Origin of the sequence: Microbacterium azadirachtae (genome assembly GCF_000956545.1) — a bacterium.
Classification (GTDB): domain Bacteria; phylum Actinomycetota; class Actinomycetes; order Actinomycetales; family Microbacteriaceae; genus Microbacterium; species Microbacterium azadirachtae.
The window spans coordinates 1-56,431 of sequence record NZ_JYIT01000062.1 but is presented as its reverse complement, the minus strand read 5'-3'; the positions used below and the strand labels follow the sequence as shown (position 1 = coordinate 56,431).

The window sequence follows — 56,431 nt, the reverse complement described above, 5'->3', positions numbered from 1 at the left end:
CGCAGCAGGGTGGATCCGTTCGTCGTGTGCAGATCGAGCACCACCACCGCGTCGGCCTCGGGACGGATCTCGAGGTGGCTGCGGGAGATGTCCTGCTGCGGGCTGTCCACCGCCACCAGGTGCGGCAGCGTGGACCCGCTGGACCGGGAAGCCCGAGGGCGCCGGCCGATCACGACGGTGCGGTCGAGCGAGACCACCTGCCCGGTGGACAGCCTCACCCGCGGCCCGGATCCGTCGACGCGCGCGGCGACCGGATCCGCGCTGACCGGACGCGCCGGTTCCAGGGTGATCCCCGGCACGGCCGACACGGGCGCCGGGATCGGCGCCGCCGGTGCGGGGGCGGCGTCCGAGACGGTCGGCGCCAGCGGCAGATCGGCGCGCATCGCCCGCGCCTGGGCGAGGGAGATCGTCGCCCCGTCGTGGTCGCCGTCGACGTCCGCGGCGGTGACATGACCCGCGGGCGCCGGGGCGGCCGACGGGCGGAAGTCGAGGGTGTGGCCGCCGACCGGCTCCGCGATGGTGTCGGCCGGAGGCAGGATCGTCTCCGCCGCGGCCGGGGCGCTCAGCACGGTGTCGCCGAGGTCGCCGAGGTCGTCGGCGTCGGCGAGCTCGGCCGGGTGCAGCGCGGGCTCGGGATCCTGGGTCGTGGCGCCGGTGGTCGTGGTGCCGAGGGCGACCTCGTCGGGCGCTTCGGGCCCTTCGACAGGCTCAGGGACCAGAGGGGCGACCTCGTCAGGCGCTTCGGGCCCTTCGACAGGCTCAGGGACCAGAGGAGCGACCTCGTCGGGCACTTCGGACCCTTCGACAGGCTCAGGGACCAACGGGGAACCGCCGTCGGGCCCTTCGACAGGCTCAGGGACCAGAGGAGCGACCTCGTCCGGCGCTTCGGACCCTTCGACAGGCTCAGGGACCGACGGGGCGGGAACCCGGACGGCGGCTCCGGCAGCGATCGCGCCGGCGCGCACGACGCCGGCGACGATCGGCAGCGCCGGATCCTCCGCCCCGTCCTCGACGCGGATCTCGATCCCTGTGACGGCAGGGACGAACCGCTCGCTCCAGGTGGTGACCTCGGCGCCGGTGATCTCGCGCTCGTCGTCCGCGGTGGTCACGCGCGCCCGCACCCGGCCGCGCACGGCGATGCGCGCGTGCTCGCCCTCGCGCACGACGGCGGCGAACGGCGGGATGGCGGAGAACGAGCCCCCGCCCGCGGCGGTCAGCGCGTCGACGACCTCGGCGAACGACACCTCCTCGGCGGCGACCCGCTCCCACAGCGTGCCGACGAGCGCGGCGTCCGCGTCCGGAGGCAGCGCCACCACGGCCCGCGGGCCGATCAGCGCGTACCAGGACCCTGTGCGGTAGACGGTGTTCATCAGCGCATCCCTCCCATGGCCTCGGCACGCGGTCGCGTGTCGGAGTCGATGTCCTCGTCGTCGATGCCGGTCGTGCCGTCACTGCCCGGACGCGTGCTGACGTGGACCGCGTCCACGACGACCGCGGTCACATTGTCCCGCCCGCCGAGCTCCAGGGCGCGGTCGACCAGACGGTCGGCGGCGGCCTGCGGATCCTCGTGCACGGTGAGCAGAGTGCGGATCTCGTCGTCGCCCACCTCGCTGCTCAGGCCGTCGGAGCAGACCAGGATCCGATCGCCGACGCGCGCCGGGATCATCCAGTAGTCCGCCTCCCCGGCGCTGCCTGCGCCGATCGCCCGGGTGATGATGTTGCGGCGGCGATCGGTGGACGCATCCGCCGCCCGCAGCTGCCCGGCGTCGATGAGCTCCTGCACCACCGAGTGGTCGACGGAGATCTGCTCCAGCGTGCCGCCGGAGAGGCGGTAGGTGCGCGAGTCGCCGATGTTGACCGCCAGCCAGTAGCCGACCCCGTCGACCGCCGCGATCGTGACCCCGCTGAGGGTGGTACCCGCCTTCGAGACGCCCGTGCCGCCGATCGCGTCGACCGCCGCGCGCACGCGGGCCAGGGTGAAGCTGACGTCGTCGATCGTGAGGACCGGACGGCCGCGCAGCTGCGCGAACCCGTCGATCACGGTACTGCTGGCGACGTCGCCCGCCTGATGCCCGCCCATCCCGTCGGCGACGAGGAACAGCGGCGCCTGAGCGAGCAGCGCGTCCTCGTTGAGCGAGCGGCGAAGGCCGGTGTGCGTGGCGGCGCCGGCGCGCGCCACGATCGCCGGCGTCATGCGTAGCCGCCCACGGTCACGATCCGGTCGCCGATCTCGATCGCGTCGCCGAGGCGGATCCGCACGCGCTCGCCAGGCGGGCAGGCGATGCGCACGCCGTCGCGCACGATCGTCATCCCGTTGGTCGAGTGCCGGTCCATGACCCAGCCGCCCGCGGCCTCCGCCGCCGCCTCGAAGTGGGTCTTGGACAGCGAGAGCGTCTCATCGCGGACCACGACGACCGTCGCGCCGGGCTCGGGTGCCGGGTTGCGGCCGAACAGCGTGCGCCCGGACACCGTGGCCCGCGCGCCGTCGTCCCAGACGAACTGCAGACGGTGCCCCGGGATCGAGATCCGGGTCTCCTCCAGATCCTCCTCCTCGGCGGTCGGCGCGATCGGCCCCTGCGCGAGGGCGTCCGCGACGGTCGCCGGGGGCGCGGCGGGTGCCGGCGGACCCGCGGGCGTCACGGTCTCGGGGCCCGACACGACCGGCGCGGCGGGCGCGGGGACCGACGGGCTCACCCCGGGTACGACCGTGATCATCGCGTGGGCGGCGTCGGCGGCGGCCTGCGCAGCCGCCGACAGCACGGTCGCGTCATGCGGATCGACCTCGGGCTCCGCCGGGACGACGGTGCCCGCGGCGCTGGGGGCATTCGGCAGGGTGTGTCCGGTAGGGGCCCCGCCCTGCGGCGCGAAAGCGGCGGGCGGCGCGAACGAGGCCGTGGGCGCGGGAGCGGATCCGGGCGTCGGCGACGGGATCGGGGAGCCGCCGAACCCCGACGCGAGAGCACCGCCGGCGGGGGCGGGCTGCGGAGAGCCGAGCGGAGCGGCCGGCGTCGGGCCGGCCGGAGCGGGCTGCCCTTTCCCGGTCGCCGGGGCAGGCGTGGGGGCGGCGGCGCGCGCGTCGCGCACGACAGCCCCTGCGGCGCGATCGTGCCAGCCCTGGAACCGGCCGGAGCCGTCGAAGAGCGGCGTGAAGTACCCCACCACGATCGAGGCGCTGAGCCCGAACACGAGGTTGCGCAGGAGCGCCCGTCCGAAGCCGAGCGGCGCCTCACTGCCCTCGCGCACCACGCGCAGGTGCATGATCCGCATGCCCACCGAGGCGCCGGCGCCCTGCAGGAAGGTGGAGATCACGAACCACACCAGCGCGATCACGAAGGTCGTCCCGATGCCGAGCATGAGGACGAACAGCGCGCCGGTGAGGGTGTCCGGCTTCGCCGACATCGTGACCCCCAAAGAGATCAGATATCCGGCGAGGAGGATGACCGCGGGGATGGCGAGGTCGATCGCACAGGCGATCGCGCGCCGTCGGATCGGCGCGACGGGCGCGGCGTCCGCGCCCGTCCCGCTCGGGGCGTTGGTCATGAGTTCTCGCTCTCGGATCCGGGGCGCGCGGCCCGGGTGCCGCTCTGCCGCCCTGCCGTGTTCTCGATCGTGCCAGGTGCGGCCGCGCTCGCGCCAGAGCCGCTCTGCGGTCGGCGGATCCGTTCGGCGGCGGCATCGCGCAGCCCCTGGACGCCCGTCGACAGCCGTGTTCCGCCGAGCAGGGAGCGCAGGCTCAGGCGCGCGAGCATGCGACGCCGCCAGCTCGCCTCCTTGCCCAGCCCGGCCACGATGCCGTCGACCTCGCGCCAGAACGCGTCCACGTCCTCCGCCGTGGGCTCGCTCGGACCGAACACCTGGGCGTCCGCCTGGTCGGCCAGCGTCGTGACCGCGGGCACGGTGAGGGAGGTCGCGACGGTCTGCGCCTCCTCGGCGCGCGTGGCGCCGACGGGCAGGCGCGCCCCGTAGTCGACGGCGCGGTCGGTGAGCTCGTCCCAGCCGCCGCTGATGCGGTCGGCGGCCAGCGCGGCCGCGCGCCGCTTGCGTCGCCGGGCGGCCTTCCACGCGCCGATCACGATGAACGGGGACGCGAGGATCGCGAGCACGAGCAGCACGCTGCCGCCGATGGCCAGCACCGCCCCGAGGATCCCGAGCAGGTCGCTCGGCCCGTCCTGGTTGCCGCGCTGATCGGGCACGCTCGGCGGGAGCTCGACCGGATCCTGCGGCGGGGGCGGCGGCTGCAGCACCTGAGGCTTGGGGACGACCTTCGGCTTGGTGATCTGGTCCTGCGGGACCTTGTCCTTCGGCGGAGTCGGGTCGAAGGCCACCCAGCCCGCCTTCTCGAAGTTCACCTCGACCCACGCGTGCAGGTTGTCGCCGTTGGCCGAGAAGGTGCCCTTCTGGCCCTTGTCCGGGTAGAAGCCCATGACGACGCGCACCGGGATGCCCAGGGAGCGCGCGGCGAGCGCCATCGCGACGGCGTACTGCTCGTCGTCGCCGACCATCTGCTGGCCGCCGATCAGGGTGGAGATCCGCTCCTCGGTGTGTCCGGCGCGGCTGAGCGCCTCGCCCTCCAGCCCGTGGCTGAAGAACCCCTCCTCGGAGAACTTCTTCACGAGCGCGCGCACCTGCGCGATCGGCGTCTTCGCATCCGCCACCGTGTCCGAGGCGAGCGCGGCGAGCTTCTCCGGGGCCTCGGCCGACTTGGGCATCGCGACCGTGCCGAAGTCGAGGCCCTCGAGCTGCTTGTCGGTCCAGGTGCGGGGGATCGTGGTGTCCACCGTGTAGGTGTCGCCCTTGCGCAGCTTCGAGGTGGCGACCGCCGTGCCGGTGGACTCGTTGTAGTAGGTGCCGCGGCGCAGCGCATCCGCATCGGATCCGGCGAAGGCGATCCGGCTCACCTGACCCGCGTCCGGCAGCCACACCCCCTTGTACGCGTCCATCGTGATGTCGAGCGTGGCCGAGGATCCGGTGGCGTCGGCGGACATGTTGTCGCGGATCGGGCTGAACGCGCCCGACGAGCCGACGCCCTTGTCCGAGACGTCGTAGACGACCCCGTTGAAGGCGTCCATCGTGCCGACGCGGATGCGCGCCCCCTCGGGCAGCCCCTTCACCGTGAACAGGGTGTCCTTGCGGTGATCCTTGACGTACCCGCGGTACGACTGCAGCGGGCTCGCGTACTGGTGCACGTCGAACGGCGGCAGCACCACGTCGCGGAACACGTGACGCGGCTCGGCGAGCGTCGTCGCGGTCGCGACCCCGGTGCCGGCGAGGCCTGCGACCACGAGCACCGCGGCGCCGGCGAGGATGCGACGCCGGCGCAGCGCCGTGGAGTGCGTTCCGTCGGCCGCGACCGACACGGCGGCGTCGGTGTGCTCCCCGGTTCCGCGCAGCGCGAGCCAGGCCACCGCCACGAGGGCGAAGGCGACGCCCTGGGCGATGGGCGCCGCGGGCGCCGGAACGCCCATCGCGATCACCAGCATCAGGTGCGCCGCAGCGGGGATCAGCGCCCACGCGGCCCTGCGCAGCCGGAGCGCGAGAGCGGCGGCGACCACGCCGAACACCAGGGCCGCCAGGAACGGCACCAGCGCGTAGCCGTCGGCGACGGCGACCGGGGCGACGGTGGTGAGCATCGCCTTCCAGCTCGTGATCGCGCCGGCCGACAGCGCGCCGAGCGTCTGACCGGTGGGCACGACGCCGAACAGCGTGGTCTGCGGCAGCGCGAGCGCGCCGCCGAACAGGTAGTAGACGAGCAGCGTGAGCCCGGCCGTCGCCAGGACGCCCCATCCGCGCCAGGCGCAGAGCAGCGCGATGCCGAGGCCGAGCACGACACCGCCGATCGCGGCCGGCAGGAAGGAGCCGCCGGCGAACGAGGGCCACCAGCCGACGAGACCGGCGCCCATGAGGAGGGCGACGGCGACCAGGTCCACGACCGTGCGGCGCACGGACAGCGGGCGACGCACGGTCTTCGTCTTCGAGCCGCGGGAGGCCTTCGACGTCTCTGCGGAGCGGTCGGATCCTGGCTGAGCGGGCGCGGTCATGCGAGCACCTTCCCGAGGGCGAGGGGCAGCTGTTCGAGTGCGCCCACGGTGATCACGTCGGCGTCGCCGATGCGACGCAGCGACGGCGGCTCGCCGAGGTCCGCGACGATCGCGAGCACGCGGGAGCCGAACGGGAGCCGGGCGCACGCGGCGCGCAGCTCCTCCGGCGACGTGCGGCTGCCGGCCACCAGCACCACGACGCTGGACAGCGGCATGTGCGCGGCGACCGTGCCGGCGAGCGCAGACAGGGTGCCGTCCTTCGCACGCCCCTCCTCGACGCCGGCGAGCGAGTCGAGCAGCTGCTTCCCGGTGCCGGACGGCAGAGCCCTGCCCTGCACGCGCAGGTCGACGTGCTGCGAGTCGCGGATCGCGCGGAGGCCGACGGATCCGGCGAGCGAGATCGCGAGCTCGAACTCGTCCGGCTCGGCGTACTCGCCCGCGGCACGGCTGAGGCCGATCACGAAATGCGAGCGCCGCGTCTCCTCGTACTGGCGCACCATGAGCACGCCGGTGCGCGCCGACGAGCGCCAGTGCACGCGGCGCAGGTCGTCGCCCGGCTGATACTCGTTCAGCGCGTGGAAGGAGACGTCGTCGCGCGACAGGTCCGCCGCCGGCAGACCCTCGAGGTCGCGCAGGAAGCCGAGCGACTGCCCGTCGAAGACGATCGTCCGCGGGTGCACGAACAGATCGATCGGGTCGTCGCGGCGGTGCGCACGCTCGAACAGCCCGAGCGGATCGCCGCGGACGACGCTGACCGGCCCGACCGAGACCACGCCTCGGCGGTGCGTGGGGATCGCGAAGAGCTCCTCCGCCTCCTCCCCCGGGGCGAGCCGCTTGATGCCGAACTCGCCGCGCCCCGCGCCCACCGGCAGCACCACGCGGGAGGGCAGGATCGCCCGGGTGCCGCGGTTGGCGAGCGTGAGCGCTCCGACCGCGCGCTCCCCCACGACCACCCGGGTGCGGGCGAGGTCGAGCGTGACGTCGTAGGCGGTGCGGCCGATCAGGAACAGCGCGCACAGCGCCAGCACCACGCCCAGCACGAGAGCGATCACCGCGAGCTCGATCCAGCCGAGCGGCAGGGCGATCACGAGACAGCCGAGCGCGATCCCACCCAGCACCCACGCGAGCGGGCGCACGGCGGAGGCGATCAGGCGCAGCCGCGCGCCGGCGCGGGCGAGCACGAGAGCCGCGATGTCGCGCCAGCCGGCGTCGCGGTCGGATCCGGCCGGGCGGTCGGTGCCGCTCGCCTGGGCGGTCGTGGTCATACGTGCTCTCTGTCTTCGGAGGGATCCGGATCGGGCCCTGAGCCTGTCGAAGGGACCTGGTCTGGTGGTGGGCGCCTTCGACAGGCTCAGGGACCGGCCGCTCAGGCGGCGGCGCGCGCCTGGGGGGCGGCGACCTTGTCGACGACCCGCGCGATCACGGTCTCGGCGGTGGTGCCGGCGAACTCGGCCTCGGGGTCGAGCAGCAGGCGGTGCAGCCACACCGGGCGGGCGAGCGCCTTCACGTCGTCCGGCAGCACATAGTGGCGGCCGTGTGCTGCGGCCCACACCTTGGCGATGCGCACCATCGCGAGCGCGCCGCGCACGGAGACGCCGAGGCGGATCGCGGTGTCCTCGCGGGTCGCCTCGACGAGCTCGGCGATGTAGCGCAGCACGGCCGGCTCCACGTGCACGGCGGCGGCGAGGTCGGCCATGTCGGCGACGGCGCTGGTCGTGATCACGGGGCTCAGCTTCGCCGACGGGTTGCGCTCCGCGGCACCCGCGAGGATCGTCGCCGTGACGTCGAGGTCGGGGTAGCCGATCGAGGTCTTGATGAGGAAGCGATCGAGCTGCGCCTCGGGCAGCTTGTAGGTGCCGGCCTGCTCGATCGGGTTCTGCGTCGCGATCACGAGGAACGGACGGCCGGCCTCGTGGGCGACCCCGTCCACCGTCACGCGCGACTCCTCCATGACCTCCAGCAGCGCCGACTGCGTCTTCGGCGAGGCGCGGTTGATCTCGTCGGCGAGCACGATCGAGGCGAACACCGGACCGCGGTGGAACTCGAACGTGTGCGTGTTCTGGTCGTAGATCGTGACGCCCGTCACGTCCGACGGCAGCAGGTCGGGCGTGAACTGGATCCGCGTGCTCGTGCCCTGCACGGTCGCGGCGAGCGCCTTCGCGAGGCTCGTCTTGCCCGTCCCCGGGGCGTCCTCCAGGAGCACGTGCCCCTCGGCCAGCATCGAGGCGAGCACGAGGCTCACCACGTCGCGCTTGCCCTGCAGGGCGCGGTCGACATTGTCGGCCAGGCGGCTGAAGGTGCCCTGGAACCAGGTGGCCTGTTCGGGGGTCATCGTCATGTCTGTGTGCTCCTCTGAGCTCGGGGTGTGTGTCTGGGGAGGGCCGGCCGCGGTGAGACCGCGGCTAGCCTCTCGGCCAGAAGTTCTTCTCGGTGTCCACGGATCCGCCCCATCCGATGATGTCGATCCAGACGTCCACGCCGTCGCGGCCCTTCCAGCAGCCGAGCTGCTGGGACCCCGCCCCGTTGAAGTTGATCCGGTAGCTGGCGGATCCGATCTGCCCGTCGACGCTGGAGTGGCAGGTCACGCTGTACGTGCCGATGCCGAGGTTCTGCCAGTTCACGACGAAGTAGCGGCAGCCGTTGACGCAGCCGCTGCCGGCGGCGCCGCCCTCGGTCACCCACACGCGCGGCGGCGGCGGGCTGTCGGTCTTGGCCTGGTCCGATGCGACGTTCGATTGCTGCGGGATGCTCGTGAACGCCTGCGCCCTGATCGAGTGGGTCTGGTCGTAGCCGTTGCCGACCGTCCGGGAGCCGCTGTCTGCCACCGACTCCCAGCCGCCGCCGTCGACGCTGATCTTCATCGTCACCGGACGTCCGTTCGGCGCGGGGGCGTTCCAGGACAACGTGATGCTCTGGCCGTTGTTCCTGGCGTTGACCGTGGGGTCCCCGATCGGCCCGTACGGCCGGAGGTTGCCCCGGGAGCCGGCGGCACCCGGCTGCGACTCCTGGCCCCCGACGACCGAGTAGGCGCGCACCGACACCGTGTAGGTGCCGTTGTTGGCGGCGGGGATGCTGTGTCCGTCCCAGTTGCGGTTCCAGCCGCTGCCGGTCGAATACTCGTAGCGGATCTCGGAGCCGCTCGCACCGTTGGCGTCCGCGAGCGAGTACTCGACGTAGATGTTGTTGTTCCCCTCGTCGGCTCTCGTGATCGTCGTGGCGCCCGGCTGCCCGAAGGCGCGCTGCGCGTTCGAGACGGCGGACCATGCGCCGGCGCCCGCTTTGTTGTTGCCACGCACCTGGAAGGTGTAGTCCGAGGTCGAGTTGCCGACGCTCACGGCCTGGCTGAGCGTGCTGCCCGGGATCCCGCTGATCGTGCGCACGACGGATCCGCCCTGCATCACCTGCAGGTCGTAGCTCGAGATCGCGTCGCCGTTCGCGCCGGCCGCCGTCCACGTCACGTTCATCTGCGACTGGCTTCCCACCGAGGGCGCGCTCTGCGCCTGCGGGGTCCCCGGCGCCGTCGGCGGACCGGCGGGGATCTCCGACGCCGACCAGCCCGACCAGCTCGACGGCTCGGGGGCGCGGTTCACCGCCTGCACGCGCACCTGGTAGTTCGCGCCGTTCTCCAGCCCGTCCCACTTGAGCGAGTTGCCGGTGACGCCCGTCTTGGTCGCGACGCCGCTCGGCGGGGCGGGCGAGATCTCCAGGTTGTAGGAGGACACCGGGGATCCGGGGGTCGTCGGCGTCGTCCACGACACGGCCAGGGACTTGTCGCCGAACTTCAGGGTCGGCGGGTTCGGGGTGTCCGGACGCGCGTCGGGCCGCGCGACGGCCGACGTCGGCGACGGCTTGCCCTCGCCCACCCGGTTCGTGGCGGTCACCGCGAAGGTGTACTCGACGTTGTTGGTCAGCCCGTCCAGGGTGCACGTCGTCGACGTGCACGGCTTGGTGTAGCTGCCGCCGCTCGTCGCGCGCACCGTGTAGCCCGTGATCTCGGCGCCGTTGTTCGACGGCGGGCTCCAGTTCAGCACCACGGTGCGGTCCTGCACGCTGGTCACCTGCGGAGCGCCCGGCGCATCCGGCACGCCCTGGACGGTGACGACGATGCGCCCGTCGACCTCACGGTCGGGATCCTTCGTCGCGTCCTGGATCCGGTACGACGCCACGATCTGACCGACGAACTTGGCGGACGGGGTGATCACGATCTTGTCGCCCTGCACCGAGGCGCCGTCGGCGTCGCCGGTCTGCACGTCGACGGAGCGGATCTTCAGCGGCTTGTCCGGGAACGGGTTGACGTCGTTCTGCAGCACCGGGATCGTGACGGACTTGCCCTGATCCGCCTGCGGCACGGTGTCCTCGTTGGCGACGGCGAGCGGTCGCGTGGACGCGGCGACCGTCACGGCGACGGTGCCGGACACCGGGTCGGTCTTGCCGTCGGTGATGCTCAGCTGCACCGTGGAGCCCGACCCCTTCGGCGTCGACGGATCCGCCTCCACCCTCAGGGTCGAGCCGTCCAGGCTCGCCTTGATGCCGTTCTCGGGCTGACCGGTGATCTTGTAGCTGATCTTCTTCGCGTCCCCCGGATCGGGGTCCTTCGTGAGGGCGGCGAGGTCGACCTTCTGCGCCTCCTCGCCGGGGGCGACCGACACCTGCGCGTTCGTGAACGCCGGCGGCTGGTTGTCCGGCGGCAGCACCGTGATCGGCAGGCTCAGCGTGGACTTGCGCCCCTTGGGGTCGTCGGGCCCGGTGCCGTCCGTCACCTCGAAGGTGAGCGCGTCGTCGCCGAAGTAGCCCTGCTTGGAGGTGTAGACGAGCGTGTGCTCGTCCTTCAGCAGCGGCGCGCCGTTGCTGTTCACCGCGCTGACCTTGCCCGCCTCGGTGATGCGCACCTCTCCGCCGCCGGCCACGGCCACGTACTTCGAGAGCGGGAGGTCGATCGTCTCGCCGCTCTTGACCTCGACCGGCTTGGTCGAGCGCAGCGTCGGGGCGAGCTCCGAGAGCGCCGGGACGAAGATGAACGCCGAGGCGGTCTGGTCGTCCTGATCCGTGACCGAGTACTGCACCAGCTGGCGCTTGTCGGTCACGGTGACTTGGATCTTCCGGTCGGGCATCACCTTCGCGGTGGGATCCGAGACGCTCAGCTTGAGCGCGTCGACCGTGCCGTCCGGATCCTCGTCGTTGTCCAGCACCGGCACCTCGACCTGCAGGCTCTCGCCCTTGACGTCGGAGGCCTGGATGCGGTCATCGCGCGCGATCGGCGCGACGAGGGGCACGTCCTCGGCGACCGTGATCTGCACCGGCGCCGTGGCCGTGGCGCCGCGCGAGTCGGAGACGGTGTACTGCACCGACGTCTGCAGCGGGCGGTTCGGCGCGGTGATGAGCACCCGGTCGCCCGACACGGTCGCCTTGAGGCCGTCCACCCCCGGCGGCACCTCGATGCCGTTCTTGACCAGGCCGATCGTGTCGCCGTCGGGATCCGAGTCGTTCGTCAGGACCGCGACGGCCACGGTGCGGCCCGGCCGCATCACGATCGAGTCCTTGACCGCGTAGGGCGCCTGGTTGATGTTCGCTCCCGGGGCGATGCCGACGCGGACGGTCGCGGTCGCCTCCTTGCCGAGGCGGTCGCGCACCTTGTAGGTGAAGGTGTCGATGCCGCTCGTCTTGGCGAACGCGTCGTAGGTCAGGTAGTTCGAGCCGATCTCGGTGACGTGCCCCTGCTTCGGGGCGGAGTCGAGCCCCACCAGCTCGACCGAGTCGCCCTCGGCGTCGAGCCCGTCCAGCGGCACGGGGATCCGCACGCTCGTGCCGCTCAGCGCGCGCACCGTGATGTCGTGCGGCCGCGGCGCCGTGTTGGTCTTCTCATCGACCGGCAGGATCTGGATCGTGATGTATCCGGCCGCCTTCTGGCCGTTCGAGTCCACGGCCTCGTAGGTCGCGTAGACCGTGCGCGGCGTGTCGCCCGCCCGGAAGCGCACGGTGTCCTGCGAGACGAACGCCTCGCCGAACTTGGGGTCCACCAGCGGCTCCACGAGCTTCGGCGCGACGTGCAGGGTCGTGCCCGGCGCATGCTTGTCGTTGGCGAGCACGGGGATCGTCACCACGTCGCCCGCGCGCACCACCGCGGTGTCGTCGTTCGCGGTCGGCGGGTCGAGCTTCGCGGGCGCGGGGATCGGGATCACGATCACATCGCCGTCGGCCGTCTTGGAGCCGTTGGAGATGCGATAGCTGATCCGCACCTCCTTGTCGAGGTTGCCCTGGTCGGTGATGCGCAGGGTCTCGTGATTCAGCACCGACACGGCCACGCCGCTGTGCGGCGGCACCGTCACGGACTGCACGACGAGGATCCCGCCGGCGGGGTCGATGTCGTTGTTCAGCACGCCGGCGAGCACGTCGCCGCCGCTGGGCAGCAGCGCCACGTCGCGCACCGCGATCGGCGGCGCCGCCTCGGCCGTCTTGTCCAGCACGTCGACGCGCACGAGGCCCGGCACGGCGTTCGGCCCGGCGCTGACGAGATACTGCATGTAATAGGTGCCCGGCACCTGCGACTGGAAGGTGAAGGTGCCTTCGGCGAAGTTCGGGGTGATCACGGCGCCCGGCGTCTCGTCGACCCGCGTCAGGCGCAGCTGCTCCTTGCCCGAGCTGGAATCGTTCAGCAGCGGGGTGGCCTTGACCTGCTCGCCGGCGCGCGTGACGTAGTGATCGGCGTTCGTCTTGGGCTCCGTGGTTCCCGCGGGACGCAGGTCCAGGCGGATCGTGCCGCTGGTGAGCTCGCCCATCGCATCGGCGACCTGGATCCGGATCTCCTTGCGTCCGGGCAGGCTCGCCACCGCGCGATAGGTGAGCTGGCCGTCCGGCGTGAAGTCGACCTGGTCGCCGGGGGCCGCCTCGACGTCCTTGAGGTACACGTCGTCGCCGTCGGGGTCGATCCAGTCGGGCAGCGCGTTGTACGTCACGGTGCCGCCGGCCTCGACGAGGAGCGCGGGCGTGCGCCGCTGCTTCGGCGGCGCGTTCACGCTCCAGTCGTGCACGCTGACCGTCGCGGTCGCGATCGCCTTGCCGCCTCGGCCGTCGTCGGCCTGGTACTGGAACGACGCGGAGCCGGTGGCGTCCTCCGGGACCGCGATCTGCAGGGCGCCGCCGTTGTTGATCGGCTGCACCTCCCCGATCGAGGGCTGCTGCTGGGCGAGCGAGGCGACGAGCACGTCGCCGTCGGCGTCCGTGTCGTTGTCGAGCACGGGCAGCATCGTGGTGCGTCCTGGACGCACGCCGAACTCGTCGTCGTGTGCGACGGGCGCCGTGTTCTCCGGCGTGCGCTTGGGCAGCGTGGTCTCGACCTGGTCGTCGGTGGTCTCGTCCTGCTTCTCGGTGTCGCCCTCCGGCGGGACGATGTCCTGCCAGTTGTCGACGCGCTGCAGGTTGTCGGTGGCCATCCAGGCGGCGCCGCTCGCGGTGTCGTTCAGCACCACCACGTCGCGGTTCACGCGGAAGACGAGGGTGGAGCTGCTCTCGGCGCCCTCGATCGAGGTCTTGAGGTCGTTGTCCGAGCCGACGCAGTCCCGGAGGAACTTCGCCGATCCGCCCCAGGCGGCGTAGGTGCAGCCGTTCAGGAACACGGGCGCCGCGGGCGCCCCGGTCCCGCCCGGATCTTGCACCGTCGGCGCGGATCCGTCCAGCGGCACGGAGATCAGGGCGTCCGCGGTGGCGAGCACCGCGGACGTGCTCTCGGCGGACGGCTGCTGCAGCACGGCGGCGTCGAGGCTCTTCACGTCCGCACCGTCGAGCGCGGTGCGGTGGCCGGCGGCGAACACGGTCTTGGCCTCGGCGTCGAGCACGACGGGGGTGCTGCCGACGACCGTGATCGTGGGCTTGGCCTTCGCGGCGAGCTCGATCTTCTCGGTGGACGGGGATTGCGGCTCGCCCTGCTCGTCCACGTGCACGGTCACGATGCTCTGGTCCTTGGCGGAGACGGCGTAGACGGTCCCGTCCTTGCCGACCGCGACGTCGGCGTCCTTGCCGAGGGTGGCGGTCGGCTTCGTGCTCGCCGCCTTGAAGCCGCTCAGCGACGACGCCGGGCGCACCCAGAGCTTGCCCTCGGGGTCGAGGATCGCGACCGTGGTGCCGCCGAGCGCCGACTTCGCCCCGCCGGGCACGAGCACGGCGTCGCTGAGCACCACCCGCGCGGGGTCGACGCTGGTCAGCGTGGAGGCGGAGCGGTCGGTGACGAGCACGGTGCCGCCCGACTGGAGGACGTCGTAGTTCTCCCCGCCGGTGCGCAGCCCGCCGTCCAGCACGCGGGACTCGTTGTTGAAGTGCCCGACGAGGAGGCTCGAGGTCTTCGTCAGCCAGACGCCGCCGTCGTGCAGATCCACTTCCGCGGTCGGGTTGCCCTCGTAGGCGAACGCCATTCCGGTGACGGCGAGAGCCGCCGCGGTCACTCCGGCGACCGAGGCGAGGGTCTTCGGACGCATCCGCAGCCAGGCGAACGACTTCAGCACGAATTTCCCCCCGAAAGTGCGATACAGCCGTCCCATGAGCAATTGTCAGGGGACTGTAAGAGTGTAAACCGCGAGTCTGGGAGCCGCGATGGGGAGGACTACCCATCCATCCTTCGATCGATTTCGCCTTCCGAGGCCCGGATCCGGGCTCCGGGCATAGGCCCGCGACGTACGCTCGGAGCATGTTCCTCGACCCTGTCCTCCGGCGTGCGGAGCCGCTGCTGCTGCGCGTGGACCGCATCGCCGGCGGCCGGAACGCGCACGAGAAGATCGTCGAGTCCGACCGCGACCATGAGCGCACCGTCCGCGCTTTCCGCTGGGTGTTCTGGCTGCTCGCGCTCGAGCTCGTGATCGGCGTCGCCGCGGTCGTGGTGGCCGTCGTGATCGCCGTGCAGGCGGGGTCGATGGCCGCCGTGCCGTTCGCCGTGTGGATGCGGGCGCTCATCGTGCTCGCGATGACGGCCACGCTCTTCTACTTCGCCTGGCGCGCCGCCCTCGGCTGGCGCTGGGCGTATCAGCGGCTGCGACTCTTCGCCCAGATCTTCCCCGTGATCACGCTCGTGATGGCGGCGATCCCCGGGCTCTACCCGGCGTGGATGGTGACCGAGCAGATCGTGTTCAGCCTGATCATGATCGGCGTCGCCGACTTCCTCACCAGCGACCACATGCGCCGGGTGTTCCGCAAGCCCGAGGCGGCAGCGGACCCCGGCTCCTCAGCAGCAGATCCCGCGTCCTGACCCGGCCCGCGGATCTCATGCCGCGCGCCAGCACCCCTCGAGGTGGTCGTCGACCATGCCGGCGGATTGCATGAGCGCGTACATCGTCGTCGGGCCGACGAAGCGGAATCCCCGCTTGCGCAGAGCCTTGCTCATGGCCTCCGACTCGGCGGTCACCGCGGGGACCTCGGACATGGTCCGCGGGCGTGCACCGCGGATCGCGGCAGGGGCGAACGACCACATCAGCGCGTCGAGCTCGCCGTCGGCCATCTCCCGCACGAGCGCGGCGTTGCCGATGGTCGCCTCGATCTTCGCCCGGTTGCGGATGATGCCCGGATCCGCCATGAGCCGCGCGATGTCGTCCTCGCCGAACTCCGCCACGACCTCCGGATCGAACCCCGCGAACACCTCCCGGAACCGCGGACGCTTGCGCAGGATGGTGATCCAGCTGAGGCCCGCCTGGAAGCCCTCGAGCGACATCTTCTCGAAGAGCGCGCGATCCCCGTGCAGAGGCATTCCCCATTCCTCATCGTGATACCGGCGGTACTCCGGGTCGTCGCCGGCCCAGGAGCAGCGCACGCGGTCGTCGGAGGCAGGCGTCGTCATGACGACCAGGCTAGGCGAGACCGTCGACATACGGCTCGATCCCGATCCCACACCGGTCGCCGCGCAGACCGGCCGACGACGTCTCACCCGCGCCGACGGATCACCAGCAGGTCCTCGTTCGACGGATCCTGACGGTCGTACCAGATGTCGACCTCCTCGCCGATCACGATCGGGCTGTCGCGATGCACGGTCGCCGTCCGGGTGACGTGGCGCTCCGTGCCAGAGGCGTCGCGGAACGCGTAGGACACCCCGGTGACGATCCACGTCGCCGAGCCCTCGTCATCGTCGAACTCCATGTTCCCCGGATTCGTCACCGTTCCCGTCACCGGGGGCGTGCTGCGCACCAGCGCCCTGCGCGCGGCATCGCGACGCACCCGGGTCCGACGGAAGACCGCCCCCAGCACCAGGAGGGCGAGCGCGGCGACGCCCAGCCCGACGGTGACCGCATCGATGGCCGGCTCCTGCAGGATGCGCGGCGGCGGCGCCGCGACCGCGTGTCCGGTCGCCGCACCGAGCAGGGCGATGCCGACGGCGGTCGCCCAGCCGGGCAGGCGCGGGTTCCGGGAGGCTCCCGCGACCCATCCGCCGAGGGCCACCAGGAGCGGGAAGCTCGCGATGATCGTCGCCGCCGTGGCCGGTTCGTCCTGCTCACCGGGCGCGTCGGAGAATCCCGTGGCGGCACCGCGGGTGAGCCCCCAGCCGACCACGACGGCCGCACCGGCCAGGACCACGCCCCACAGGACCAGTCGCAGGACCATCGCGGGCGTCACCGCGTTCGTCTCCCAGGACCGAGGCCCTGGCGCCGTGACGTCCGGATCGATCAGGCTCATGCGTCGATCCCATCACACTCGCGGTGCGGCTGTCTTCCCGCGTTCGCCGCGCGCCGCGGGGTGCGCTACAGCTGGCGCGCCTTCTTCAGCGCCTTCTCGTCGACCGGCGCCTCACCCGAGGCCTTGAGGGCGGCGTAGTACGCACGGGCCTCGTCCTGGCGCATCTGCTCCGCACCCGAGGCGAGCGGAGCGCGCACGTGCTCGGGCTCGTAGCCGAACGCGTTCACGAGGTCGAGCGCGTGCGGCCGCAGACGGGCGCAGAGGCGGTCGATGTAGCGCGAGACCGAGGCCGCGCGCTGCGTCGACAGGCGCCCGTTGATCAGGTACCACGCGAGGTGCTTCTCGATGAGCTGCAGGCCGAACAGGTCGCGCAGCCAGGTCAGCACCGTCCGGCTCTGCTCGTCCTCGATGCGGCCGAGGGCGTCGGTGAACGCCTCCCACTGCAGCAGCTCGCCGTGCGCGCGCGCCGCCTCGATGAGCTCGGCCTGGTTCTCGTTGAACAGCTTCTCGCCGAGCACCTTGTCCTTGCCCGCCGCACGCAGGCGTCCCGCGATGTCCGCCACCATCTGCTGCACGCGGTCGGTGAGCAGCTCGTGCTGCTGCTCGGCGCGCAGGCCGTTCTCGACCGACCGCGCCGTGGATCCGAGATCCGCGACCGCCTGGCCGAACTGACGCAGCCCGGCGCCGTGGAAGACCTTGCCCGCCGTCTGCCCCACGGCGTACTTCGCGAGCGTCTTGGCGTCCGCCCCCTTGAACTGCCGGGCGAAGTCGGTCAGCAGCCGCTTGCCGACGAGCTGCAGCAGGATGTTGTTGTCGCCCTCGAAGGTGGCGTAGATGTCGAGGTCGGCGCGGAGGCCGACGAAGCGGTTCTCGAACATGAACCCGGCGCCGCCGCACGCCTCGCGGCACTCCTGCAGCGTGTCCAGGGCGTGCCAGGTCGACAGCGGCTTGAGGGCCGCGGCGAGGGTCTCCAGGTCCTCCCGGTCGTCCGGGGTGTCCGTGCGCCCGGAGAAGACGCCGTCGAACTTCTGCAGGAACTCGTCGTGAGCGAACAGCTGGGCGTACGTGGTGGCCAGGCGCGGCAGCAGCCGGCGCTGGTGCTTGCCGTAGTCGAGCAGCGTGGTCTCCTCGCCGCTCGCGCCGTTGAACTGGCGGCGCTGCGTGGCGTAGGTGATCGCGATGAAGAGGCCGAGCGCGGAGGCCCACGACGCCGCACCGTCGAGCGAGACGCGGCCCTGCACCAGCGTACCGAGCATCGTGAAGAAGCGGCGGCCGGGGCTGTCGATCGCACTCGAGTAGGTGCCGTCGGGCGCGACGTCGCCGTACCGGTTGAGCAGGTTCGTGCGGGGCACGCGCACGTGATCGAAGCTGAGCCGTCCGTTGTCGATGCCGTTCAGGCCGCCCTTGAGGCCGTCGTCCTCGCGGCCGACGCCGGGGAGGTCGATGCCGTCCTCGCCGCGGAGCGGGACGTAGAAGCAGTGCACGCCGTGGTTCACGCCGTTCGTGATGAGCTGCGCGAACACCGTCGCCGCCACGCCGTGCAGTGCCGCGTTGCCGAGGTACTCCTTGGTCGCCGCGCGGAACGGCGTGTTGATGACGAACTCCTCGGTCTCGGGATCGTAGGTCGCGGTGGTCCCGATCGAGGCGACGTCGGAGCCGTGCCCGATCTCGGTCATCGCGAACGCGCCGGGGATCTCCAGGCTCATGATCCCCGGCAGCCAGCGGTCGTGGTGCTCCGCGGTGCCGAGCTGCAGCACGGCGGATCCGAAGAGTCCCCACTGCACGCCCGACTTGATCTGCAGGCTCGGGTCGGCCGCCACGAGCTCCTCGAAGCCGGCGATGTTCGCGCCGTTGTTCTCCTCGCCGCCGAGGCGCTTCGGGAACGCCCGGTGCACGGCCTTGTTCTGCACGAGCAGGTGCATCTGGCTCAGCACGCGCTCTCGGTGCTCGTCCTTGCCGAGGGAGTCGTCGCGCCAGAACGCCGGATCCTTGATCATCTCGCGGGCCTCACGACGGGTGCCCGCCCAGGTGCCGAGCAGCAGCTCTCCGACGGCGTCGACATCGATGTGCGTCGCGGAGTCGTCCGGGGTGCTGTTCGCGGTGTTCGTGCGAAGGGCGGCGTCGACCATGAGGATCCTCTCGTGAGGTTTCTTGGGATGCCTTCATGGTAGGTCTGGCACAACGGGGAGCGAAGCGGGCTGTGCGGATCCGCCAATCCATCCCGGCGACGAGGATCCGGCCGATTGTCGCCTCCCCACAGGACGCCCCGTCGGGCGCCTCGAGCGCGACCGGTGACGCGGGCGCTCAGCCCTCGGCCGCGATGACCTCGAGCACGGCCTCGCCGTACGCCTCGCGCTTCTTCTCCCCGATGCCGCTGATGCCGACCAGGTCCTCGGCACGGGCGGGACGATGTTCGGCGAGCGCACGCAGGGTCGCATCCCCGAACACGACGTACGCGGGCACCCCCTGCTCCCGGGCGGTCTGCGCCCGCCAGGTGCGCAGCGCCTCGAACAGCGTCCGGTCGCCCTCGGCGAGCGCGTCGGCGGCGCTCCGCTTGGTCGCGCGCGCCCCGGACGCCCCGGCACGGGTGACCACGTCGTGGCGCAGCTTGACCGGCGTGGTGCCGGCGAGCACGCCGCCGCTCGCCTCGCTCACGGCCAGGGTGCCGTACTCGCCCTGCGCCTGCATGAGCCCCTGGGCCAGCAGCTGCCGCACGACCGAGCGCCATTGCGCGTCGGTGAGGTCGGATCCGATCCCGTAGGTCGCGAGCTTGTCGTGCCGGAACTTGCGGATCTTCTCGGTGGACGCGCCGCGGAGGATGTCGATGAGGTGCCCGGCGCCGAACGACTGGCGCCGCTCGCGCTGCAGGCGCACGATCGTGGAGAGCAGCTTCTGCGCGGGGACGAGGCCGTCCCAGCTGTCCGGCGGCGTGAGGCAGGTGTCGCAGTTGCCGCACGGCTCGGAGGCCTGGCCGAAGTAGCCGAGGAGGTTCTGCCGGCGGCAGTCGACCGTCTCGCACAGCGCCAGCATCGCGTCCAGGTGCTGGTTCTGGCGCTGCTTGATCACCCGGTCGCCGTCGCCCTGCTGGATGAAGCGGCGCTGCTGCACCACGTCGCCGAGCCCGTACGCCATCCACACGACCGAAGGCTCTCCGTCGCGGCCCGCACGACCGGTCTCCTGGTAGTAGCCCTCGACCGACTTCGGCAGGTCGACGTGCGCGACGAAGCGCACGTCGGGCTTGTCGATCCCCATCCCGAAGGCGATGGTGGCGACGACGACCACGCCGTCGTCCCGGAGGAACCGCGACTGGTGCGCCGCACGCGTCGCGGCGTCGAGCCCCGCGTGGTACGGGATCGCGTCGAGCCCCTGCGCGCGGAGGAATTCCGCGGTCTGCTCCACCGAGGAGCGGCTGAGCGCGTAGACGATGCCCGCGGATCCGGCGGGCTGGCTGCGGATGAAGGCGACGAGCTGCTTGCGGACGTCGATCTTCGGATCGATCCGGTACTGGATGTTCGGCCGGTCGAAGCTGGCCACGAAGTGCTTCGCGCTCGGCAGCTGCAGGCGCTCGGTGATCTCGCGGTGCGTCTCGCGGGTGGCGGTGGCCGTGAGCGCGATGCGCGGAACCCCCGGGAACCGCTCGGCGAGACCGCCCAGGGCGAGGTAGTCGGGACGGAAGTCGTGTCCCCACTGGGACACGCAGTGCGCCTCGTCGATCGCGATGACGCTGAGCGCTCCGCGCTGCAGGAGCTGCAGGGTCTGCGCGTTCGAGAGGCGCTCCGGCGCGACGTAGACGAGATCGAGGTCGCCCGCGAGATAGGCCCGCTCGACCTCGGCCCGTTCGGCCGCGCTCTGCGTGGAGTTGAGGCAGGCGGCGCGCACGCCGTTGGCGCGCAGCGCGTCGACCTGGTCGTGCATGAGGGCGATCAGCGGGCTGACCACCAGGCCGGTGCCCTCGCGCACCAGCGCGGGGACCTGGTAGCAGAGGCTCTTGCCGCCGCCGGTCGGCATGAGCACGACGGCGTCGCCGCCGTCGACGACCTGATCGATGATCGCCGCCTGGTCGCCGCGGAACGCGTCGTATCCGTAGACGGTGCGCAGCGCTTCGAGCGGAGTGGCGAACCGGCTCGGCGCCGGCGTCGCCGGCTCCGAGGACGGGCGCCGCGCGGCGGGCGGCGCGAAGCTGCCCTGCGGGACGGCCCCCGGAGATCCGGCCCATTCCCCCTCCTCGGGCGGAGGTGCGGCGTCCCAGGGCTCGTCGGCGTACGGGAGGTCGGCGTACGGGTCGTCGAGCGGCGCGTCGGACCACGGCAGATCCGCATAGGGGTCTCGCGGATCGTTCTGGGGCATGCCTCCAGGGTAACCAGGTGCGCCGACACCTCGGGCGGCTGTCCACAGGCGCGACCCGGGGTGCGCCGCCGGGCGTAGGTTGGACGCGAACCGCCGCACTGCACGAAGGAGCGTCATGCCCGAGACCGCCGTGACCCTGAACGAGGCCGAGTCCCGCTACGAGATCACCAGCGACGGCGCCCTCGCCGGGTTCGCCGAGTTCCAGCGCCGGCCGGGGATGATCCTGTTCGTGCACACCGAGGTGGATCCGGAATTCCAGGGTCAGGGGCTCGCCTCGAAGCTCGCGGCCGGAGCGCTCGCGGACGCGGTCGCGTCGGGCGACACGATCGTGCCCTACTGCCCGTACATCAACAAGTACCTGCGCACGCACGAGGTCCCGGGGGCGAAGGTGCGCTTCCCCTCCGCGCCCGCCGCGGCGGAGAGCGCGGAATGACCCTGCACGGGCCGCGCGCGGTCGTGCTGGAGGCGCGCGAGGTGCCCCTCGGCGGCGTGCGCGCGATGAACGTGATGCGCTCCCTGCCGAGCAAGGACGTGCCGACGATCGGCGCCTGGTGCTTCCTCGACCGGTTCGGCCCGGCGGACGTGCGCATGCGCGTGGAGCCGCATCCGCACATCGGCCTGCAGACCGTGACCTGGCCGCTCGTGGGGGAGATCCGTCACCGCGACACCCTCGACAGCGACGTCGTGCTGCGTCGCGGACAGCTGAACCTCATGACGGCCGGGAACGGCATCGCGCACTCGGAGTACTCCGTGGGCGAGGAGGCGGGCCCGCTCGACGCCCTGCAGCTCTGGGTGGTGCTGCCCGACGGCGCGGCCACCGGATCCCCTGGTTTCGAGCAGCACCTGTCGCTGCCCGGGCTCGCACTGTCGGCAGAGCGGGGATCCGACGCCGACGTCACCGTCGTCATGGGGACGTACGCCGGGGTCGCCTCGCCGGCGACCGCCTACACGCCGATCGTCGGTGCGGAGATCCGCCTCGAGCCCGGATCGCGCGTCGCCCTGCCGCTCGACCCCGCCTGGGAGCACGGTCTCGTGCTCGTCGACGGCGACGCCCGGGTGTCCGCCGCCGACCTCAACGAGACGGCCCTCTCCGCCGATGACGTGCTGTTCCTGGGCGATTCCCGCCAGAGCGCGATCGTGGGCAGCGACGGCGGCGCACTCCTCTTCCTCCTCGGCGGCGAGCCGTTCGAGCAGGATCTCGTGATGTGGTGGAACTTCGCCGCGCGCAGCCACGACGAGATCGCCCTGGCACGCGAGGACTGGGAGGCCGGATCCGACCGGTTCGGCCATGTCGTCGGCCACGGCGACGAGCGGGTGCCGGCACCGCCCATCCCCCCGGTGCAACTCATGCCGAGGCGCCGCCGCATCTGACCGCTCCCGGCGGGGACAGGCTCGCGCCGCACGAGACCGCCGCGTCGGGGGCCGCCGGTACGCTGGACGGGTGCCCGCCGTCCGCTCCCCGCTGCCTACGCGGATCCTGCTCGTCTGCGCCGCCATCGGGGTCGCCACGGGACTGCTCGGCGCCGCCGCGGGCTGGGTGACGATCCCCGTGATCGCGGGCGCGCCCTTCGCCTACGGCCTGGTGCTGGGCTCGCACGTGCTGCCGGGGATCATCGCGCAGGAGGTGCTGCGCCGCCCCCTGGTCGCACTGCTCACGCACGTGCTCGCCGCCCTCGTCGCGAGCGCCTTCAACCCCATCTGGTTCCCGCGGTTCCTCGGCACCGCCCTGCTGTTCGGCCTGATCCAGGAGGGCGTCGCGGCCCTGACCCGGTACCGGTCGTGGGGAGCGTGGCGGTTCTTCGTCTCTGCGGCGATCATCGGCGTGATCATCGCGGTCGTGGTGTTCTTCGCGGTCGACCTCGAGAAGCTGCCCCTCTGGGCGCGGATCGTGTACCTGCCGCTCGCGGTGCTCGGCCCGATCGCCTGGACGGCCATCGGCCTGCGGATCGGGATCTCGCTGCGCCGCGCCGGCGTCGCCCCGCACTGACCGCGGAGCCGAGGACGGCCCCCGGGACCTCCGGGTTAGGCTTGCCTAAGCTGTCGCCTTCGAAACGGAACCCCATGCCCGCCGTCCCGCTCCTGCGCGTGCGCGATCTCACGATCACGCATCGCGGCGCGGGCGCCCCCGCCGTGCGCGACCTCTCGTTCGACGTGCACGCCGGCGAGGTCGTGCTGCTGCTCGGCCCCTCCGGCTCCGGCAAGTCCACGCTCGCCCTCGCGCTGGCCGGGCTGATCCCGCACTCCCTCGAGGCCGAGGTCACCGGCACGGTCGCGATCGGCGGCCACGACACGGCGACCACCCCGGCCGCCGTGCTGAGCCGGCAGGTCAGCACCGTGTTCCAGGATCCGGATGCACAGATCGTCACCGGATCCGTGCTCGACGAGGCCGCGTTCGCCCTGGAGAACCTGTGCCTGCCGGTCGGCGAGGTGCTGGCCCGTGCAGAGCAGGCGCTGCGCGCGATGGGCCTGTGGGCGCGGCGCGAGGAGAACCCGGATCGCCTGTCCGGAGGCGGGAAGCAGCGCCTGGCGATCGCGGCCGCGCTCGCCACCGCCGCCCCCGTGCTCATCCTCGACGAGCCCACCGCCAACCTCGACCCCCAGGGCACCGCCGAGGTGCACGCCGCACTCGCCGGCATCGCCGCCCCCGAACGCGCGATCGTCCTCGTGGAGCACGACCTCGACGGCGCCGTCCCGCTCGCGACCCGCGCGATCGTGCTGGACGACACCGGACGGCTGGCCTTCGACGGCCCAGCCGCGGAGCTCCTGCACGAGCATGCCGACGCCCTTGTGGCCCTGGGCGTGCGGCTGCCGACCGCGACACTCGCCGCTCGACGGCTGAACGAGCGGATCCCCGAGCTCGCTGCGGATCCGCTCCCCCTCCCGCTCACGCCCGCGGAGCTCGCCGCGTCGCTGTCCCGTTTCGAGGAGCGATGTTCGACGGACTTCCGCCCCGATCCCGACCGACTTCGCCCCCCGGACGCGGAGACCCGCCCTCCGGCTGCGATCATCACGGCGCGAGGGCTCGACCTGGCGCGCGGGGGCGTCCCGGTGCTGCGCGGCATCGACCTCGACATCGCGCCCGCGTCGATCACCGCAGTGATCGGCCCGAACGGCGCGGGCAAGACGACCCTGGTGCAGGCGCTGGCAGGCGTCATCCCACCGCCCCGAGGGCGCGTGCTCGTCGACGACGTCGATCCGGCGACCGCGTCGCCCCGGGTGATGGCGAGCCACCTGGGGTTCGTGTTCCAGAACCCGGAGCACCAGTTCGTCGCGCACACCGTGTTCGACGAGCTCGCGCACGGCCTCCGGCTGCGCCGCACCCCGCCGGAGGAGATCGCGGTGCGGGTGGCGGCGATGCTCGACCGGTTCGGCCTCGCGCACAAGGCCGACACGCATCCGTATCTGCTGTCCGGCGGGGAGAAGCGCCGGCTCTCGGTGGGCACCGCCCTGATCGCCCGGCCCCGGATCCTCGTGCTGGACGAGCCGACCTTCGGACAGGATCTGCGGCGCACCGACGAGCTGCTGGCCCTGTTCCGCGAGCTGCGCGCCGACGGCACCACGATCCTGCTCGTGACCCACGACCTCGACCTCGTCGTGCGGCACACGACGCACGCGGTGCTCGTCGACGACGGCGCCGTCGTCGCCTCCGGCCCCACGCAGGCGCTCGTCCGCGACGGACGGATCCCGCTCCCGGCGGCCTACGCGGCCGTGCCGCCGCCCCTGCGCGGCCTGCTCGCCGACGAGCCGCCCTCCCCGGCATCTCCCCCGGCCGACCCTTCGGCGTCTCCCTTGATGCCCCCTTCGGCGCCTCCCCGGAACACGACGCAGGAGAATCCGGCTCCTTCGCGGCCACAGCACGCGGACACGGGGGTTTCTCCTGCGTTGCGTCCTGAGGGCGCGGGCTCTGGGACGGGAGCGGCGGATCCGGCGGGGGCCTGGCTGCACGGACTGAACCCGCTCGCGAAGCTCGGGGCCGTGGTGCCCGCCCTGGTCGTGCTGCTGTTCGTGCGCGACATCGCGACGCCCGCCGCGTTCCTGGCGCTCGCGTACGGCGTGGTCCTCACCGGGGCGCGGCTGAGCCGCCGGGCGTGGGCCGTGCTCCTGCTGGGGGTGCCGGCCGGGGTGCTCGTGCTCACGGCCGCGATGGCGTTGTGGACGGATCCGAGTCAGGTCTCCGCGTCACCGGCCGCGCTGCGGATCGGGGACTGGACGCTGTACACGGGCGCACTCGAGGCAGGGCTCGCCACGGGTCTTCGGCTCGCCGCGATCCTCGGCCTCAGCCTGATCCCGGGGCTGACCACCGTCGGCGCGGACGTGGCGCGCTCCGCGGTGCAGCAGCTGCGTGTGCCGTACCGGATCGGCTACACCGCCCTCGCGGCGTACCGGTTCGTGCCGCGCTTCGGCTACGAGCTCGGCGTGATCCGTGCGGCGCACCGGGTGCGCGGCACGCACGGAGGGCGGGGCCCGTTCGCCCGCCTCGCGCGCGGCTGGGGCTACATCGTGCCGCTGCTGGCGAGCGCGATCCGGCATGCGGAGCGCGTGGCGCTGGCGATGGACGGACGCGCCTTCGGCGCCTACCCCAGCCGCACCGAGCGGCACGAAGTCCCTTTCCGCACCCGCGACGTCGTCTTCATCGTCCTGATGCTCGCCGCCTCCGCCGCGATACTCATCGTCACCTGGCGGTCATAGCCGACTTCGAAGCGCGCAATTGGCTGCATCCCTCGGGGAGATCGGGTCAGATGCGCGCTTCGAAACGGGACAAGCCGCGGCCTGGGGCCGAACCGCCTCGAACCGCCTCCGGGCGCACGGGGCGCCGAAGGCGGTTCGATCCGGTTCGGAGGAGCCGGTTGCCGAGCCTGTTCGCATGAGCGGAGCGGCTCGATCAGCTGATCTTCTTCCGGTAGATGGCGATCGCGGCGATGTACGCGACGACCAGGATCCCGACCATCCAGGCGAGCGCGATCCAGATGCTCGATCCCACCGGCGTGCCGGCGAACAGGGCGCGGATCGTGTTCACGATCGAGGTGACCGGCTGGTTCTCGGCGAACCAGGCCACGGGTCCGGGCATCGAGGACGTCGGGACGAACGCCGAGCTGATGAACGGCAGGAAGATCAGCGGGTAGCTGAAGGCGCTCGCACCGTCCACGGTCTTGGCGCTGAGCCCGGCGATCACCGCGAGCCAGGTGAGGGACAGGGTGAACAGGATGAGGATCCCCGCCACCGCCAGCCACGCTCCGACCGAGGCTCCCGTGCGGAACCCCATGGCGAACGCGACCCCGACCACGATCGCGACCGAGACGATGTTCGCGACCACCGAGGTGAGCACGTGCGCCCACAGCACGCTCGAACGTGCGATGGGCATCGACTGGAACCGCTCGAAGATCCCGCCCTGCAGGTCGAGGAACAGCCGGTACGAGGTGTAGGCGATGCCCGAGGCGATCGTGATCAGCAGGATGCCCGGGAGCATGTAGTTGATGTACGACTCGTCGGATCCGGTGTGGATCGCGCCGCCGAGCACGTAGACGAACAGCAGCATGAGGGCGATCGGGGTCACCGCGGTGGTGATGATCGTGTCGGGGCTGCGCAGGATGTGCTTGAGCGATCGGCCCGTCAGGGTGCCGGTGTCGCTGAGGACGTGACTGGTCATTTCGATGCCTCCTTCTGGTTCACGGGGCGTGCCTCCGTGGTGTCGCCGGCCGCGGACGGACCGACCAGGGCGAGGAAGACCTCCTCGAGGGTGGGCTGCTTCTCGACGTACTCGACGGTCGTCTGGGGCAGCAGCTTCTTGAGCTCTTCGAGGGTGCCGTTCTGGATGATGGTGCCCTCGTGCAGGATCGCGATCCGGTCGGCCAGCTGCTCCGCCTCATCGAGATACTGCGTGGTCAGCAGCACGGTCGTGCCGCCGTCGGCGAGCTCCTTCACGGTGTCCCAGACCTCGATCCGCGCCTGCGGGTCGAGACCGGTCGTCGGCTCGTCGAGGAAGATGATCGGCGGGTTGCCGATCAGGCTCATCGCGATGTCGAGGCGCCGGCGCATGCCGCCGGAATAGGTGCCCGCGCGGCGCCCGCCCGCGTCGGTGAGCGAGAACCGGGCGAGCAGGGCGTCGGCGACGGATCCGGGATCCTTCAGGTGACGGAGCTTCGCGACGAGCACGAGGTTCTCGCGTCCGCTGAGGACCTCGTCGACGGCGGCGAACTGCCCCGTGAGGCTGATCGACTCGCGCACGTCGTTCGGCGCGGCGGCGACGTCGTGGCCCTGCACGGTGGCGGTGCCGCCGTCGGCCTTGAGCAGCGTGGAGAGGATGCGCACCAGGGTGGTCTTGCCTGCGCCGTTCGAGCCGAGCAGGGCGAAGATGCTGCCCCGCTCGACCTCGAAGTCGACGCCGCGGAGCACCTGCAGGTCCTTGAACGCCTTGGTGACGCCCTGCACGCGGATCGCGGGGGCGAGGGTGGTGGTCATGATCACTTCTCCTTCCGGGCGGCGTCGTCGACCGCCTTGTTGAGGCGGGTGCGCTCCTTGTCGAGCCACACCTTGCCGTTGTAGGCGCGGGCGAACGTCTCGGCGAACTCTGCCGGGTCGTCGCCCACGATGTCGCGCACCGGCGTGCCGTCGGCCGCTGCGCGCTCCCAGAGATCGGCGAGGTCGGTGAGCATCGTGACCATGACATCGCCGTCGACGATGCCGCCGGCGACCATCAGGTAGCGGTCCGTGGCCTTGGCGACCGTGCCGTAGGGCTCGGGAAGGGCCTCGATGCGGGCCTTGTACTGCCGGTACTGCTTCTTCTGCTCGAGGGACCCGGTGAGGGCTTCGATCCACTTGGCGGCCATGTCAGGCTCCTTCATTCGTGTCGGTCGTGCTGCTGTCGGTGTGGCGGAGCTGTTCGATGTGCTCTGCGAGGAAGCTCCAGGTCCTCCAGAACTCGGCGAGCTGATCCCGCCCCTGGCTGTTGAGGGAGTACACCTTGCGCGGCGGCCCCTTCTCGGAGGGGACCTTCTCCACGTCCACGAGGCCCCTCTGCTCGATGCGCACCAGCAGCGCGTAGACCGTGCCCTCCGCGATGTCGGAGAACCCTCCGTCCCGCAGCCGCGTGGTGATCTCGTATCCGTAGGCCGATCGCTCGGCCAGGATCGCCAGGACGATCCCTTCGAGAGTGCCCTTGAGCATCTCGGTCATCTGACTCGCCATCGCGATCGCCTCCTTCTTTTACTCAGTGTTGTTGACTACCGGTAGACAGTAACACTGAGTACCGGTACATAGCAACACTGAATAGCGATCTTTTTTCCCGCTCCCGCGGGCACCCTCAGGACGACGACGAACACCCCGGATCCGAGGATCCGGGGTGGCACCGTCGCACGATCAGGTCGACACGAAGGCGGCGAGCGCACGATGCGCGCGATGCGCGCGATCGTCAGGCTCCGTCGACGGCGCGGAGCAGCCGCGCACCGTCCTCGTGGAGCAGAAGCTGCGCGCGCAGGGGGAGACCGAGAGACGACGCCTGCCGCCGCATCGCCCTGGCCCAGAGCCGGACCTCGTCGCCTTCGCCGCCCACCGTCTCATCGCCGACGCGCTCCCACACGAGCACGACGGCCGCGTTGCCGGTGAGCTCGCGGAGCATCTCGATCCGATGCGCGAGCACCTGCGCCTGCGTGACGTCGTCGACATCCTCGATCGAGACCGGGTCGAGCGGGTCGGACGGGTAGTCGGCCATCGGCATGAGCGGATCCCCGAGCCGCCCGCGGCCGTCGAGGAAGAGCAACCACAGCCGTCGCTGGCCCGCGCGGTGGAGCAGCAGCTCCACCGCGTCGCGGAGGTCGTCGTCTTCCGTGAGCGCGTGATCGCGCAGAGTCTCTGGATTCATGCGGGCCAGCCTGACGCCCGGGCAGGGCCCGCGGTCCGCAGAGAACGCAACCGGTGCACACCTGTGCAGGATCCGCGATTGTGGAGACCGCTCGATCGATCGACGACGAACGCCCCCGGATCCGTGGGTCCAGGGGCGTTCGAGAAGGTGCGTCGGGCGCTCAGCGCTTGCCGGCGATCTGCCGACCGACCAGGTCGCGCATGATCTCGTTCGTGCCGCCGTAGATGCGGTGCACGCGGGCGTCGGTGAAGGCCTTCGCGATCGGGTACTCCATGATGTAGCCGTAGCCGCCGTGCAGCTGCACACCCGTGTCGAGCACCTCCCACTCGCGCTCGGTCGTCCAGAACTTGACCTTCGCGGCATCCTCGGCCGACAGCTTGCTGTCCTTGTAGGCGAGCAGCGCGCGGTCGACGTACGCCCACATCACCTCGGTCGTGGTGACCATGTCGGCGAGGCGGAAGCGCGTGTTCTGGAAGTCGGCGATGCGCTCGCCGAACGCCTCGCGATCCTTGGTGTAGGCGATGGTCCACTTCGTCGCCGCCTCGGCCGCGGCCGCCGCGGCCACGCCGATCGAGAGGCGCTCGAGAGGAAGGTTCATCATCAGCTGGATGAAGCCCTGCCCCTCCTTGCCGCTGATCAGGTTCTCGTCGGGGATGAACACGTCGGTGAAGCTCAGCTCCGCCGTGTCCCAGCCGTGGAAGCCCATCTTGCTGAGCTTCTTGCCCTGGTCGAAGCCCTCCATGCCCTTCTCGACGATCAGCAGGCTGAAGGCGTCGGGGCGGTTGCCCTCGCCGGTCTTGACAAACGTGACGACGATGTCGGCCGTGGTCCCGGAGGAGATGAAGGTCTTGGCTCCGTTGAGGATGTATCCGCCGTCGACCTTCTTCGCATTGGTCTTGATGCCGCGCAGATCGGAGCCCGCGCCGGGATCGGTCATCGCGAGCGCACCGAGCACCTCGCCCGTCGCCATGCGGGGCAGCCACTTCGCCTTCTGCTCCGGCGTGCCCATGTGCACGAGATACGGCACGGCCAGGTCGTCCTGGATCCCGAACGCGCCGGCCAGCGACCCGGCTCCGGCCGCGATGACCTCCTCCATCACGATCGTGCGGAAGCGGTAGTCCTGAAGCATCCCGGCGCCGCCGAACTCCTCCGGCACGGAGAGCCCGATCAGGCCCGCCTCGCCGGCCGCGAGCATGGTCGCGCGGTCGATCTCGCCGGCCGCCTCCCAGCGCTCGATGGCCTCATTCGTGACGTGGCGACCGATGAACTCCTTGACGAGACCCCGGAAAGCCTCGTGATCCTCGTCGTAGATGTCGCGTTCCATCGCGCTCCTCCAGATCGTGTGTGCGTCTTCGCACTCGCGATCCTATGCGGACTTCCGGGGATCTCCGCCTCGATTGTGGGAATGCATCCCACCACGGGTGAGACTGCGTGTCACGCTTTGTGCGAACGGTCCATACCCTCTCGCGGCGGCCGTCGCGCTCCGTCATCCCGCGTAGGCGGGAGCCGCGGGGAGCCCGAAGAACTGCTCAAGGGTGGCGTATCCCCCGTCGTGATAGGCGGTCGCGAGGGGAACGCCGACGTAGCGCAGGTGCCAGGGCTCGGCGTCGTACCCGGTGATCGGCGTCTGCCCCGCGACGTAGCGCACGATGAAGCCGTACTGCCAGCCGTTCTGCGCCACCCATGCGCCGGCGTCGGTGCCGCCGAACGAGTCGATGCTGCCGCAGCCGCCCGCGCAGGAGACGACATCGGCGGCCAGACCGGTCTGGTGCTCGCTGTGCCCGGGACGGGCGGACAGCGCGTCTCCCTGCGCCTGCCCGTACTGCGCGATCTGCCCCGAGTAGGTCTGCACCTGGGTGTCGTAGGAGCGGTATCCGCTGGCGAGCGCGATCGAGCCCACGCCCGCGGCATCCGCCCCCGCGGAGAGCCGGTCGAGGGCCTGGGCCACGTCCGAGCGGACGGATCCGGCTCCGTCCACCGAGAGCGCGGGATCGCCGAACGACGACGGCGCGAAGGTGATCGGGTTCAGCGGACGGATCTTGTTCACCACGACCCAGTCGCGGTTCGGGTCTGCCAGGTCGATGCACGGCGCGTTCCCGGTCGCGACCGCCGCGCGGAACGCGGCGCCTCCACCGAACGCACCGATCACGGCGTCGTCCCCGCCGGACGCCAGCGCCTGCTGCACGGCCGGGAGCGCGCACGGATCCGCCGCCGTGACCGCACGCAGCCGCACCGCCGGAAGGCTGGTGGCGGCCGCAGGCATCTCGATGCGCGCCGCGGCGGCCGGATCCGGATCCTTCACGCCCGCGCCGCGCGGCCCGTTCTGCGCCGAGCCGTCGGCGAGCGACCAGAGCGCGCCGATCAGCGCGACCGCCAGACCGATCGTGACGGACGCCACGAGCACCAGACGCGGATGCATGCCGCGACCGCGCGTCGGTTGCCTCGGGTAAGCCACGGCTCCATTCTCACCGCCCGACCTGAAGATCGCCCACTTTCGAATCTTCGACCGATCGATGCTTGACTCAGTATCGTCGTTATGTTCGAATGTCTGCATGAGATGGCAAGGGCAGAGGATCGACGACACCGACGCTCAGGCACTGCCGGGCATGGAGAACCGCACAGGCTTCCTGCGCACCGTGACCACGCCCGACTTCGCCGGGATGACGTTCCACGAGGTGCTCGCGAAGTCCGCACTGAACCACGTGCCCGGTCCGTCGAAGATGCCGTTCTCCTGGACGGTCAACCCCTACCGGGGCTGCAGTCATGCATGTTCGTACTGCTTTGCCCGGGGAACCCACACGTATCTGGACCTGGACGCGGGGCGCGACTTCGATTCGCAGATCGTCGTCAAGGTCAACGTCGTCGAGACGCTCGAGAAAGAGCTGCGGCACGGATCCTGGCGGCACGAGACCGTCGCTCTCGGGACGAACACCGATCCGTATCAGCGCGCCGAGGGACGGTACCGCCTGATGCCGGGGATCATCCGCGCGCTCGCGGAGTCCGGCACCCCCTTCTCCGTGCTGACCAAGGGCACTCTGATCCGCCGCGACATCCCTCTGCTCGTCGACGCGGCCGCGCAGGTCCCCGTCGACGTGCAGCTGTCGATCGCGATGTTCGATGAGACGCTGCGCGAGGCGATCGAGCACGGAGCCCCGTCCACGCAGGCACGGCTCGACACCGTGCGAGCGCTGAGCGACGCCGGATTCCGGGTGGGGGTGTTCCTGATGCCGATCCTGCCGCACCTGACAGACTCGGTGAACGCGATCGACGGCGCGCTGCGCCGGATCAGGGAGGCCGGTGCCGACCATGTGATCTACGGCGCGCTGCACCTGCGCGCCGGGGTGAAGCCGTGGTTCCTGCAATGGCTCTCCGAGCATCGGCCCGACCTGCTGTCGTCGTATCGGGCCCTGTATCCGGGCGCGGCGGCCGAGGCTCCTAAGGACTACCGGCAATGGCTCGGGCGACGGGTCAAGCCCCTGATCCGGATGCACGGCCTGGAGGCGCTGCACTCCGACGACCGCCCGGCCCGTGCACGCAGGACGGCTCCGGAGCGCGTGGTGCGCACTCCGGAGCCGTCGGCGATGCTGTTCTGATCGCGCCCGCGGTCGATGCCGCTGCGGGGCTCAGTACCAGTTCGTGGCCTGCGAGTGACCCCAGGCCGAGCAGGGGGTCCCGTAGACGCTGGAGATGTAGCCGAGACCCCAGCGCACCTGGGTGACGGCGTTCGTCTCCCAGTCATCGCCGGCGCTCGCCATCTTGCCGCCCGGCAGCGCCTGCGGGATCCCGGTCGCGCCGGACGGGTTGTACGCCTGGTAGTCCCAGCCCGACTCCTTGTTCCACAGCGAGTTCAGGCACTGGAACTGGTCGTCGCCCCAGCCGTACTCGCTCGCCATGATCTGCTGCGCGGCGGCGCGGGCGCCGTCGGGGGTGTTCGCGGCAGCCTGCGCCTCGGCAGCGGCCTGCGCGGCAGCGGCGGCCTGGGCGGCGGCCGCATCGGCCGCCTGCTTCTGGGCGACCGCGTTGTTCAGGTTGGTGCGCACCTCGGCTACCTGCGACTCGATCTTCTCCGAGTAGTCGGTGACGACGACGGCGAGCGTGGTGTTCACCGCGCCCTTGTCCGACGCCGCATCCGACAGCACCTCGTGCGCCGACTGCAGGCCGGTCACGTCGACGAGCTTGCGCGCCTGTCCGAGGTCGAGCCCGGAGGACTTGACGTCGGCATTGACCGCGGTGGCATCGGCGATCGCCGTCTTGGCCGTGTCGAGGGCGGCGCGCACCTGCACGCGCTGGTTGTACGAGGTCACATCGTCGACCGGGGCGGCGGCCGGAGCGGCCGAGGCGACGGCCGGCGCGATGAGCACGGCCCCGCCGACGGCGAGGGCGCCGAGCACGGCGGTGGCGCCGACGATGGTGAGGGTCTTGCGGCGGGCAGAGCGGAAGAACGGGTTTCTCGACATGACGAAGTAACGATCCTTGAAGTCCTCGGCGTCACTCGGGTGGTGACGTGAACGCCCTCGGGTCGGGCGCACAAGGTAACGATCCTGCATCACTCAGTCTGGGAGGTTCCCGAGTTTCGCCCGGATGCACCAGAATTTTTTACCCGATTCCCAGGATCACGTCTCGCCCCGCCAGGGACGCGCGCACACCGATCACCGTGTCCGCGACGACGTCCGCACCCCCGGCTACCGTGGCGGCATGGTGACACTGCGCCCGTGGCGCGACGAGGACCGTCCGCTGCTCGACGCCTTCAACACGCCCGCGATGACCGCCCATCTCGTCGCAGCGGAGAGCACGGACGAGCTCGATCGTCGACACCAGCGCTATCTGAAGGACGATCTGCCGGGGCGGATGCTCGTGATCGTCGACGGATCCGACGCCGTCGGCTCGATCGGCTACTGGGAGGTCCACGAGGAGACCGGCGACATCGTCTGGGAGACGGGTTGGAGCGTCCTGCCCGCGCATCAGGGCCACGGCTTCGCGGCCCTGGCCGTGCGGGAGCTGCTCGCGGTCGTGCGCGCCGACGGACGGCACGACGAGATCCACGCCTATCCCTCGGTCGACAATGCGCCCTCGAACGCGCTCTGCGCGCGCGCCGGGTTCACGCTGCGCGAGACCCGGCGGTTCCCGTTCCGCGGCGGGGAGCTCGTGGTCAACGACTGGGCGCTGACACTCTGAGACCCCGCCGCGGGGCCGGACTCAGGAGGTGAGGTCTGCCGCGGTCGGCACGCGTCCCGCGATCTCCTCGAGGAGGTCGTCGCCGACGCGCGCCTCCTCGAAGGGCGCGTCGATCTCCGCGCGGTCCAGCAGCTCGGTCATGCGGCGGCGGCGCTGACGGGTGATCAGGGTCACGACACGACCGGCGTTCCCCGCGCGACCGGTGCGACCGGCCCGGTGCAGGTAGGTCTTGTACTCGTCCGGGGCGTCGGCCTGCACGACCAGGTCGATGTCGTCGACGTGGATGCCGCGCGCGGCGACGTCGGTCGCGACGAGCACGTTGACCCGGCCCGAGGTGAGCTTCTGCAGGTTGCGCGTGCGCTTGGCCTGGTTCAGGTCGCCGTGCAGCGAGACCGCGGGGATCCCGGCGTCCTCGAACTGCTCGGCGAGCTGCTCCGCGAAGGCGCGCGTGCGCGAGAACACGAGCGTGCGCCCGTCGCGATCCACCAGCGACGCCAGGATCTCGGCCTTGTCACGGTGCTCGATCACGAGCACGCGGTGCTCGATCGTGCCGGAGTCCTGGGTCTCGCCCGCGACCTCGAACACAGCCGGTTCCACCAGGAACTCGTCGACGAGCGCGGCGACCTCGCGATCCAGCGTCGCCGAGAACAGCAGCTTCTGGCTGGACGCGCCACCGGGCAGCGCCGTGCCGGTGTGGCGCAGGATCCGCTGCACCGGCTCCACGAAGCCGAGCTCGCACATGTGGTCGGCCTCGTCGAGCACGGCGATCCGCACGTCGGAGAGGTCGAGCTTGCCCTGGTTGATCAGATCCTCGATGCGCCCCGGGGTGCCGATCACGATGTCGACGCCCTTCTTGAGCGCACCGACCTGGCGCGCCTGCGGGACGCCGCCGTAGATCTGGGTGGTGAACAGGCCGACGCTGCGCGCGATCGGCTGGATCGTGCGGTCGATCTGCAGCGCGAGCTCGCGGGTCGGGGCGAGCACGATCGCACGCGGAGAGCGACCGAACTCGCGCTTCTTGCCCTTCTGCGACTGCAGGATGCTCTCCACGAGCGGGGCGCCGAAGGCGATGGTCTTGCCGGATCCGGTGCGCCCGCGGGCGAGCACGTCGCGGCCCTCGAGGACGGCGGGCACCGACGCGGCCTGGATCGGGAACGGCGTCTCCGCCCCCATGTTGCTCAGGATCTCGACGATGTTGGATCCGAGTCCGAGGTCGCCGAAGGTCACGCCCGCGACCTCGGCGGCCTGCACGCTCTGCGCGGCGAGGCGCTCGTGCACCACGTCTTCGATCGCATCGTGCTTCGGGGCGCGGTCGGTGCCGCGGTTCCAGTCGTCGCGAGCCGGGCGCGGGGCGCGACGGTCGTCACGGCGGGCGCGGTCGTCCCGGTCGAACCGCGGACGGTCCGAACGGTCGTCACGGCGCGGACGGTCGTCTCGGCGGGCACGGTCGTCCCGGTCGAAACGGGGCCGCTCGGTGCGCTCGAAGCGCGGACGGTCCGAACGGTCGTCACGACGCGCACGGTCGTCCCGGTCGAAACGGGGACGGTCCGAACGGTCGTCACGACGCGCACGGTCGTCCCGGTCGAAACGGGGACGGTCCGAACGATCGTCGCGACGCGGACGGTCGTCCCGACGCGCACGGTCGTCCCGGTCGAAGCGGGGCCGCTCGGTGCTCTCGAAGCGCGGACGGTCATCCCGACGCGGACGGTCGTCCCGGTCGAAACGCGGACGGTCATCCCGGCGGGCACGGTCGTCCCGGTCGAAACGCGGACGGTCGTCGCGGCGGTGCGGGGCGTCGACACGTCCCGACTCCGCGCGGTTGCGGATCGCGCGCGACTCGTCGCGACCTGCGCGCTCCTGCGCCGACCAGCGCTGCTTGGGCGCCCGCTCGCCGGCGGCCGGCTCCGCGCGGTAGCCGCGATGGCCGGGGGAACGGCTGCCGGGGCGGGAGTCGACCCGGCGGTCGTCGCGCGCTGGGCGGGCGTCGCGGTCGTAGCCGCGGGCGTCGCGCTCGGCGCCGCGGCCGGTCTCGGCGTCGCGGACCGGGCGGCCCTGGCGGTGGCGATCGTGGAAGGAGGTCTTCTTCGCGTAGCGCGGCTCGAAGTTGGCCGAGGGGCGTCCGCCCTTGGGCTTGTGGTTCTTGGGCACGGGGTTGGTCCTTGTCTGGTTCTCGCACGAGAACAGCGCCCCATCGCCCTCGTGGGGCGCGGGGAAACCCGGGCAGTCGTCGGCCGGGGGCCATTCAGGTGATGGATGTCGCGCCCGGCGACGTCCGCCGAGCTCACCATCGGCCCTGGGCCGCCCCTCACGAGAGGCTCACACACATTCGCACACAGCCGCGCACCATCGGGGATCCCGAGGCCGCGGTCGCCCGAAGCCGACACGCGATTCTATCGGATCCGGCTGGGAATCCCCCTGTCCGCGTCACGCGCATGCACGTCCCCCTCGGTCGCGTGCGCCGATATGCAGGACGCCCCGCGGCCCCATCCCGCCCCCTCGCCGCTCTACGATGGCGACATGACCACTCCGACCGGCGTCCAGATCCACCTCGACGCGGGCGGAGTGCGCGCGCAGATCTCCCAGGTCGGCGCGTCGCTGCGCCACCTCGTCGTCGACGGGACCACGGTCGTGCCGCCCTATCCCGACGACCGGCCCGCCCCATCCTGCGCCGGCGTCGTACTCGTGCCGTGGCCGAACCGGATCCGCGACGGCGTCTGGATCGACGGCGACGAGACGCGGGCGCTCGCGATCACCGAGCCGAAGCTGCGCAACGCGATCCACGGGCTCCTCCGCTACACGGCTTACGAGATCGCCGAGCGCAGCGACACCACGGTGCTGCTGCGCGCCGACGTCGTACCGCAGATCGGCTACCCCTACCTCCTGGAGACGAGCGTGCGCTACACGCTCACCCCGGACGGCGTCTCGGTCGAGCACACGATCACCAACCGCTCCGAGGCCCCCGCCCCGGTGGCCCTCGGCACGCACCCGTTCCTCACGATCTCGGGTGCGGATCCGCGGGCGCTGCTGCTGCAGCTCCCTGCCGAGACGTTCTTCGAGACCGACGACCGCCTGCTTCCGATCGGGGAGTCGCCGGTGTCCGGCGGCACCGATCTGCGCACTCCGCGCCGCCTCGGCGACCTGCAGCTCGACACCGGCTTCGCGACGCTGCGCCGCGACCACGACGGCCTCGTGCGCAGCACCCTCACCGCGCCGGACGGCCGCACGGTGACGCTCTGGCAGGGCGAGGGCCTCGACTTCCTCCAGGCCTACACCAGCACGGGCTTCCCCGGTCAGGAGCTCGTGGTCGCGCTCGAGCCGATGTCGGCTCCGGCGGAGGCGTTCAACTCGGGCCGCGGACTGCGCCGGCTCGCACCGGCCGACACGTGGTCAGTCGAGTGGGGCGTGACCTTCGCCGGCTGAGCGGACCGATGGGATACTCTCGTCGGGAAATCACCTTTCCGGCATGCGGATAACCCGCGCCGGAAACCCACGGCGAGAGGATCCGCATGGCCGCTGAGGGCTCGACCGGCGTGAAGTCGGTCTCGCGCGTCTTCGATCTGCTCGAGCTCATCGCCGACGCGGGCGGCGACGCCACGATCAGCCAGCTCGCGGCCTCGGCCGGGCTGCCCCTGCCCACGATCCACCGTCTGCTGCGCACGCTCGTCTCCCAGGGGTACGCGCGCCAGCTGGCCAACCGCCGGTACGCCCTCGGTCCCAAGCTCGTGCGCCTCGGCGAGGTCGCCAATCGCCAGTTCGGACAGCTGGCGATGCCGCAGCTCAAGTCGCTCGTGCAACGCCTCGGCGAGACCGCGAACCTCGCGACGATCGACGGCGACAACGTCGTGTACGTCTCGCAGGCGCCGTCTCCGCATGCGATGCGGATGTTCACCGAGGTCGGCGGCCGTGCGGCGCTGCACTCCACGAGCGTCGGCAAGGCGATCCTCGCCCAGCTGAGCGACGACCAGGTGCGCGAGATCATCGGCCGCGCCGGCATGCCGCACTCGACGGAGCGCTCCCTGAGCACCATCGACGAGCTCCTCGCGGATCTGGCCGTGAGCCGCGAGCGCGGCTATGCGGTGGACGACGGCGAGCACGAGGTGGGCGTCCGCTGCTTCGCGATGGCCGTGCCGAACATGCCGGTGCTCACCGCCGTCTCCGTCTCCGGTCCCATGTCCCGCGTGGGCGAGGACTTCGCGGAGCAGGCGATCCCCGTGCTGCGCGAGGTCGTGGCGGACATCTCCGCCGCGACGAACGCGTACTGACGCGCCTCCGCGCGGGGGTCGGCACCCGCGATCGGACCGCGTCTTGACGGATCCGGCCCGTCGTCGTAGGCTGACGATGTTTTCGGAACACGGATTCCGTATATCGGAAACAGCGCGAATCTACTGGCGGTAAGGCCAAGGCGACGACGCCTGACCACACAGCGTTGCGCTCCTCTCAACAGGAGAAAGACCCCACGCGGAGGCCCTCGGGCCTAGGCTCCGTCTCACAGAGGCACGGCCTGCGCCGCATCGCACACTGTCGCCGGAATCGAGGAGATTCGCCATGACCGACATCGCCGTCACCGTCAACGGAGAGCAGCGTCCGCTCGCCGGAACCCCGGCGCACGCGACCGCCCTGGACTGGCTGCGGGACAACGGGCTCTCCGGAAGCAAGGAGGGCTGCGCCGAGGGCGAGTGCGGCGCCTGCGCGATGCTGCTCGCCACCCCGACCCCCGACGGCGGGACCGCGTGGACGCCGGTCAACGCCTGCCTCGTGCCGGTCTACGCCCTCGACGGCCAGGAGGTCGTCACGGCCGAGGGCCTCGGCTCCCCCGACGACCTGCACCCCGTGCAGGCGAAGCTCGCGGAGGCGGGCGGATCCCAGTGCGGCTACTGCACCCCTGGCTTCGCGTGCAGCATGGCCGGCGAGTACTACCGGGCCGATCGCACACCCGCCGCCGCCGACGGCGCCGACGACGCGTCCTGCCCGGTCCACGATGCCGAGCACGGACCGAACGGCTTCGACCTGCACGCGCTGAGCGGCAACCTGTGCCGCTGCACGGGGTACCGCCCGATCCGCGACGCCGCCTACGCGCTCGGCTCGCCCGAGGCCGGCGATCCGCTGCAGCAGCGGCTGGCACAGCCCGCTCCGCGACCCGTGGCCACGGATGCCGAGGTCGACGGCGCCCGCTTCGTGCGTCCCGCCACGCTCGCCGACGCGCTGCGGATCCTGCACGACGAGAAGGACGCCCTGCTCGTCGCCGGATCCACCGACTGGGGCGTCGAGGTCAACATCCGCGGCCGCCGCGCACCCCTCGTCGTCGCGATCGAACAGCTCCCGGAGCTGCGCACCCTGACGATCGAAGACGAGGCCACCTCCGGCGCAGAGGGCTTCGTCGAGATCGGCGCCGCCCTCCCCCTGTCCGAGGTCGAGAAGCGCCTGGACGGGCGGATCCCGCTGCTCGCCCAGCTCTTCCCGCAGTTCGCCTCGCGCCTCATCCGCAACCGCGGCACGTTCGGCGGCAACCTCGGCACCGGTTCTCCGATCGGCGACACCCCGCCGGCCCTGCTCGCCCTGCGCGCGAGCGTCGTGCTCGCCTCACTGTCCGAGGACGCCTCGGGCGTCGTCCTGCGCGAGGTCGACCTCGCCGAGTACTTCACCGGCTACCGGCAGACGGTCAAGCGCCCCGACGAGCTCATCAAGGCCGTCCGGATCCCGCTGCCGCTGGCCACGACGACCGCCTTCCACAAGATCGCCAAGCGCCGCTTCGACGACATCTCCAGCGTCGCCGTCGCGTTCGCGCTCGACATCGACGGCGGCGTCGTCACCGGTGCGACCATCGGTCTCGGCGGCGTCGCCGCCACCCCGCTGCGCGCCCGCGCCACCGAGGACGCGCTGATCGGCAAGCCCTGGAACATCGCGACGGTGAAGGCCGCGGCCGAGATCCTCCGCAGTGAGGGCACCCCGATGTCCGACCACCGCGCGAGCAGCGAGTACCGCTCGCTCATGCTCAACACCGCGCTGCTCAAGCTCTACAGCGCGACCGTCATCGAGTCGAAGGAGGTGTCGGCATGAGCACCCTCGCCGACCGCCCGGAGAACCCCGTCGTCGGCCTGCGGGCCGCGCACGAGAGCGCCGCCCTGCATGTGACAGGAGCGGCGATGTACACCGACGACATCGCGGAGCAGACGCACGGCGTGCTGACCGCGTGGCCGGTGCAGTCCACCAACGCGCACGCGAAGGTCACGATCGACGTGTCCGGTGCCTACGAGGTGCCCGGCGTCGTGCGCGTGCTCACCGCCGACGACGTGCCGGGTCTCAACGACGCCGGGATCCGCAACGACGAGCCTCTGTTCCCGAGCGAGGCGATGTTCTACGGCCACGCCCTGGTGTGGGTGCTCGGCGAGACGCAGGAGGCCGCGCGCCTCGGCGCCGAGCGCGTCGCCGTCGAGTACGAGCCGCTGCCCTCCCTCATCACCGTCCAGGACGCGCTCGACGCCCAGTCGTTCCAGGGCACCCCGCGCACCGTGCAGCGCGGCGACGCCGCCGCGGGCCTGGCCGGATCCGCCCACGTGTTCGAGGGCGTGACGGAGTTCGGCGGCCAGGAGCACTTCTACCTGGAGACCCACGCGTCGTTCGCGGTGCGCGACTCCGAGGGGCAGTACTTCATCCAGTGCTCCACCCAGCACCCCACCGAGACCCAGGATCTGGTCTCGCACGTGCTCGGGATCCCCGCGCACGAGGTCACGGTGCAGTGCCTGCGCATGGGCGGCGGGTTCGGCGGCAAGGAGATGCAGCCGCACGGCTTCGCGGCGATCGCGGCCCTCGGCGCCAAGCTCACCGGGCGTCCGGTGCGGCTGCGCCTGAACCGCACGCAGGACATCACGATGACCGGCAAGCGGCACCCGTTCCACATCGCGTGGAAGGTCGGCTTCGACGAGGACGGCCTGCTGCAGGCGCTCGACGCCACCCTGACCTGCGACGGAGGATGGTCGATCGACCTGTCGGAGCCGGTGCTGGGCCGGGCGCTCTGCCACCTCGACAACTCCTACTGGATTCCGAACGTGCACGCGTACGGGCAGATCGTGAAGACAAACAAGACCTCGAACACCGCGTACCGCGGGTTCGGCGGCCCGCAGGGCGTCTTCCTGATCGAGGACATCCTGGGCCGGGTCGCCCCGACGCTCGGGATCGATCCGCTCGAGCTGCGCCGGCGCAACTTCTACCAGCCGGGTCAGACGACCCCCTACGGCCAGCTCGTGAAGGACGCCGGCCGCCTGGAGACGATCTGGGGCCAGCTCTCGGACGAGGCGGACGTGCCCGCCCGGCGCGAGGGGATCGCGCGGTTCAACGAGACCAGCCCCCATGTGAAGCGGGCCCTGTCGATGACGCCCATCAAGTTCGGGATCTCGTTCAACTTCGCGGCCTTCAACCAGGCGGGCGCGCTCGTGCACGTCTACAAGGACGGCTCGATCCTGGTCAACCACGGCGGCACCGAGATGGGCCAGGGCCTGCACACGAAGATGCTGCAGGTCGCCGCGACCGCGCTCGGCGTGGAGCTGCACCGGGTGCGGCTCGCCCCGACCCGCACCGACAAGGTGCCCAACACCTCGGCGACCGCCGCGTCGTCCGGCGCCGACCTCAACGGCGGCGCCGTGAAGAACGCGTGCGAGCAGATCCGCGATCGGCTCGCCAAGGTGGCCGGTCGCATGCTGGGCGTCGACGAGCGCGACGTGCGCTTCGGCGGCGGCTTCGTGACCGCGCTCGGCGCCCCGGTGAACCGCGTCTCGTGGAACGAGGTCGTCAAGGCGGCGTACTTCCAGCGCGTGCAGCTGTTCGCCGCGGGCTACTACCGCACCGAGGGCCTGCACTGGAACCCGGAGATCATGCAGGGCTCCCCCTTCAAGTACTTCGCGTACGGTGCCGCCGCCACCGAGGTCGAGGTGGACGAGTTCACCGGCGCCTACCGCGTGCGCCGCGTCGACATCATCCACGACGTGGGCGACTCCCTCTCGCCGATGCTCGACATCGGCCAGATCGAGGGCGCATACGTGCAGGGCGTGGGCTGGCTGACCCTCGAGGAGCTGCGCTGGGACACCGGCGACGGTCCGCACCGGGGCCGGCTGCAGACCCAGTCGGCGTCGACGTACAAGCTGCCGAGCTTCTCCGAGATGCCGGAGGAGTTCCACGTGCGGCTGTTCGAGAACGCACGCGAGGAGGGCGCGGTCTACGGATCCAAGGCCGTGGGCGAGCCGCCGTTCATGCTCGCGTTCAGCGCCCGCGAGGCCCTGCGCGATGCCGTCGCGGCGTTCGGCCCGGCCGGGCACTCGGTCGATCTCGGCTCGCCGGCGACGCCGGAGGCCGTGTTCTGGGCCGTGCGCCGCGCGCAGGAGGCGGCTGCGGCGGCCTCGGTCGATCACGCCGACGGGCGCACGCTCGTCGCCGCGGCCGGCGACTGACGATGGACTGGCTCGACGCGCTGCAGGATCTGCGGTCGCGGCGGATCCCCGCGGTGATCGTCACCCTGGCGACGGTGCGCGGGCATGCGCCGCGCAACGGCGGCGCCAAGATGGTGGTCTCCCCCGACGCCGTGCACGGCACGGTCGGGGGAGGCAACCTCGAGCAGACGGCGATCGAGCAGGCGCGGCGGATGCTCGCCGACGGCACCGCGGAGCCGGAGCTGCTCGCGCTCACGCTCAGCGACAAGGCCGTCACCGAGTACGGCGTGCAGTGCTGCGGAGGAGAGGTCACGATGCTGCTGGAGCCGATCCGGGTCACCCCGACCGTCGCCGTGTTCGGCCTCGGTCACGTCGGCCTCGAGCTCGCCCGCATCCTCGCCCGCCATGAGCTCGATCTCGTGCTCGTGGACTCGCGCGACGAGATGCTGGCCGAGGAGCGGATCGGCGCCCCGGGCGAGCGCGGTCCGCTCGGCGACGCGGTCGCCCGGGTGCGCGTCGTGCACGCGCCCGTCCCCGAAACCGCGCTCGCGGATCTCGCCCCCGGTGCGCACGTGCTCGTCATGACGCACGATCACGTCGAGGACCTCGCGATCGTCGACCAGGCCCTGCGCCGTCCGGGACTCGCATCCGTCGGCCTCATCGGATCCTCTTCGAAGTGGGCGCGGTTCCGCACGAAGCTCCACGAGCTGGGGCAGACAGACGCGGACCTCGCCCGGGTGACCACGCCGATCGGGATCCCCGAGGTCTCCGGCAAGCAGCCCGCGGTGATCGCCGTGAGCGTCGCCGCCCGGATCCTGCAGCTCATCGACGAGGCCGCCGCGGTCGAGTAGGCCGCCTGGCGTCGCCGTTGACGGTGATTCGCCGACTCTGATTATTGAACATGTTCAGTTCTACCGATAGGGTCGTCCCATGCCCACGATCCCGGCAGCCTCCGCCGTCGCCCTCCCCGCCTCCGCCGTCGTGCCGGGCACGCCCGACCCGCTCTACGACCCGGCCGGCGTGCGCCACCTCTTCGACCGCATGGCACGCTCCTACGACCGGATGAACGTGATGCTGTCGCTCGGCTTCTCGGTGCTGTGGCGCCACCGACTGCTGCGCCTGGTGCCGGCGGCGGGCTCCCCCCGCCGGGTGCTCGACCTCATGAGCGGCCGCGGCGAGACCTGGGCCAGCATCGAGCGACGGCTCCCGCAGGCGCGGATCACGGCGCTCGACTTCTCCGACGAGATGCTCGCGCAGGCGCAGCGGCGCAATCTCGGCCGTTTCGCCGGGCGGGTGCGGCTGCGCCAGGAGGACGCCCTGGAGCAGACGACACCGAGCGGCTCGGTCGACGTCGTGGTCAGCGCATACGGTCTCAAGACGTTCGACGCCCGGCAGCTGGAGCGCCTGGCCGCCGAGGTCGCGCGCACCCTTCGCCCGCGCGGATCCTTCGCCTTCGTCGACGTGACAGAGCCCGCCTGCGGCCCGCTGCGCGTGGCCTACCGCGCCTACCTGCGCTGGATCGTGCCCCTCGCCGGGCTGCTCCTGCTCTCGGACCCGACCGAGTACCGCATGCTGCATCGCTACCTCGCCGGGTTCGGCGACGGTTCTCGCGCCGTCGCGGCGTTCCGCGCCGAACCGGGCCTGGAGGTCGAGGTGCGGCGATACTTCTTCGGCTGCGCGATGAGCATCAGCGGACGACGGCTCGGCACCGACGAGGAGGAGTCCCGGTCGTCCGCCGCGGTTCGCATACTGGAGGGATGACGCGCAACCGCTTCCTGCCGATCCACGACCCCGAGCTCCTGGCGGCCGGCGAGCGCGTGCTGGGCGCCGAGTTCCGCGCGATGAGCGAGCGCGTGCTCGCGGTGAGCGCGCTGACCTCGCGTCTCAACCTGCTGCCGTTCGACGACGAGGAGGGCCGCGCGGCAGTGCTCGCGGAGATCCTCGGGCGCCCCCTTCCACCGCGTCTCACCGTCTACCCGCCCTTCTACACCGACCACGGCCTGCGCCTCGAGCTGGGCGAGCGCGTCTTCATCAACCAGGGATGCACCTTCCTCGACTTCGCCGGGATCCGGCTCGGCGACGGCGTGATGGTCGGGCCGAAGGCGACGTTCATCACGGTGGGGCACCCCGTCGATCCCGAGGAGCGGCGGCAGTACCTCTCCGGGGCGCCGATCCTCGTCGAGGACAACGTCTGGATCGGTGCGGGTGCGACGATCCTGCCGGGCGTCACGATCGGCCGGGACGCGGTCGTCGCGGCGGGCTCGGTCGTGGCCGACGATGTTCCCGCGCGCTCCCTCGTGGCCGGCCCCAAGGCGGCCGTGGTCCGGGCGTGGTGAACGGGTGCCGCCGGTGACGTCGCCGCACCGGCGCCGAGGAGCTCAGTCGTCGAGAGACGCGAGGTAGGCCGCGTTGCCGCGGAGCGCCGCCTCGTAGCGCCGCACCTCCGAGGTCGGGAAGCGGTCGGCGATCACGGTGAGCACGGCTCCGAGCGCGGCGCTCGGCCGCCCCATCGCGTGCAGGGTGAGGGCGCGGAACAGGCCGAGCGACTCCGACTCGGGGAACAGCGCGATGCCCTCGTCGAACGCGGCGAGGCTCTCGTCGAGACGGCCGAGATTGCGCAGGGTGCTGCCGAGCTGCAGGAAGCACTGCCGCAGCCGGCGCCCCTCCAGTCCCGCCGCCATCGCCCGCCGGTAGTAGCCGAGCGCCGTCTCCTCCTGACCGTCGGTGTCGTACGCGCCGCCCACCTCGTAGAGCACGGCCGGATCGTCGGGATGCTCGGCGAGCACGTCGAGGAACGCGGCGATCGTCGGCGCCATCCGTGCGCGATCCCGCGCGGCGAAGATCTCGTCCAGCCGGGCGTGCAGTTCGGGGTCGGTGCTCATGGGTTCCTCCTCGTGCCACGCTAGCCGGGATGCACCGCTGTCCGGAGAGGATCGGATCTCGTGTAGGCTCGGGTTCAGGTTATTGAAGTTGTGGTTTCTGCCGGAGTGATCTCCGGACCATCTTCTGGCCCCGGCTGCGCGCCGGGCGGGTATTCAGTTCAGTGGCTCTGGTCGCATCAGCCATCGTGATGCGCTTCGCCGATCGAATCCCGATCTCCCCCCACGTCGCGGCAGGTTTGCCGCGCACTCGCGGATCACTCGCTGGTCCCAGACAACGAAGGAATGACGTCATGGCCACGGGCATCGTCAAATGGTTCAACTCCGAGAAGGGCTTCGGCTTCATCTCCCCCGACGACGGGACCGCCGACGTCTTCGCGCACTTCAGCGCGATCACCGGCGACGGCTACCGCAACCTCGAAGAGAACCAGAAGGTCTCTTTCGACGCTGAGCGCGGCCCGAAGGGCATGCAGGCGGCGAACATCCAGCTCGTCTGAGCGAGCTGCACGAAACGGCGCCCCGACGATCCCTGTCGGGGCGCCGTTCTCGCGCCCGCGGGCGTCCCCGGCTGTGTGACGCCGTGGATCCTGACCCGCAATTCCCCCAGGCCCCTCCCGCGGCGACGCTCGGGGCTTGGGGGGTGAGGGCTCAGTGGCCGAGCAGCTGCTCCACCGGCCCGCGGACGAAGTACAGGGCGAACCCTGCCGCGACGACCCACATGAGCCAGTGCACCTTGCGCGCGCGTCCCGACAGCGCGTTGACGAGCGCCCAGGAGATGAAGCCGACGCCGATGCCGTTCGCGATCGAGTAGGTCAGCGGCATGGTCACGATGGTGAGGAACGCGGGCAGCGCGACCGCGAACTTGTCGAACCTGATCTCGCGGATCTGGGCCATCATCATGGCGCCGACGACCACCAGCGCCGCGGATCCGACCTCGATCGGCACGACCAGCGTGAGCGGTGTGACGAACATCGAGAGCAGGAACAGCGCACCGACCACGAGCGACGCGAGACCCGTGCGGGCGCCCTCGCCGATGCCGGAGGCGCTGTCGACGTAGACCGTGTTCGACGAGGTCGAGGTCACGCCGCCGGCGACGGCGCCGAAGCCCTCGACGACGAATGCCGAGCGCAGCCGCGGGAACGTGCCGTCCTTGTAGGCCAGGCCCGCGTTCTTGGCGAGGCCGGTCATGGTGCCCATGGCGTCGAAGAAATTCGAGAACACCAGGGTGAAGACGAGCATCGTGGCGGACAGCGCGCCGATGCGGCCGAAGGCGCCGAACAGGTCGAACTGGCCGATCAGCCCGAAGTCGGGCACGGTGATCCACGTGCTGGGCAACTGTGGGATCGTCATGTGCCAGCCGTTGGGATCCTTGAACGAGGGCCCGAGGTTCAGCACCGCCTGCGCGATGAGCGCGACGACGGTTGTGGCCACGATGCCGATCAGGATGCCGCCGGGCACCTTGCGCGCCACGAGGATCGCGATGACGACGACGCCCAGCAGGAAGATCAGCGTGGGCACCGAGGTGAGCGATCCGCCGTTGCCGAGCTGGACCGGGGGCCCTGCCGGGGTGCGGTTGACGAAGCCGGAGTCGACGAAGCCGATGAAGGCGATGAAGAGGCCGATGCCGACCGTGATCGCCGCCTTGAGCGCCTGCGGGACGGCCTTGAAGATCGCGGTCCGGATCCCCGTGGCCCCGAACAGCACGATCAGCACGCCGTTGATGACCACGAGGCCCATGGCCTCCTGCCAGGTGACCTGGCCGACCACCGAGACGGCGAGGAAGGAGTTGATGCCGAGGCCCGCCGCGATCGCGAACGGCAGGCGCGCGACGACGCCGAAGAGGATCGTCATCACGCCGGCGGTGAGGCCGGTCGCGGCGCCGATCTGCGCGGCCTGCAGCGCATGGCCGACCACATCCTTCGTCCCGCCGAGGATCAGCGGGTTGAGGATCACGATGTAGGCCATGGTGACGAAGGTCACGATGCCGCCGCGGATCTCCCGGCCGACGGTCGAGCCTCGGCGGGTGATCTCGAAGAAGCGGTCGAAGGCGTTCGCCGGTTCTGCATCGACGGTGGCGCTGGCGCCGGTCTTCAGCGGCGGGAGGTCTTCCGTGCTGCGGGAGAACACGTCGCCGCCGGAGACGGTGGGCATGCCCTCGGTGTCGGGGGAGGGAGTGTGGGACGTCATTGTCTGCTCCTGGATCGGTCGGGTCGGGTCAGTACTCGATGCGGGTGGTGGTGAGGCTCCACTCGGTGAAGGGCGCGACGCGCTCCTCGGGAGGCAGCGCGATGTCGCTCACGGGCATGATCACCCGGTCCTCGGGCCCGCCCTCGAAGTAGCGGTAGAACACCGCGTCGTCGAAGCCCGCGTCGGCCGCGTCGTCGCGGTTCGCCGCGAAGTAGACGCGGTCGATGCGCGCCCAGAGCGACGTGGCCAGGCACATCGGGCAGGGCTCGCAGCTCGTGTAGAGGGTGGCGCCGGAGAGGTCGAACGTGCCGAGCTGCTGGCACGCGTTGCGGATCGCGGTCACCTCGGCGTGCGCCGAGGGGTCGAGATTCGCGGTGACCCGGTTGACGCCCTCGAAGACCCGGCCGTCGGCCGAGACGATGATGGCGCCGAACGGACCTCCGGCGTTTCGGACGTTGTCCGTGGCGAGGGCGACCGCCTGAGCGAGGTACTCGGCCGGCGTGGTCGCCGCGGCGGCCGAGGGCACGCTGCTGTCCGAAGGCGCACTGCTGTCCGAAGGCACACGGGTGCTGTTCATGGAGAGCTTCCTTGCTGTCGTCGCAGTGATACGGCTTCCGGTCGGGCCCCTCGTCGGGCCCTTCCTCGAGATAAGTACGTCGAACCGCTAGGTTGTCATCCCGCCTTCGGCCGTGGATGCGGCGTCGGGCTGGCTCGACAGTAACAGCGTTCCCGCCACCCGTCCACCACTTTTCGAAATCCCGATTCCACATTGCGGTAATCGCGATTGCCTCGCCGCATCTGCGGCGCTATGGTCATCTTCATGACGCATTTTCGGATCCGCGAGGCCGCCAGCCTGTTGGGAGTCAGCGACGACACCGTGCGTCGCTGGGCGGCCGACGGGATCCTCAGCCTGTCCACCGACGCCACCGGGCACCAGGTCGTGCCCGGTGCGGAGCTCGCCGAGCGCGCCCAGGCGCTCGCAAGCGAACCCGATCCCGGCGACGACCTGGTGCGCAGCGCGCGCAACCGCTTCGTCGGGCTCGTCACCGCCGTGCGCGTGGAAGGGCTGATGGCGCAGATCGAGCTGCAGAGCGGTCCGCACCGCATCGTGTCGCTGATGAGCGCCGAAGGAGCCGCGGAGCTCGGGCTCGAAGTCGGCAGCAAGGCCGTCGCCGTCACCAAGGCCACCATGATGATCATCGAAGCCGAGAGGGCCTGATCTCGAATGACCCGCACCCGACTCCGCCTGGCGGCGCTCGCCGCCACCGCTCTCGCCGCGACGCTCGCCCTGGCCGCGTGCTCTCCCGCCGCACCCGCGTCGACTCCCACACCGACCCCCACCGGCTCTGCGTCGGCGGCCAGCGGGGAGCTCACCGTCTTCGCCGCGGCGTCGCTGAGCAAGGCGTTCGACCAGATCACCGCCGAGTTCGAGGCCGAGAACCCGAAGGTGCACGTCAACCCGATCACCTACGACGGATCCTCGACCCTCGCGACGCAGATCATCGAGGGCGCCCCGGTCGACGTCTTCGCCTCGGCCGACCAGAAGAACATGGACAAGGTCGCCCAGGCAGGGCTGGCCGGGCCGGCGCCGGTCTTCACGACGAACGTGCTGCAGATCGCCGTCGCCCCCGGCAACCCGCGGAAGGTGAAGGATCTGGCCTCCCTCGCCGACCCCGGCCTCAAGGTGGTGCTGTGCGCCCCGGCCGTGCCGTGCGGCAACGCGGCCAAGACGCTGCTCGACGCCGCCGGCGCCACGGTCACGCCGGTCAGCGAGGAGCAGAACGTGAGCGCCGTGCTCGCCAAAGTCAAGGCCGGCGAGGCCGACGCGGGCCTGGTCTACACGACCGACGTCAAGGCGGCGGGATCCGCCGTGACCGGCGTCGCCATCGCCGGTGCCGAGAAGGCCGTGAACAAGTACCCCATCACGGTGCTGAAGGCGTCGAAGAACCCCGAAGCGGCCGCTGCGTTCCAGGCGTTCGTGCTGTCGGACAAGGGCCGGCGGATCCTCACCGGGCTCGGATTCGGCGGGGAATGAGCACGGCGGGCCGGAGCGGACCGCGCGCGGCGCCGGAGCGGCCGACCGCGCGCGGCGCCGCCCCGTCCCCGCGCGGCGAGCGCCTGCCCTCCTGGCTGCTGGTGCCGGCCCTGATCGCCGTGCTCCTGCTGGTGCTGCCGTTCGTCGCGCTCCTGGTGCGGCTGGACTGGGCGACCGTGCCCGCTGCGGTCACGTCGCCGGCGGCCCTGCAGGCCCTCGGGCTGTCGCTCGTCACCGCGACGATCGCCACCGCGCTCTGCGCACTCCTCGGGATCCCCCTCGCGGTCGTGATCGCCCGCAGCCCCGCAGGACTCGCGGCCGTGCTGCGCACGGTGACCACGCTGCCCCTGGTGCTGCCGCCCCTGGTCGGCGGGATCGCCCTGCTCGCACTGCTCGGCCGCAACGGCCTGCTCGGCGCGACGCTGGCGATCGCCGGGATCCAGATCCCGTTCACCACCACGGCGGTGGTGATCGCGCAGGCGTTCGTGGCGCTGCCGTTCCTGGTGATCTCGATCGAGGGAGCGCTGCGCGCGATCGGCACCGAGCACGAGCACGTGGCCGCGGGTCTCGGTGCCGGCCGGTTCACGGTTTTCCGCCGGGTGACGCTGCCCCTCGCCGCTCCAGGCCTCGTCGCGGGCACCGTGCTGTGCTTCGCACGCGCACTGGGAGAGTTCGGCGCGACGGCGCTGTTTGCCGGCAACTCCGCCGGCGTCACCCGCACCATGCCGCTCGCGATCTACACCGCGTTCAACGGCGCCGGCGTCGAGGAGGACACGGCGATCGCGCTCTCGCTCATGCTGATCCTCGTCGCCGTCGCCGCCCTGGTGCTGGTGCGCGGATGGCGTCCGGGGGCCGTGCGATGAGGGTCGACCTGCGGGCGCGGCGCGGCGGCTTCGCGCTCTCCGCCGCGTTCGAGGCGCATCCGGGCGAGATCCTGGCCGTGATCGGGCCCAACGGATCCGGCAAGTCCACCCTGCTCGACGCGATCGCCGGGATCCTGCCCGCCTCGGGGACCGTCGAGGTGGCCGGCCGCGTGCTCGATGCGCCGGCCGGCTCGCGGAACGACGACGCGACGGCGCGACGGGTGCACGTGCCGCCGTCGCGCCGCCGCATCGCCCTGCTCGGGCAGCGCCCCCTCCTGTTCCCGCACCTGTCGGTGCGCGAGAACGTGGCGTTCGGGCCGCGCGCGCAGGGCGTCGCCCGCGGCGAGGCGCGGCGCCGTGCCGAGCAGCGGCTCGAGGAGGTGGGTCTCGGCGGACTCGCGTCCCGGCGGCCCGCCGAGCTCTCGGGCGGACAGCAGCAGCGGGCCGCGATCGCCCGTGCGCTGGCCTCCGAGCCCGACGCCCTGTTGCTGGACGAGCCGTTCGCCGCCCTCGACGCCCCCTCCGCCGCACAGGCCCGGCGCCTCATCGCCGCGCAGGCGCACACCGCGGGAGCCGGCGGGCGGGCGATGCCGATCGTGCTCGTCACGCACGACCCGATGGATGCGCTGATCCTGGCCGAGCGCACGCTCGTGATGCACGACGGGGCGGTGGAGCAGTCGGCGCGCACCGCCGAGGTGATCGGCCATCCGCGCTCCGACTTCGTCGCCGCCCTCGCCGGGGTGAACCGTCTCGCGGCGGTCGGCGCGGGCGACGGAGCGGTGCGGACGCCGGACGGTCTCGCGCTGCGCGGGAACGGCGACGCCCTGGGCGCGGGGGCGGCGGGAAGCGTCGTGTTCGCGCCGGGGTCGGTGCGCGTGGATACGACGCCGGCGGACGGGGCCGGATCCGTCCCGAACCGCTGGAGCGGTCGCGTCACGGAGCTGGAACCGATCCCCGGCGGGATCCGGCTGCGCACCGCCGAGCATCCGGCGGTCGCGGTGGACTGCCCGTCGACGCACGCCGTCACCCTCGGCCTGCATCCGGGGCAGCGCCTGGCGTTCCGCGTCGACGAGGCCGACGTCTCCGTCCGCGCCGGTTCCTGAGCGAGCGCCCCACCGGCTCCTGAGCGAACGCGCCTCGCTCGGGACCACGCGCGTTGTCCGCCGGACCGAACCGGCGGCCGTTCGGATCCCGCACCGTCGCGCCGGTGCTACGGTTGCCCCTCGAAAGGAGGCCGACCGATGTCACCCCTGAAGCTGCCGTCGACCGGCGTCCTCGACACCCGCGACCGCCCGCTGCGCGATCTGCGGATCTCCGTGACCGACCGCTGCAACTTCCGCTGCGTGTACTGCATGCCGCGCGAGGTGTTCGGCCGCGACTATGCATTCCTCGAACGGCATGAACTGCTCACGTTCGAGGAGATCGAGCGGATCGCCCGCGCCGCGCTCGCGAACGGCGTCCGCAAACTCCGCCTCACCGGCGGCGAGCCGCTGCTGCGCCGCGGCATCGAGGAGCTCGTCTCACGCCTCGCCGCCCTGCGCACGCTCGGAGGATCCAAGCCCGAGATCGCCCTGACCACCAACGGATCCGCCCTCGCCGTCAAAGCCGAAGCGCTCAAGGCCGCGGGCGTCGACCGCGTCACGGTGTCGATCGACTCGCTCGACGATCAGCTGTTCCGTCGTATGAACGACGTGGAGTTCCCCGTCGCCCGGGTGCTGCAGGGCATCGACGCCGCCCAGGCCGCGGGCATGCCGGTGAAGCTCAACACGGTGGTCAAGCGCGGGCTCAACGACGGCGAGATCCTGAGCCTCGCGGAGCACTTCCGCGGCACCGGCCACGTGCTGCGGTTCATCGAATACATGGACGTCGGTGCGACGAACGGCTGGAGCCTCGACGAGGTCGTCCCGTCGGCCGAGATCGTCGCGACCATCGCCGCCCGCTTCCCGCTCGAGCAGGTGGCACCGTCCGCGCCCGGCGAGACCGCGAAGCGGTGGCGCTACGCCGACGGATCCGGCGAGATCGGCGTGATCTCCTCCGTGACGAACGCATTCTGCGGCACCTGCAACCGCGCCCGACTGTCGACCGAGGGACGCCTGTTCACGTGCCTGTTCGCGACCGAGGGCCACGACCTGCGCGCCCTGCTGCGCGGGGGCGCCGACGACGATGAGCTCACGGCGACGCTGGCGCGGATCTGGGGCGTCCGTGACGACCGGTACTCCGAGATCCGTTCGAGCCTCACGCCGGAGCTGCGCGCCGACCGCCACCGCATCGAGATGAGCTACATCGGCGGCTGAGACGTCCCGCGGACCGGGACCGGGTCAGAGGCCGACCCACTCCGAGACGCCGTCGGCGTAGTGCTGGCGCTTCCAGATCGGCACCCCGCGCTTGATCTCCTCGACCAGGTGCTCGCATGCGTCGAACGCCTCCTTGCGGTGCCCGGCGGAAGCGGCGGCGAACAGCGCGACGTCCCCGATCCGCAGGTCGCCGATGCGGTGCGCCGCCGCGACCCGCAGGCCCGTCTCGGCGGTCACGCGGTCGACGATCTCCTCCAGGAAGCGCTGGGCGTCCGGATGCGCGCGGTAGTCGAGGGCGCTCACCGCCTGACCGCCGTCGTGGTCGCGCACGATGCCGCAGAACATCACGGTCGCGCCGTGCGCGGCGTCTCCGACGGCGGCGCGGATGACCGCCTCATCCAGCGGCTGATCGCTGATGAACGCTCGTTCGCTCACTCCGACTCCCCTTCCCGGGTCGGCGCATCGGCGGCGCCCGCGCCTTCGGTTCCGCCGCCCACGGCGGCGTACGCCCTGATCCCGCCCGCGAGGTAGCGCGCGTCGATGCCGCGGTCCCGCAGCACGCGCACCGCGCGCCGCGAGCGCGGATCCCTCTCGCAGAACACCACGACGGGCCCGTCCCCGATCGCCTCCGGGAGTGGCGCGCCGGCTTCGAGCGCCCCCAGGGGCAGCGACGCGGCGCCGGGGATGCCGCGCAGGAGCGTCTCCTGCGGCTCGCGCACGTCGAGGAGGCGCACGTCGCCCTCCCGTCGCCGGCGCAGCAGCTCGGCGGACGACACGCTCAGCGCCTCATCGGAGGCGGCACCGGTGCCGCAGAACAGCTCGTAGTCGATGAGCTCCGTGACGGCGGGTGCGTCGTCGGTGCGCTCGTAGGCGATCTCGCGGGTGCGCGCGGTGAGCGCGTCGTAGAACAGCACCCGGCCGACGAGCGGATCCCCGATTCCGGTGAGGAGCTTCACGACCTCGGTGGCCATGAAGGATCCGATCGCGGTGCACAGGCTCGCGAGCACCCCGCCGAGCTCGCACGAGAGCACCTCGGACGGGTCCGGCGGCACGGGGAAGAGATCCCGGAACCCGACCTCGGGCACCGCGACGCCGACCTGCCCCTGGAAGCGCAGGATCGAGCCCCAGACCAGGGGCTTTCCGGCGAGACGCGCGGCGTCGTCGGCGAGATACCGAGCGGGGAAGTTGTCGCTGCCGTCGACGAGGAGGTCGTACTCCGCGAGGATCGCGGGCAGGGTCTCGGACGTGGCGCGCTCGCGGTACGGGCGCACCAGGACGCCGGGATCGATGTCGCGCACCGTGTCGGCGAGAGAGCCGACCTTGGAACGGCCGATGTCGGCCATGCCGTGGCTGAGCTGGCGATGCAGGTTGGAGAGCTCCACGACGTCGTCGTCGATCACGCCGATCGTTCCCACGCCGCTGCCGGCGAGCGCGGGGATGAGCGCGCTGCCGAGGCCTCCGGCGCCGATCACGAGCACGCGGGCGGCCGCGAGGCGGCGCTGCGCGGACTCGCCGAAGCCGGGAAGCATGAGCTGGCGGCTGTAGCGGGCGATGCGTTCGGGCGGCAGTTCCGGCCCCGGCTCGACGAGCGCGATCATAGGATCGAGTGTACGCGGGGATTCCGCGATGGGATCCCCGCTTTTCCAAGATGCGGATGCCGTTTTCCGCGATACGGTCTAGATTGAGAACATGGCCACCATCACCGTGCGATACTTCGCGGCGGCCGCCGAGGCCGCAGGACGCGACCAGGAGGAGCTGACGCTGGTCGGCGACGGCCCCGCCCCGACGGTCGGCGCGCTGCGGGCGGAGCTCCTGGAGCGCTACGGGGCGCCGATGGCGGCCGTGCTGCGATCCGGATCCTTCCTCATCGACGGAAAGGTCAGCCGCGACGACGGTCGCGCGCTCGGCGCCGTCGTCGACATCCTGCCGCCCTTCGCGGGCGGCTGAACCCCGAGGCCACGATTCCCCGAGCCGCCTCGGACGCTCGCTCGGGGGATGGGATCCGCGAAACGTGAAAGGCTCGGTCTTCCAGGACGAGCCGGAGGAGACGAGCATGAGCGACCTGACCCACCTGCGTCCCGACGGCTCCGCGCACATGGTCGACGTGACCGACAAGGCCGTCACCCGCCGCGAGGCGCGGGCACAGGCCGTGCTGCAGACGACGACCGAGGTGGTCGCGAAGATCGCCGACGGCACGCTCCCGAAGGGCGAGGCGCTCGGCACGGCCCGCATCGCCGGGATCATGGGAGCGAAGCAGACCTCGGCCCTCATCCCGCTCTGTCATCCGCTGCCGCTGAGCCGGGTGGAGATCGACCTGATCCCCGAGGGCGATCGGGTGCGGATCCTCGCCACGGCGGTGACGAAGGGCGTCACGGGCGTGGAGATGGAGGCCCTGACGGCCGCCAGCGTCGCCGCGCTGACCCTGTACGACATGATCAAGGCCGTCGACAAGCACGCCGTGATCGGGGACATCCGGGTGCTCGCGAAGTCGGGCGGCAAGAGCGGCGACTGGACCACGGAATGACCGCCGCCGCGTCCGGATCCCGCACGGAGGGGCGCACGGCGACGGTGCTCGTCGTCTCGACGCGCGCCGCCGCCGGCGTGTACGCCGACGAGACCGGGCCGATCATCCGCGACTGGCTGGAGGCCCGCGGATTCGCCACGGGAGACCCGGTCGTCGTGCCCGACGCGGCCGTGGCCGAGGCGCTCGCCTCCGCCCTGGCAGGATCCCCCGACGTCCTGCTCACGACCGGCGGCACCGGCCTGTCCCCCGACGACCGCACGCCCGAGGCCACGGCCGCGCTGCTCGACCGCGAGATCCCTGGCCTCATGGAGGAGCTGCGGCGGCGCGGCCTCGCCGCGACGCCGATGGCGCTGCTCACCCGTGGCGTGGCCGGAGTCGCCGGCCGCACGGTCGTGATGAACCTCCCCGGCTCGCGCGGCGGAGTGCGCGACGGCCTCGCGGTGCTGGATCCGATCCTGGACCATCTGCTCGGACAGCTGAGCGGACGCCGCGACCACTGACCGTTCGGCCGGGCTTCCGCGACGGGGGCACCCCCTAGGGTGGATCTCTATGGCTATCGGGGCGACGATCCACACGTTCGACGTGCAGCTGGCGGACACCGACCGCGGCGTCTACGAGGAGTACTCGCTGCGCGTCGCGCGGCATCCGTCCGAGACCGACGCGTACATGCTCACCCGCCTGCTCGCGTACGGCCTGGAGTTCGTCGAGGGCATCGCGTTCAGCGAAGGCCTCTCCTCCACCGAGGAGCCCGCGGTCGTGGTGCGCGACCTGACCGGGCGCACGACCGCCTGGGTCGAGGTGGGAGCACCCGACGCGGAGCGCCTGCACTACGGCTCGCGGCTGGCCGACCGCACCGTCGTCTACACGCACCGGGATCCCGCGAAGGTCATGGCCCCGTGGGAGGGGAAGCGGATCCACCGGTCCGACGACATCCGCGTCTACTCTTTCGACCCGGGCTTCATCGATGCGGCCGTGCCGCTGCTCGAGCGCCGCAACACCGTGACGATGACCGTCACCGAGCGCGTGCTCTACCTCGATCTGAACGGCACCACGCTCACCACAGCCGTGCACGAGCACGAGCTCGGCTGACCCGCCGCCTTCGTCCCTCTCGACGCTCTCCCGACGCCGCGCGCCGGCGAGATGGATCACGCACCTCCCGGGCGC

49 protein-coding genes (1 of these 49 cut by a window edge) are annotated in these 56,431 nt (G+C 71.5%); 24 read left to right on the top strand and 25 right to left on the bottom strand.

The features are described 5' to 3' along the window. The 7 genes from RL72_RS04630 to RL72_RS04600 all read right to left on the bottom strand — a co-directional run. Window positions 1–1,370, bottom strand: partial view of an FHA domain-containing protein gene (locus RL72_RS04630; protein WP_052674185.1) — the 5' portion only. It extends 112 nt beyond the left edge of the window; 1,370 of the gene's 1,482 nt are visible here — the first part of the coding sequence; it begins with the start codon at window positions 1,368–1,370; the stop codon falls past the left edge of the window. Then, complete coding sequence (locus RL72_RS04625) at window positions 1,370–2,194, bottom strand: PP2C family protein-serine/threonine phosphatase (RefSeq protein ID WP_045249641.1); 825 nt, start codon at window positions 2,192–2,194, stop codon at window positions 1,370–1,372. Before RL72_RS04625 ends, RL72_RS04630 begins: the two co-directional genes overlap by 1 nt. Beyond that, on the bottom strand, window positions 2,191–3,540 hold the full coding sequence (locus tag RL72_RS20540; protein ID WP_045249640.1) for an RDD family protein: 1,350 nt from the start codon (window positions 3,538–3,540) through the stop codon (window positions 2,191–2,193). The genes RL72_RS04625 and RL72_RS20540 overlap by 4 nt, the downstream gene beginning before the upstream one ends. After that, entirely contained in the window at window positions 3,537–6,038 is a 2,502-nt protein-coding gene (locus tag RL72_RS04615; RefSeq protein WP_082072073.1) for a transglutaminase TgpA family protein, read from the bottom strand. Before RL72_RS04615 ends, RL72_RS20540 begins: the two co-directional genes overlap by 4 nt. After that, the gene (locus RL72_RS04610) at window positions 6,035–7,303 is read right to left on the bottom strand and encodes a DUF58 domain-containing protein (protein WP_045249639.1); all 1,269 of its coding nucleotides are present in this window, start codon (window positions 7,301–7,303) and stop codon (window positions 6,035–6,037) included. Before RL72_RS04610 ends, RL72_RS04615 begins: the two co-directional genes overlap by 4 nt. A 101-nt stretch (window positions 7,304–7,404) precedes the next feature. Next, a complete protein-coding gene (locus RL72_RS04605; RefSeq protein ID WP_045249638.1) occupies window positions 7,405–8,376 on the bottom strand; it encodes an AAA family ATPase in 972 nt (323 codons plus the stop codon). Window positions 8,377–8,440: 64 nt separating this feature from the next. Then, window positions 8,441–14,533, bottom strand: coding sequence for an Ig-like domain-containing protein (locus RL72_RS04600; protein ID WP_248700371.1), 6,093 nt, complete (start codon window positions 14,531–14,533; stop codon window positions 8,441–8,443). Window positions 14,534–14,715: 182 nt separating this feature from the next. Here RL72_RS04600 and RL72_RS04595 point away from each other — a divergent pair, with 182 nt between their 5' ends. Then, window positions 14,716–15,270 (top strand): hypothetical protein, encoded by a 555-nt coding sequence (locus tag RL72_RS04595; RefSeq protein ID WP_045249637.1) that lies wholly within the window; start codon window positions 14,716–14,718, stop codon window positions 15,268–15,270. Window positions 15,271–15,285: 15 nt separating this feature from the next. Here RL72_RS04595 and RL72_RS04590 read toward each other — a convergent pair whose 3' ends face one another. The 4 genes from RL72_RS04590 to recQ form a co-directional block, all read right to left on the bottom strand. Next, entirely contained in the window at window positions 15,286–15,855 is a 570-nt protein-coding gene (locus RL72_RS04590) for a DNA-3-methyladenine glycosylase I (protein ID WP_045249636.1), read from the bottom strand. Window positions 15,856–15,938: 83 nt separating this feature from the next. Further along, window positions 15,939–16,685, bottom strand: coding sequence for a DUF3592 domain-containing protein (locus RL72_RS19060; RefSeq protein ID WP_052674184.1), 747 nt, complete (start codon window positions 16,683–16,685; stop codon window positions 15,939–15,941). 65 nt (window positions 16,686–16,750) lie between these two features. Then, window positions 16,751–18,814: an acyl-CoA dehydrogenase family protein gene (locus RL72_RS04580; RefSeq protein WP_045249635.1), complete on the bottom strand. Its 2,064-nt coding sequence runs from the start codon at window positions 18,812–18,814 to the stop codon at window positions 16,751–16,753. A 175-nt stretch (window positions 18,815–18,989) separates the two neighbouring features. Then, entirely contained in the window at window positions 18,990–21,032 is a 2,043-nt protein-coding gene (gene recQ / locus RL72_RS04575; protein ID WP_045249634.1) for a DNA helicase RecQ, read from the bottom strand. Between the two features lie 115 nt (window positions 21,033–21,147). On the opposite strand from recQ, the gene RL72_RS04570 reads away from it, so the two are divergent. The 4 genes from RL72_RS04570 to RL72_RS20340 all read left to right on the top strand — a co-directional run bounded on the left by RL72_RS04570 (window position 21,148) and on the right by RL72_RS20340 (window position 25,721). Further along, on the top strand, window positions 21,148–21,465 hold the full coding sequence (locus RL72_RS04570) for a GNAT family N-acetyltransferase (RefSeq protein ID WP_045249633.1): 318 nt from the start codon (window positions 21,148–21,150) through the stop codon (window positions 21,463–21,465). Then, on the top strand, window positions 21,462–22,403 hold the full coding sequence (locus tag RL72_RS04565; RefSeq protein WP_045249632.1) for a pirin family protein: 942 nt from the start codon (window positions 21,462–21,464) through the stop codon (window positions 22,401–22,403). Before RL72_RS04570 ends, RL72_RS04565 begins: the two co-directional genes overlap by 4 nt. A 70-nt stretch (window positions 22,404–22,473) precedes the next feature. Next, on the top strand, window positions 22,474–23,019 hold the full coding sequence (locus RL72_RS04560) for an ECF transporter S component (RefSeq protein WP_045249631.1): 546 nt from the start codon (window positions 22,474–22,476) through the stop codon (window positions 23,017–23,019). A 74-nt stretch (window positions 23,020–23,093) separates the two neighbouring features. Continuing rightward, the gene (locus tag RL72_RS20340; RefSeq protein ID WP_082072069.1) at window positions 23,094–25,721 is read left to right on the top strand and encodes an ATP-binding cassette domain-containing protein; all 2,628 of its coding nucleotides are present in this window, start codon (window positions 23,094–23,096) and stop codon (window positions 25,719–25,721) included. Window positions 25,722–25,914: 193 nt separating this feature from the next. On the opposite strand, the gene RL72_RS04550 is transcribed toward RL72_RS20340, so the two are convergent. The 7 genes from RL72_RS04550 to RL72_RS04520 all read right to left on the bottom strand — a co-directional run bounded on the left by RL72_RS04550 (window position 25,915) and on the right by RL72_RS04520 (window position 31,345). Further along, complete coding sequence (locus RL72_RS04550; RefSeq protein ID WP_045249630.1) at window positions 25,915–26,679, bottom strand: ABC transporter permease; 765 nt, start codon at window positions 26,677–26,679, stop codon at window positions 25,915–25,917. Further along, a complete protein-coding gene (locus RL72_RS04545) occupies window positions 26,676–27,491 on the bottom strand; it encodes an ABC transporter ATP-binding protein (protein ID WP_045249629.1) in 816 nt (271 codons plus the stop codon). The genes RL72_RS04550 and RL72_RS04545 overlap by 4 nt, the downstream gene beginning before the upstream one ends. Before the next feature lie 2 nt (window positions 27,492–27,493). Then, a complete protein-coding gene (locus RL72_RS04540) occupies window positions 27,494–27,859 on the bottom strand; it encodes a DUF1048 domain-containing protein (protein ID WP_045249628.1) in 366 nt (121 codons plus the stop codon). Window position 27,860: 1 nt separating this feature from the next. Further along, window positions 27,861–28,217 (bottom strand): PadR family transcriptional regulator, encoded by a 357-nt coding sequence (locus RL72_RS04535; RefSeq protein WP_045249627.1) that lies wholly within the window; start codon window positions 28,215–28,217, stop codon window positions 27,861–27,863. Between the two features lie 223 nt (window positions 28,218–28,440). Further along, window positions 28,441–28,890 (bottom strand): hypothetical protein, encoded by a 450-nt coding sequence (locus tag RL72_RS04530; protein ID WP_045249626.1) that lies wholly within the window; start codon window positions 28,888–28,890, stop codon window positions 28,441–28,443. Window positions 28,891–29,050: 160 nt separating this feature from the next. Then, window positions 29,051–30,214, bottom strand: a complete 1,164-nt coding sequence (locus RL72_RS04525; RefSeq protein WP_045249625.1) for an acyl-CoA dehydrogenase family protein — start codon at window positions 30,212–30,214, stop codon at window positions 29,051–29,053. A gap of 162 nt (window positions 30,215–30,376) precedes the next feature. After that, window positions 30,377–31,345, bottom strand: a complete 969-nt coding sequence (locus RL72_RS04520) for a M15 family metallopeptidase (RefSeq protein WP_248700370.1) — start codon at window positions 31,343–31,345, stop codon at window positions 30,377–30,379. Window positions 31,346–31,442: 97 nt separating this feature from the next. Here RL72_RS04520 and RL72_RS04515 point away from each other — a divergent pair, with 97 nt between their 5' ends. Continuing rightward, window positions 31,443–32,483 carry an Rv2578c family radical SAM protein gene (locus RL72_RS04515; protein ID WP_045249624.1) on the top strand — a complete coding sequence of 347 codons (1,041 nt, stop codon included), beginning with the start codon at window positions 31,443–31,445 and terminating at the stop codon, window positions 32,481–32,483. 30 nt (window positions 32,484–32,513) lie between these two features. Here RL72_RS04515 and RL72_RS04510 read toward each other — a convergent pair whose 3' ends face one another. After that, a complete protein-coding gene (locus RL72_RS04510; RefSeq protein WP_045249623.1) occupies window positions 32,514–33,347 on the bottom strand; it encodes an aggregation-promoting factor C-terminal-like domain-containing protein in 834 nt (277 codons plus the stop codon). 238 nt (window positions 33,348–33,585) lie between these two features. On the opposite strand from RL72_RS04510, the gene RL72_RS04505 reads away from it, so the two are divergent. Beyond that, the gene (locus tag RL72_RS04505; protein WP_045249622.1) at window positions 33,586–34,065 is read left to right on the top strand and encodes a GNAT family N-acetyltransferase; all 480 of its coding nucleotides are present in this window, start codon (window positions 33,586–33,588) and stop codon (window positions 34,063–34,065) included. 21 nt (window positions 34,066–34,086) lie between these two features. On the opposite strand, the gene RL72_RS04500 is transcribed toward RL72_RS04505, so the two are convergent. Next, on the bottom strand, window positions 34,087–36,213 hold the full coding sequence (locus tag RL72_RS04500) for a DEAD/DEAH box helicase (RefSeq protein ID WP_045249621.1): 2,127 nt from the start codon (window positions 36,211–36,213) through the stop codon (window positions 34,087–34,089). Window positions 36,214–36,582: 369 nt separating this feature from the next. Here RL72_RS04500 and RL72_RS04495 point away from each other — a divergent pair, with 369 nt between their 5' ends. The 7 genes from RL72_RS04495 to RL72_RS04465 all read left to right on the top strand — a co-directional run bounded on the left by RL72_RS04495 (window position 36,583) and on the right by RL72_RS04465 (window position 44,821). Then, on the top strand, window positions 36,583–37,485 hold the full coding sequence (locus tag RL72_RS04495) for an aldose 1-epimerase family protein (RefSeq protein ID WP_045249620.1): 903 nt from the start codon (window positions 36,583–36,585) through the stop codon (window positions 37,483–37,485). An 86-nt stretch (window positions 37,486–37,571) separates the two neighbouring features. Beyond that, window positions 37,572–38,327, top strand: coding sequence for an IclR family transcriptional regulator (locus tag RL72_RS04490; protein WP_045249619.1), 756 nt, complete (start codon window positions 37,572–37,574; stop codon window positions 38,325–38,327). A gap of 283 nt (window positions 38,328–38,610) precedes the next feature. Beyond that, entirely contained in the window at window positions 38,611–40,122 is a 1,512-nt protein-coding gene (locus tag RL72_RS04485) for a xanthine dehydrogenase small subunit (protein ID WP_045249618.1), read from the top strand. Continuing rightward, complete coding sequence (gene xdhB / locus RL72_RS04480; protein WP_045249617.1) at window positions 40,119–42,506, top strand: xanthine dehydrogenase molybdopterin binding subunit; 2,388 nt, start codon at window positions 40,119–40,121, stop codon at window positions 42,504–42,506. Before RL72_RS04485 ends, xdhB begins: the two co-directional genes overlap by 4 nt. A gap of 2 nt (window positions 42,507–42,508) precedes the next feature. Next, the gene (gene xdhC, locus RL72_RS04475) at window positions 42,509–43,336 is read left to right on the top strand and encodes a xanthine dehydrogenase accessory protein XdhC (protein WP_045249616.1); all 828 of its coding nucleotides are present in this window, start codon (window positions 42,509–42,511) and stop codon (window positions 43,334–43,336) included. Between the two features lie 79 nt (window positions 43,337–43,415). Continuing rightward, window positions 43,416–44,246 (top strand): class I SAM-dependent methyltransferase, encoded by an 831-nt coding sequence (locus RL72_RS04470; RefSeq protein WP_052674182.1) that lies wholly within the window; start codon window positions 43,416–43,418, stop codon window positions 44,244–44,246. Further along, on the top strand, window positions 44,243–44,821 hold the full coding sequence (locus tag RL72_RS04465) for a DapH/DapD/GlmU-related protein (protein WP_045249615.1): 579 nt from the start codon (window positions 44,243–44,245) through the stop codon (window positions 44,819–44,821). Before RL72_RS04470 ends, RL72_RS04465 begins: the two co-directional genes overlap by 4 nt. Before the next feature lie 42 nt (window positions 44,822–44,863). Here RL72_RS04465 and RL72_RS04460 read toward each other — a convergent pair whose 3' ends face one another. Then, on the bottom strand, window positions 44,864–45,367 hold the full coding sequence (locus RL72_RS04460; protein ID WP_045249614.1) for a tetratricopeptide repeat protein: 504 nt from the start codon (window positions 45,365–45,367) through the stop codon (window positions 44,864–44,866). Window positions 45,368–45,657: 290 nt separating this feature from the next. Between RL72_RS04460 and RL72_RS04455 the strand changes: the two genes are divergently transcribed. Next, window positions 45,658–45,861 (top strand): cold-shock protein, encoded by a 204-nt coding sequence (locus RL72_RS04455; protein ID WP_045249613.1) that lies wholly within the window; start codon window positions 45,658–45,660, stop codon window positions 45,859–45,861. Between the two features lie 151 nt (window positions 45,862–46,012). Here RL72_RS04455 and RL72_RS04450 read toward each other — a convergent pair whose 3' ends face one another. Next, window positions 46,013–47,551: an NCS2 family permease gene (locus tag RL72_RS04450; RefSeq protein ID WP_082072068.1), complete on the bottom strand. Its 1,539-nt coding sequence runs from the start codon at window positions 47,549–47,551 to the stop codon at window positions 46,013–46,015. A 28-nt stretch (window positions 47,552–47,579) separates the two neighbouring features. Continuing rightward, complete coding sequence (locus RL72_RS04445; RefSeq protein WP_082072066.1) at window positions 47,580–48,128, bottom strand: nucleoside deaminase; 549 nt, start codon at window positions 48,126–48,128, stop codon at window positions 47,580–47,582. Window positions 48,129–48,371: 243 nt separating this feature from the next. Between RL72_RS04445 and RL72_RS04440 the strand changes: the two genes are divergently transcribed. The 5 genes from RL72_RS04440 (at window position 48,372) to moaA (ending at window position 52,743) form a co-directional block, all read left to right on the top strand. Continuing rightward, window positions 48,372–48,770, top strand: a complete 399-nt coding sequence (locus RL72_RS04440) for a TOBE domain-containing protein (protein WP_045249644.1) — start codon at window positions 48,372–48,374, stop codon at window positions 48,768–48,770. A gap of 6 nt (window positions 48,771–48,776) precedes the next feature. Continuing rightward, on the top strand, window positions 48,777–49,586 hold the full coding sequence (gene modA / locus RL72_RS04435) for a molybdate ABC transporter substrate-binding protein (RefSeq protein ID WP_045249612.1): 810 nt from the start codon (window positions 48,777–48,779) through the stop codon (window positions 49,584–49,586). Beyond that, entirely contained in the window at window positions 49,583–50,449 is an 867-nt protein-coding gene (locus RL72_RS04430; RefSeq protein ID WP_082072065.1) for an ABC transporter permease, read from the top strand. The genes modA and RL72_RS04430 overlap by 4 nt, the downstream gene beginning before the upstream one ends. Beyond that, complete coding sequence (locus RL72_RS04425) at window positions 50,446–51,552, top strand: sulfate/molybdate ABC transporter ATP-binding protein (protein WP_052674181.1); 1,107 nt, start codon at window positions 50,446–50,448, stop codon at window positions 51,550–51,552. The genes RL72_RS04430 and RL72_RS04425 overlap by 4 nt, the downstream gene beginning before the upstream one ends. 138 nt (window positions 51,553–51,690) lie before the next feature. Further along, the gene (gene moaA / locus RL72_RS04420; RefSeq protein ID WP_045249610.1) at window positions 51,691–52,743 is read left to right on the top strand and encodes a GTP 3',8-cyclase MoaA; all 1,053 of its coding nucleotides are present in this window, start codon (window positions 51,691–51,693) and stop codon (window positions 52,741–52,743) included. Between the two features lie 24 nt (window positions 52,744–52,767). Here moaA and RL72_RS04415 read toward each other — a convergent pair whose 3' ends face one another. Together RL72_RS04415 and RL72_RS04410 are read right to left on the bottom strand one after the other, a co-directional pair. Next, window positions 52,768–53,178 (bottom strand): molybdenum cofactor biosynthesis protein MoaE, encoded by a 411-nt coding sequence (locus tag RL72_RS04415; RefSeq protein ID WP_045249609.1) that lies wholly within the window; start codon window positions 53,176–53,178, stop codon window positions 52,768–52,770. After that, on the bottom strand, window positions 53,175–54,341 hold the full coding sequence (locus RL72_RS04410; protein WP_045249608.1) for a ThiF family adenylyltransferase: 1,167 nt from the start codon (window positions 54,339–54,341) through the stop codon (window positions 53,175–53,177). The genes RL72_RS04415 and RL72_RS04410 overlap by 4 nt, the downstream gene beginning before the upstream one ends. Window positions 54,342–54,432: 91 nt before the next feature. Here RL72_RS04410 and RL72_RS04405 point away from each other — a divergent pair, with 91 nt between their 5' ends. The 4 genes from RL72_RS04405 to RL72_RS04385 all read left to right on the top strand — a co-directional run bounded on the left by RL72_RS04405 (window position 54,433) and on the right by RL72_RS04385 (window position 56,356). Next, window positions 54,433–54,690 carry a MoaD/ThiS family protein gene (locus tag RL72_RS04405; protein ID WP_045249607.1) on the top strand — a complete coding sequence of 86 codons (258 nt, stop codon included), beginning with the start codon at window positions 54,433–54,435 and terminating at the stop codon, window positions 54,688–54,690. A gap of 106 nt (window positions 54,691–54,796) precedes the next feature. Continuing rightward, entirely contained in the window at window positions 54,797–55,267 is a 471-nt protein-coding gene (moaC, locus tag RL72_RS04395; protein WP_045249605.1) for a cyclic pyranopterin monophosphate synthase MoaC, read from the top strand. Further along, window positions 55,264–55,767: a MogA/MoaB family molybdenum cofactor biosynthesis protein gene (locus RL72_RS04390; protein WP_045249604.1), complete on the top strand. Its 504-nt coding sequence runs from the start codon at window positions 55,264–55,266 to the stop codon at window positions 55,765–55,767. Before moaC ends, RL72_RS04390 begins: the two co-directional genes overlap by 4 nt. Before the next feature lie 49 nt (window positions 55,768–55,816). Then, window positions 55,817–56,356: a YaeQ family protein gene (locus RL72_RS04385; RefSeq protein ID WP_045249603.1), complete on the top strand. Its 540-nt coding sequence runs from the start codon at window positions 55,817–55,819 to the stop codon at window positions 56,354–56,356. Window positions 56,357–56,431 lie beyond the last annotated feature (75 nt).

What these genes read in the sequence shown, in the direction of transcription:
- RL72_RS04540 (WP_045249628.1), bottom strand. Translation starts at nt 27,859, where the DNA reads ATGGCCGCCAAGTGGATCGAAGCCCTCACCGGGTCCCTCGAGCAGAAG.
- RL72_RS04535 (WP_045249627.1), bottom strand. Translation starts at nt 28,217, where the DNA reads ATGGCGAGTCAGATGACCGAGATGCTCAAGGGCACTCTCGAAGGGATC.
- RL72_RS04625 (WP_045249641.1), bottom strand. Translation starts at nt 2,194, where the DNA reads ATGACGCCGGCGATCGTGGCGCGCGCCGGCGCCGCCACGCACACCGGC.
- RL72_RS04490 (WP_045249619.1), top strand. Translation starts at nt 37,572, where the DNA reads ATGGCCGCTGAGGGCTCGACCGGCGTGAAGTCGGTCTCGCGCGTCTTC.
- modA (WP_045249612.1), top strand. Translation starts at nt 48,777, where the DNA reads ATGACCCGCACCCGACTCCGCCTGGCGGCGCTCGCCGCCACCGCTCTC.
- RL72_RS04495 (WP_045249620.1), top strand. Translation starts at nt 36,583, where the DNA reads ATGACCACTCCGACCGGCGTCCAGATCCACCTCGACGCGGGCGGAGTG.
- RL72_RS04515 (WP_045249624.1), top strand. Translation starts at nt 31,443, where the DNA reads ATGAGATGGCAAGGGCAGAGGATCGACGACACCGACGCTCAGGCACTG.
- RL72_RS04595 (WP_045249637.1), top strand. Translation starts at nt 14,716, where the DNA reads ATGTTCCTCGACCCTGTCCTCCGGCGTGCGGAGCCGCTGCTGCTGCGC.
- moaA (WP_045249610.1), top strand. Translation starts at nt 51,691, where the DNA reads ATGTCACCCCTGAAGCTGCCGTCGACCGGCGTCCTCGACACCCGCGAC.
- RL72_RS04465 (WP_045249615.1), top strand. Translation starts at nt 44,243, where the DNA reads ATGACGCGCAACCGCTTCCTGCCGATCCACGACCCCGAGCTCCTGGCG.
- RL72_RS04530 (WP_045249626.1), bottom strand. Translation starts at nt 28,890, where the DNA reads ATGAATCCAGAGACTCTGCGCGATCACGCGCTCACGGAAGACGACGAC.
- RL72_RS04505 (WP_045249622.1), top strand. Translation starts at nt 33,586, where the DNA reads ATGGTGACACTGCGCCCGTGGCGCGACGAGGACCGTCCGCTGCTCGAC.
- xdhC (WP_045249616.1), top strand. Translation starts at nt 42,509, where the DNA reads ATGGACTGGCTCGACGCGCTGCAGGATCTGCGGTCGCGGCGGATCCCC.
- RL72_RS04455 (WP_045249613.1), top strand. Translation starts at nt 45,658, where the DNA reads ATGGCCACGGGCATCGTCAAATGGTTCAACTCCGAGAAGGGCTTCGGC.
- RL72_RS04425 (WP_052674181.1), top strand. Translation starts at nt 50,446, where the DNA reads ATGAGGGTCGACCTGCGGGCGCGGCGCGGCGGCTTCGCGCTCTCCGCC.
- RL72_RS04525 (WP_045249625.1), bottom strand. Translation starts at nt 30,214, where the DNA reads ATGGAACGCGACATCTACGACGAGGATCACGAGGCTTTCCGGGGTCTC.
- RL72_RS04605 (WP_045249638.1), bottom strand. Translation starts at nt 8,376, where the DNA reads ATGACGATGACCCCCGAACAGGCCACCTGGTTCCAGGGCACCTTCAGC.
- RL72_RS04410 (WP_045249608.1), bottom strand. Translation starts at nt 54,341, where the DNA reads ATGATCGCGCTCGTCGAGCCGGGGCCGGAACTGCCGCCCGAACGCATC.
- RL72_RS04440 (WP_045249644.1), top strand. Translation starts at nt 48,372, where the DNA reads ATGACGCATTTTCGGATCCGCGAGGCCGCCAGCCTGTTGGGAGTCAGC.
- recQ (WP_045249634.1), bottom strand. Translation starts at nt 21,032, where the DNA reads ATGCCCCAGAACGATCCGCGAGACCCCTATGCGGATCTGCCGTGGTCC.
- RL72_RS04580 (WP_045249635.1), bottom strand. Translation starts at nt 18,814, where the DNA reads ATGGTCGACGCCGCCCTTCGCACGAACACCGCGAACAGCACCCCGGAC.
- RL72_RS04385 (WP_045249603.1), top strand. Translation starts at nt 55,817, where the DNA reads ATGGCTATCGGGGCGACGATCCACACGTTCGACGTGCAGCTGGCGGAC.
- RL72_RS04485 (WP_045249618.1), top strand. Translation starts at nt 38,611, where the DNA reads ATGACCGACATCGCCGTCACCGTCAACGGAGAGCAGCGTCCGCTCGCC.
- RL72_RS04390 (WP_045249604.1), top strand. Translation starts at nt 55,264, where the DNA reads ATGACCGCCGCCGCGTCCGGATCCCGCACGGAGGGGCGCACGGCGACG.
- RL72_RS04430 (WP_082072065.1), top strand. Translation starts at nt 49,583, where the DNA reads ATGAGCACGGCGGGCCGGAGCGGACCGCGCGCGGCGCCGGAGCGGCCG.
- RL72_RS04470 (WP_052674182.1), top strand. Translation starts at nt 43,416, where the DNA reads ATGCCCACGATCCCGGCAGCCTCCGCCGTCGCCCTCCCCGCCTCCGCC.
- RL72_RS04450 (WP_082072068.1), bottom strand. Translation starts at nt 47,551, where the DNA reads ATGACGTCCCACACTCCCTCCCCCGACACCGAGGGCATGCCCACCGTC.
- RL72_RS04405 (WP_045249607.1), top strand. Translation starts at nt 54,433, where the DNA reads ATGGCCACCATCACCGTGCGATACTTCGCGGCGGCCGCCGAGGCCGCA.
- RL72_RS04570 (WP_045249633.1), top strand. Translation starts at nt 21,148, where the DNA reads ATGCCCGAGACCGCCGTGACCCTGAACGAGGCCGAGTCCCGCTACGAG.
- RL72_RS04510 (WP_045249623.1), bottom strand. Translation starts at nt 33,347, where the DNA reads ATGTCGAGAAACCCGTTCTTCCGCTCTGCCCGCCGCAAGACCCTCACC.
- RL72_RS04615 (WP_082072073.1), bottom strand. Translation starts at nt 6,038, where the DNA reads ATGACCGCGCCCGCTCAGCCAGGATCCGACCGCTCCGCAGAGACGTCG.
- moaC (WP_045249605.1), top strand. Translation starts at nt 54,797, where the DNA reads ATGAGCGACCTGACCCACCTGCGTCCCGACGGCTCCGCGCACATGGTC.
- RL72_RS04460 (WP_045249614.1), bottom strand. Translation starts at nt 45,367, where the DNA reads ATGAGCACCGACCCCGAACTGCACGCCCGGCTGGACGAGATCTTCGCC.
- RL72_RS04550 (WP_045249630.1), bottom strand. Translation starts at nt 26,679, where the DNA reads ATGACCAGTCACGTCCTCAGCGACACCGGCACCCTGACGGGCCGATCG.
- RL72_RS20540 (WP_045249640.1), bottom strand. Translation starts at nt 3,540, where the DNA reads ATGACCAACGCCCCGAGCGGGACGGGCGCGGACGCCGCGCCCGTCGCG.
- RL72_RS04590 (WP_045249636.1), bottom strand. Translation starts at nt 15,855, where the DNA reads ATGACGACGCCTGCCTCCGACGACCGCGTGCGCTGCTCCTGGGCCGGC.
- RL72_RS04545 (WP_045249629.1), bottom strand. Translation starts at nt 27,491, where the DNA reads ATGACCACCACCCTCGCCCCCGCGATCCGCGTGCAGGGCGTCACCAAG.
- RL72_RS04610 (WP_045249639.1), bottom strand. Translation starts at nt 7,303, where the DNA reads ATGACCACGACCGCCCAGGCGAGCGGCACCGACCGCCCGGCCGGATCC.
- RL72_RS04445 (WP_082072066.1), bottom strand. Translation starts at nt 48,128, where the DNA reads ATGAACAGCACCCGTGTGCCTTCGGACAGCAGTGCGCCTTCGGACAGC.
- RL72_RS20340 (WP_082072069.1), top strand. Translation starts at nt 23,094, where the DNA reads ATGCCCGCCGTCCCGCTCCTGCGCGTGCGCGATCTCACGATCACGCAT.
- RL72_RS19060 (WP_052674184.1), bottom strand. Translation starts at nt 16,685, where the DNA reads ATGAGCCTGATCGATCCGGACGTCACGGCGCCAGGGCCTCGGTCCTGG.
- xdhB (WP_045249617.1), top strand. Translation starts at nt 40,119, where the DNA reads ATGAGCACCCTCGCCGACCGCCCGGAGAACCCCGTCGTCGGCCTGCGG.
- RL72_RS04565 (WP_045249632.1), top strand. Translation starts at nt 21,462, where the DNA reads ATGACCCTGCACGGGCCGCGCGCGGTCGTGCTGGAGGCGCGCGAGGTG.